Raw genomic sequence first — 55,344 nt, 5'->3', positions numbered from 1 at the left:
ACTTTCGTGATCGTAGCGTTCGAGGCCGGCCTCGGGGTCGGGTTCACCCGCGACCATAAGAACGAAGGGTCTTATCCCTTGCCGGTCGAGATCTTCGGCGATTACGGCCGGCAGATCTCCGCCTCCGGCGATGATGCAGATCCTGCTGTCAGGACCATAAGCGATTGCCGGAAATCGCGTCTCAGTCCTCATCATCGCTATCGTCGCCAGCGCCGCTCTTCAGTGGCGGCACCGTATAATGGCGCTTGGCTCGATTGTCCATGAAGTCGATGATCTTCATCGCCGTCTCGGAAGATCCGAACTCGGCCCTGGCGGTCGCGATGTTCTCGGAAACCGGGCGGCTGTGGTCGAACAGGGTGCGATAGCAACGGCGCAGCAGATGAATTTCCGAGCGCGCCAGACCCGAACGCTTGAGGCCTATGATGTTGAGGCCCCGCAATTTGGCGCGGTTGCCGACGGCGATGGCGAACGGAATGACGTCGCCTACCACGGCGGAACAACCGCCAATGAAGGCGTTGTCGCCCACGCGTACGAACTGGTGCACGGCGGTAAGGCCGCCGATGTTGACATTGTCGCCGATCTCGCAGTGGCCGCCGAGCGTCGCGCCATTGGCGAAGGTGACGTTCTTGCCGACCACGCAGTCATGGGCGATATGGGCATAGGCGAGGAAGTTGCCGTTCTCGCCCACTATCGTCTCACCCCGGCTGCTGTCGGTGCCGGTGTGCATGGTTACACCTTCGCGGATCATGCAATTGGCGCCAATGATCAGCGTGGTGCGCCCGCCCTTGTGCTTGGCGTTCTGCGGCGGCGCGCCAAGTGTCGCCATCGGGAAAACTTTCGTGCCGGCGCCGATGGTTGTGGCGCCAAGCACGGACACATGGCCGACAAGCTCGACATTGTCCTCGATCGTCGCATCCGGACTGACATGGCAGAATGGGCCGATACGCACGCCGGTTCCGATCCGGGCGCCGCTCTCGATGACGGCGGACGGATGTATGATCGTCTGGTTTTCCATTGTGCCTCGTCAGTCGTTCTCGACCATCATCGCCGAGACTTCGGCTTCGGCGACCTTTGCGCCGTCCACGAGGCCTTCGCAAGCGAATTTCAGGATATTGCCACGCTTCTTGATCTTGCGCACATGAATGCGGAGCTGATCACCCGGCACGACCGGTTTGCGGAACTTGGCGTTGTCGATGGTCATAAAGTAGACAAGCGATGGCTTGTCGGCATGGGCGAGACGAATGCAAATCGCGCCGGCGGTTTGCGCCATGGCCTCGATGATCAGCACGCCCGGCATCACAGGCTGGCCGGGGAAATGACCAAGGAAATGCGGCTCGTTGATGGTGACGTTCTTGATGCCGATGGCCGAGTCGTCGCCATCGATCTCGATGATGCGATCTATCATGAGGAATGGGTAGCGATGCGGCAGGAGCTTGAGCAGTTCCTGAATGTCGGCCGTATCAAGCACGGTGCCGGCAACGTCAGCCATTCTTATCCCTCTTCGAAGATTTGGTGAATGTGCGGATGGCCGAAAGCTCGCGGAAGAAATCGCGCATCGGCTGCGCCGGCATGCCCGCCCAGCGCTCCCCGGCGGGAATGTCGTACATGAGGCCCGAGGAAGCTGCAACCTCCACCCGGTCGCCCACGGTGATATGATCGGCGATGCCGACCCGGCCGCCGAGCCTGACAAAATCACCCAGTGTGACGGAACCCGAAATGCCGCACTGCCCGGCAATCACACAACCACGGCCGATACGCACATTGTGAGCGATCTGCACGAGATTATCGATCTTGGCCCCCTCGCCGATGATGGTGTCGGCCATAGCGCCCCGGTCGACGGTGGTGTTGGAGCCGATCTCGACGTCGTCCTGAATGACGACACGCCCGATCTGCGGCATACGCTCCGGCCCTTTTGCGCCACCCACAAACCCGAAACCATCCTGTCCGATACGAGCGCCGCCATGAATGATGACGCGGTTTCCGATCAGCGCATACTGGATGGCGACATTCGGGCCAATGTAGCTGTCGCGGCCGATGCGGCAGGATGCGCCGATCACCGCGTTGGGGGCAATCACCGTGCCGGCGCCGATGGCTGCGTCAGGTCCGACGACCGCACCGGCTTCGATAATCGCACCTGCTTCGATGGCGGCGGTCGGATCGATATGCGCCTGGGGGGATATCCCACGTTCGGATGTCGAGGGAACCGGCGTAGCGGCAGCGGGAAACATCGTGCGACCGATCAGGGCGAAAGCCTGTTGGGCGCGCGGGTTGACCAGGACGGCGATACCGGAAGGCGCCTTGTCCGCCAGTTCCACGGGGCAAATCACGGCGGCGGCGTGCAAGTCCGCCATCAGCGCCGCGTTGCGTTTTTCAGCGACAAACACCAGCGCACGATCGCCGCCTTCCGTAGCGGATGCGATCGTTTCTATGATGGTGTCCGAATAGGCCGGATTCGCCAGCGTCGATCCGGTAAGCGCGGCGACCTCACCAGCCGTATAGCGACGTGACGGCACAAAAAACACCGGTTCGGTCATTGCAGAACACTATCCCGCTGGCGCGGACAGTCCGTTCCGGGCGCTACCGCCCGGAACCGCCGTCACCCGCTGTTTTAGAACCGCGTCGACATGCCGAAGTTGAATTCCTGCACCTTGTCGGTCGATTCCTTGGCAACCGGCACCGCATAGTCGATACGCAGCGGGCCGAATGGCGAGGCCCACATAAGACCGACACCGACCGACGCACGCAACTTGGAGTCCGTGGTCGATGGATCAGCGTAGCTGGTCTTGTTGCCATAAAGGGTGGCCGCATCAGCAAACACGGCACCACGCAGTCCAAAGCTTTCCGGGATGGCCGGCAGCGGGAATTGCGCTTCAGCGGACGCATGGAAATACGTCGTTCCACCCAGATGACCGTCGCTACCACCGCTCGAGTCATAAGGGCCAATGCCGTTGTAATCGAAACCGCGGATTATACGGTCGTTGCTCTTGAAATGATCGAATATCCGCAATTCGCCGCTGCCATAGCTCTGCGCATGGCCGGCACCGGCGGTCACGAGGCCAACAATGTCCATTTCCTCAGATAGCGTATGATAGACGGTTCCGCGCGCCGTAAATTTTACGAACTTTGCATCGCCACCCAGACCGGCAACTTCAGTCCCGAAATTGGCATAGATGCCGTAATGCGGGCTCTTCATGTCATCGATGGTATTATATATCAGATTAGCGCTGACCGAAGATTTCACCCAAGTACCATCCGCCACGGCATCATGGATAGCTTGAGATAAGTCCCCGCAGGTTCCGGGTAAATAGACACCGCTACTGTCTACGCAACGATCACGGTACTCGTACTTCTCTTGCGAGTAATTATACGCAAGCTGCGTCGAGATGCTCTCGGTGATCGGCAGACCGAAGCGGACGGTCGCACCAGTCACCTCGCTATCATAACGCTTATATTCGCGCGTCGACTTGTAGACATCGAAGCCGGCGGCGATGCGGCGGCCGAGGAAATACGGCTCGGTGAACGAGAGCATGAAGTCGCGCGAGTCCTTGCCTCCGCCGGCCGAGAAGCGGATATACTGACCGCGACCGAGGAAGTTGCGCTCGGTGACCGAACCCTGCACCGAAGCGCCGGGCGTGTCGCCACCGGTGGAATAGCCAGCGCCGATGGAGAACTCGCCGGTCGACTTCTCCACGACATCGACGACCAGCACGACCTGATCGGGCTCAGCGCCGGGAGCCGTGGAAATCTCGACACGCTCAAAATAATCAAGCGCTTCGATGCGCTTCTTCGCACGCTGCACCAGCACCTGATTGAAGGCGTCGCCTTCACTCAAATCGAACTCGCGACGAATGACATAGTCGCGGGTGCGGCTGTTGCCACGAATCTCGATGCGCTCGATATAGGCCTTGGCGCCCTGATCAACCGTGTAAACCACGGAGATGGTGTGATTTTCGAAATTGCGATCGCCGCGCGGGGTCACCTGCGCAAAGGCATAGCCACGCTCAGCCACGCGCTCGGTCAGCGCAATCAGGCTGTCCTCGACCGCCTTGGCGCTGTAGACCGAGCCCGCACGGCTTTGCACGAGCGACTGGAGCGAATTGGGGTCGATCTCCGGAATCGAGCTATCGACGCTGACATCGCCAAACGTGTAGCGCGGACCTTCATCAACGGTGATGGTGACCGTGTACTGGTTTGAACCCTCGTCCAGCTCGCCGAAGGAGGAAACCACCTGGAAGTCGGCATAGCCGCGATTGTAATAGAAGCGACGCAGCAGCTCCTCATCCGCACGCAGCTTGTCCTCGCTGTAGACGTCGTCACGCAGCACGAAGGACAGGAAGTTGGAGCGCTTGGTGTTGATCACGTCCGACAGACGGCCGCTGCTGAAAGCCTGATTGCCGACGAAGTTGACGGCGGTGATCTTGGTGCGTCCGCCTTCGTTGACATTGTAAATGACATTGACGCGGTTCTGTCCGAGATCGACCACCTGGCTCGTGACGGCCGCTTCCTCACGGCCGATGCGGCGGTAGGCGTCCTTGATCGCCTCGATATCGGCATCGACAGAAGCCTGTGAATAGGGACTGCGCGGCTTGAGCTGGACCGCCCCGTTAAGCTGCGCGTCCTTGACCTTCTTGTTGCCCTGGAACAGCACCTGATTGACGATCTGGTGCTCGGAAACGGTGACGACCAGCGAGGAGCCGACCTGGTTGATGCGCACATCCGAGAACATGCCGGTGGCGAACAGGGTCTTCACCGCCTCGTCCACATCGGAGCCCGAGAAGGTCCGGCCGGGCTTGATCGCGATCTGGTTGCGAATCGTATCGGCGTCAATGCGCGAATTTCCGCGCACCTCGATGCGGTTCACCACGGCAGCCTCGGCGGCGGAAACAGACATCAATTGTACGGTGAACGCGCCCGGCACGACCAGAGCGGCGGACAAGGCCGCCGCGGACGCGGCGCTCAGAAACTTGGATGCTGCCTTCATCGGGCTATATTACCTTCTCGTATTCCACGGCGAGAAACCGGACACGCGGTCAAATTCCCATACCGTATTAACCGGATTTTCCCTACACGCAAGGCTTCTGGTTAATTAGTGTTTACTTGGCTCGCCAGCGTTGCTTTCGCGTCACGCATATCCGGAGCCATGGTAAACGTCTTCTCAACAGATCGACCTGCCGTCCAGAATTCGTTCATGATTTCAACAACCAAACAGATCGTTCCAGAACACGAAGCCCATAAAGCCCAGAACGAGCAGCATGCCGGCCCTGTAAACGGCCTCCATCATGCGCTCTGACACCGGGCGTCGCAGAACGGCTTCCATGGCGTAGAACAACAGATGCCCGCCGTCCAGAGGCGGAATCGGCAGCAGATTCAGGATGCCGATGCCCACCGACAACAGCGCCACGAGCTGAACCAGCCACTCAAAACCGAGCTTTGCCGCCTGCGCTGACATGCCGGCGATCTTCACAGGCCCGCCGAGCTGGCATTTGTCCTCCCGGCCAACGGCGAATCGCTTCATGAACTGGCCCATACGCTCGATAATGTGGCCGGTTTCGCGTATCGCGGCTCCAAGCGCCTCGGGCGGCGTATAGGTGATCAGGCGCGGCTGACCGAGTTCCTGATTGTTCACGACCCCGATAACCGCAACCTTGACCTTGTTGCCGAGCGCGTCTTCCTGCTCCATGGGTTGAGGCGTGGCGGTCAGGCTGACCTCCCGCCCGTCCCGCAGCATGACGAATGTCAGCGCGTCACCGCCCCGCCCGGAAACCAGACGCTGCACGTCAGCGAAGGAATCGACTTTCGTTCCATCGACGCGGACAAACCGATCGCCCGGCATGATCCCCGCTATCTCGGCCGGACTGCCGGGGTTGACCGTGGCGACCATGGGTTCGGCGACATAGCGGCCGTGAATGGAGAACATCACCGCAAATACGGCGATGGTGAGCAGGAAATTGAACAGCGGTCCCGCAAAAACGGTGGCCGCGCGCTTCCAGAGCGCCTGCGTGTGGAAAGCGACACGACGCTGCCCGGCATCGAGACCGTCATCCGTATCGGTCGGGCTGGACGTCACGCTCATGTCGCCGACGAACTTCACATAGCCGCCGAGAGGTATCGCACACAGCTTCCAGCGCGTGCCGCGCCGGTCGTTGAAGCCAAGAAGTTCGGGACCGAAGCCGATGGCGAAGGCCTGAACGCCGATGCCGCAGGCGCGGCCGACAAGGTAGTGGCCCATTTCGTGCACAAACACGACAACCATCAACACGAACAGGAACGGTACGATCGTACCGATCAGAAAGCCTTCGGTGCTGAACAACGCCTGCAAGAGTTCGTTCAAATCAAGTCCTCGATTCGTCGCCTGGATTGCATGACGGCGTCAGTTTCAACAGGGAGTGACGCGCCAAAGCAGGCAAATCCGTGATCTTGCACCAGAGATCGGACCCTCAGCCCCCGAACAGCCCCTGTGCGGGATTATCCGCCGAAGCGGCCACGCTGCCGATGACGTAAAGCGCAAGCGCCGCAACGACAAGCCCATCCACACGGTCCATGACCCCGCCATGGCCGGGAATGAGCTGGCTGGAGTCCTTGCAGCCATGCCGGCGCTTCACCCAGGATTCGAACAGATCGCCAATCTGCGACACGACCGAAAGCAGGAGCGCGGCCAGCCCGAGCAGAAGATGATTGCCGGTTCCGGCCAGAAAAGAAACGATGACGCCGGCAGCCAGCCCCGCCACCGTACCGCCAACAGCGCCGCTCCAGGTCTTTCCGGGGGATATGGCTGGCGCAAGCTTCGGGCCGCCGAGCGAACGACCGACGAAATAGGCGAGCGTATCGGTGGTCCAGACAACCGCGAACAAAAACAAGATGGCCAGCAATCCGGCCTGGTCGTCGCCGCGCAGAAAAGCGAGCGCAAAGCCGGACAGTGATGCATAGGCGACGCCCGCCGCCTCCCATGACCCCGATCCGCGCACGAAGCCGAGGGCCGCGACGATCACGGTTGCGGCGAGCGCCAGAAGAAGAAAACTGCCGGCGGATACGCCAAAGCCAAGCGCAATCAACAGGATGGCCATGCAGGCTTCCGGCATGAGCCACATGGATCGGAGGTGAGCAGGCCGCGTCATGCGCGTCCACTCATAGAAAACCGCGCCTGCGATGAGTACGGCGAACAGGCGGAAAGGCAACCCGCCGATCCATGTCAGCGTCAGAACGGCGACCGCAAGCACGAGGCCCGAAATGATTCTCAGTTGCAGATTGCTCATCTGGCCAAAGCCGGCGAAGCGGCCTCCTCTGGCGACAATCCGCCAAACCGGCGCTCGCGGCCGGCAAAGTCGCGCAGAGCTTCCGCAAGATTGTCGCGGCCGAAATCCGGCCAGTAGCATGGCACGAACACCAGTTCGCTGTAGGCGGCCTGCCACAAAAGGAAATTGGACAGACGCAATTCGCCGCTGGTGCGAATAACCAGATCGGGATCAGGTATGCCGGCTGTGTCGAGCGCGCCCGATATATGTTCCGCCTCGATCTGATGCGGCTGGATTTCTCCCCGCAGGGCCGCATCCGCCAGTTTGCGCGCGGCCCGCACGATCTCGTCACGGCTGCCATAGTTGAAAGCAATGACGAGCGTCAGGCCTTCGTTGGCAAGCGTGAGGCATTCGGCTTCTTCCAGAAGACCGCGGATATCGGGTTGCAGGCTCTCACGATCACCTACGACCCTTACCCGCACTCCGTTGCCATGCAGTTCGGCAAGGTCACGGCGGATGAAAAGCTTCAGCAGGCCCATCAGGTCGCTGACCTCGGATTTGGGCCGCGACCAGTTCTCGGAAGAGAACGCGTAGACGGTCAGGAAGGAAATGCCGAGTTCAGGCGCTGCACGCACGACATTGCGCAAGGCCTCAACGCCGGCGCGATGCCCGGCGACGCGCGGCAGGCCGCGCGACTTCGCCCAGCGGCCATTTCCGTCCATGATGATCGCAACGTGCGCCGGGCTTGTCATTCGTTCGCCTTCAGATCGGCTGATCCGGTTGTTTCCAAGCCCGCCTCAAACCTGCATGATCTCCGTTTCCTTCTCGGCCAGCAGGCTGTCGATGGAGGAAATGGTCTCGTCGGTCAGTTTCTGGACCAGATCCGACTGCTTGTGCAGATCGTCCTCGCTGATCTCGCCGTCCTTCTCCGCCTTCTTCAGCGCATCCATGCCGTCGCGGCGAACATGGCGAACAGCCACGCGTGCGTTTTCGGCATAGGTGTGAGAAATCTTGACCAGTTCCTTGCGGCGCTGCTCGTTGAGTTCAGGCAGCGGAATGCGTAGCGTGACGCCGTCGACGATCGGGTTGAAACCAAGGTTGGATTCACGAATGGCGCGATCCACCGCACCCACCATCGACTTGTCCCAGACCGATACGGCGATCATGCGCGGCTCGGGAACGGAAACGGTCGCCACCTGATTGATCGGCATTGTGGAGCCGTAGGCCGGAACCTGGATGGCGTCGAGCAGATTGCTTGAGGCGCGACCAGTGCGCAGGGAGGCCAGATCCTGCTTGAAGGCGTTGATCGCGCCGTCCATACGCCGCTTCAGGTCATCGAAATTGCCGCTCATGATCTTCTCCTCGGCCTCTCGTTCAGGCTCGTGACTTAGGTGGATCGATATGGGCAGAGCCAAAGCCCGCCCGAACCGCTCATTCGTCGGCAACGACCGTGCAACGGCCCCCGCCCCTCAAAATCTCGCCGAACCCACCCTTCTCGTGGATTGAATAGACGATTATCGGAATGTTGTTTTCCCGCGCAAGGGCAATTGCAGCCGTATCCATGATGGACAGACCGCGATTGATCACTTCACCATGGCTGATGCGCTCAAAGCGCGTCGCCGAAGGATCTTTCTTCGGATCGGCCGAGTAAACACCGTCGACCTGCGTGCCCTTGAACAGCGCATCCGCTCCGATCTCGGCAGCGCGCAGCGCAGCGGCCGAATCGGTGGTGAAGAACGGATTGCCGGTTCCGCCGGCGAATATCACCACCTTGCCCTCATCCATATAGGCTGTGGCCTGTCGCTGCGAAAAGCTCTCGCAAAGCTCAGGCATGGCGATGGCCGACAGGACAACCGCATCGACACCGATCTTCACCAGAGAGGTGCGCAGCGCCAGCGAGTTGATGACCGTCGCCAGCATGCCCATATGGTCGCCGGTCACGCGGTCGCCGCCCTTGGAAGCAACGGCCACGCCGCGGAAGATATTGCCGCCGCCGATGACCACGCCCACTTCGACGCCCAGTTTGCGCGCCTCGGCGATATCGGAGGCGATACGATCAACGACTGAAACGTCGATGCCGAAATGCTGGTCTCCCATCAGGGCCTCGCCCGACGCCTTGAGCAATACACGTCGGTAGGGAAGCGTGGCCGTCATATGATCCTCTGCAAATGCGTTGAACCGGGAAGCGGCTGAAAGCGCCCTTCACCCGACAATGGGCCGACCCGATACACGAAGGGCGCCGCGATGTCACGCGGCGCCCTTCGCACAATACAGGCGATGCCTGGACTTACTTCTTCACGGTGGCGGCGACTTCGGCGGCGAAATCGCTTTCTTCCTTCTCGATGCCCTCGCCCAGAGCATAGCGCACATAGGCGGTGATCTTCGCCGGAGCGCCGATTTCCTTCTCCGCGTCCTTGAGAGCCTGCTCGATCGTGATGTCTGGGTTCATGACGAAGGACTGCTTGAGCAGCACGACTTCCTCATAGAATTTGCGCAGACGACCCTCGACCATCTTCTCGATGATGTTTTCCGGCTTGCCGGACTGGCGAGCCTGGTCGGAGAAGATGTTGCGCTCACGCTCGACAGCAACCGGATCGAGAGCATCCACGTCGAGAGCCATGGGGTTGGTGGCGGCGATGTGCATGGCGACCTGACGCGCGAAGGCGGCGGCCTTATCGGCGTCGCCGGCGGTCTCGATGGCCACCAGAACGCCCAGCTTGCCAAGATTTTCGACAACGGCGTTGTGGACATAGGTGGCGACCGCACCCTGCGAGACTGCGAGCTTCGCCGAACGACGGAAGCCGAGATTCTCCCCGATGGTGCCGACCGCGTCCTTGATCGTGTCGGTGACGGACTTGTCCGAACCTGGATATTTGGCGGCGGCGACAGCCTCGGTGTCGCCGGAAGCCAGAGCGACTTTGGCGATGTTGCTGACGATTTCCTGGAAAGCGCCGTTGCGGGCAACGAAGTCGGTTTCGGAGTTGACCTCGACCAGAGCGGCCTCGCGCGGGCCCTGCTCGACCCCGATCAGGCCCTCGGCAGCGGTGCGGCCAGCCTTCTTGTCCGCCTTGGCGATGCCCTTCTTGCGCAGCCAGTCGACCGCGGCCTCCATGTCGCCATTGGTTTCGGCAAGGGCGGCCTTGCAGTCCATCATGCCCGCGCCGGTCAGCTCGCGGAGTTCTTTGACCTGTGCTGCTGAAATGCTCATAATTTGCCTCTTTGTGTCAGAAACGGAAATGCGCACCGCCGGAAATTCAGCGATGCGCCATGCCCGGACGCTCAATGCGTCTTATTGCGGAAAGTTCAGGGCCGGAAAGCCCGTCACCTCAAGCTTCCGGCGTTGCTTCGCCAGCGGGCGTCTCGTCCAGAGCCGGCTCGACGGGAACCTCGGCCGATGCGCCGATGTCGATGCCGAGCGCGCCCTGCTGGCGGGCGATTCCGTCGATGGCGGCCTTAGCGATCAGGTCGCAGTAAAGCTGGATCGCGCGGGCAGCGTCGTCGTTGCCGGGGATCGGGAAGTCGACCTTGTCCGGGTCGCAGTTCGAATCGATGATGGCGACGACCGGAATGCCGAGGCGCTTGGCCTCCTGAATGGCGATCGCTTCCTTGTTGGTGTCGATGACGAACATCAGGTCCGGTGTGGAACCCATGTCCTTGATGCCGCCAAGGGCCTTGTCCAGCTTCTCGCGCTCGCGCTCGAGGTTCAGACGCTCCTTCTTGGTGAAGCCCTGAGCTTCGCTGGCCAGCAGCTCATCGAGCTTGCGCAGGCGCTGGATCGAATTGGAGATGGTCTTCCAGTTGGTCAGCATGCCGCCGAGCCAGCGGGAATTCACATAGTACTGGGCCGAACGCTGCGCGGCATCGGCGACGATGTCCGAAGCCTGGCGCTTGGTGCCGACGAACAGGACACGACCGCCACGGGAGACGACGTCCGAAACCTGCTTCAGGGCCTGATGCAGCAGCGGGACGGTCTGCGACAGATCGATGATGTGGACGTTGTTGCGGGCGCCGTAGATGTAGGGCGCCATCTTCGGGTTCCAGCGGTGGGTCTGGTGGCCGAAGTGCGAACCAGCTTCGAGAAGCTCGCGCATGCTGAAATCAGGCAATGCCATTCTTGTTTTCCTTTCCGGTTGGCCTCCACGGACACCGGCATCTCGGATCATTCTTCGATGCCACCGGAGGTGTCGACCGGATTTCTCCCGGTACGAAACCAAAGTCCGTGTGTGGAATGGCCGCGCATATATCGGTTCGGAGCGGAAAACGCAACCCGCCGCCGTCAGGCTCAGGCGGCCTTTCGCTGCGCCTTGCCTCTGCGCTCTCCCACGCCGGGCACTCTCACCCGGCGCAACACCGCCACGATCTCCTCACGGCTGCATTCGCGCGCGCCCCGCCGCACCGCCAGATCCCGCTCTAAACCCGTGATGTCGTAATGCGGAGCCGAGGTTTTCGGCGGGCCCTGATAGGACGACAGCTTGAGCCCCAGGCCGAAGGCGAAGCGATGAAGCTCATCGATGTCATCAGCCATCAGATGGCACCATCGCCGTCCGGCCAGATGCCAGATCGGTGCATCGACATACACCGCCATCACCCGCATCCTATTCTTTGCAATCTTTCTGGACCTGGTCGAACAGGGACAGATCGACCAGCTTTCCCGTCATTGTGAAGTCGCCATAGTCCATCTGGAGGTCGCGTGTGAGGCCGTTGCGGTGCATCTTGAAGCTGATGCGGTATTCCGGCAACTCCTCTCCGCCATCGCTCTCGTCGCTGTTGAAATAGGCGATATCGACCGGCCAGAACTGATCTTTTTCCAGCGTGGAAAGGAGCGGAAGCTCGGGATCGTTGCGATCGGCGGGCGCAGGTTTGCCGATGACGACCGTGGTGAGCATCACCCGGTCGGCATCCTCCGATCCGTCGAACAGGCTGGTCTCATAGAAATTCTCGCCCTTCCCGGCCTTGTCGATCAGCTCAAACATATGCTGCGTCGGGAACTGGGTGGGAGGCAGCGTGACATTGTTCGGCTCCGGCTTGTCGATGTCGACGCGGACCGAATCCTTCTCGCGATGAGCCGTGCCCTTCACTTCGCGCTCAAGGTTCTGGTCCACGAAGGACTTGGTGACAAAAGAAAAGGTCTTGCCCTCGCCATCCTCGAAGGTCGTCGTCTGCTGGTCCGTCATACGCATGGCGTCGGTGGTGCTGATGCGGGTGACGAGGCGGAACTTGACGGTGTAGCCATCGCATTGCGAGCCGTTGAACTCATAAACCATCCGGCCGGATATGCCGGTGATGCCCGAGCGATCCGACGCCTTGTTCAGGGAAATGTCGTAAACGGCGCGGTGAGGCTGCAGAACCGGCGCTGCAACGGCTGGAACGGTGGAAAAGATGATCGGAAGCAGGATGGCGGTATAGGCAAGGCGCGATGCGCGCATGTACAAGCTCCGATTGTGGCTGCCAGCCGTTGCGGCGGCGGGTACAGCCCAGAATAAAAATAGTCGTGGCGGAACGGAGGCAAAAAATGCACTTTCGGCCGAACCGCCACAGGGGCGTCAAGCAATAGGAAATTACCATGAGCGAAACAATCGAAAAGCGGCTGAGCGATCTGGGTGTGACGCTGCCGGTGGCTGCGGCGCCTGCCGCCAACTATGTTCCGTTCGTGCAAAGCGGAAACCTTTTGTTCCCCTCCGGTCAGTTGCCGATCAAGGACGGCAAGCTCGCCGTGACGGGCCTGCTCGGCAAGGATGTCGATCTGGCCGCCGGTCAGGAAGCCGCCAGGCTGTGCGCCATCAACGTGCTGGCGCAGGCTAAGGCTGCTTTGGGCGACCTGGAAAAGATCAAGCGTCTGGTGAAAATCACCGTCTATGTCGCCTCCGCCCAGACCTTCAACGAGCAGCACCTCGTCGGCAACGGCGCCTCCGACTTCTTCGTCGAGGTGCTGGGCGAGCGCGGCAAGCACGCCCGCGTGGCCATCGGCATGGCGGCGCTGCCCCTCAACGCGTCCGTCGAGGTCGAGGCGATCCTCGAGGTCGAATAAGAAGCGATGTCCGCCCTTTCCTGGCTCACGGCGCGACCGATCGCTCATCGCGGATTGCACGATCTCAACAACAGGCGTTGGGAAAATACGCTCTCGGCTTTTTCAGCGGCCGTCGATCGCGGCTATGCAATCGAGTGCGACGTGCATCTGACGGCTGACGGCGTGCCGGTCGTTTTTCACGATCACGATCTCAAGCGATTGACGGGAGAGGACGGTTTTATCTGGCAGCGCACAGCCGCTGAAATGGCGGCCCTCAAGGTTGGCGGAACGCAGGACCATCCGCCAACCCTTGACGAAATGCTCGAACTTGTCGGCGGCAAGGCGCCGCTGGTGATCGAACTGAAAGGCACGCCGGGCCGTGATGGCGGGCTTGTCGAAGCGGTCGGCCAACGCCTGAAATCCTACGGCGGCGAAGCCGCGATCATGTCGTTCGATCACTGGCTGATCCGTGATTTCAGCCATCATGCGCCAGGCGTTCCGGGCGGTCTTACCGCCTGCGGCCGGCGTGGGCAGGATATCGAGGCGCATTTCACCATGCTGGCGCACGACATCTCATTCGTATCCTATGCTGCCGGAGACCTGCCGAACCGTTTCGTTTCCTTCGTCCGAGAAAAGCTGGGCATGCCGGTCATCACATGGACGATACGCGACCAGCCGGCCGTCGACCTGACGTTTAAATACGCCGACCAGATGACGTTCGAGGGTTTCGAGCCGGCGCTCGCGACTGTCTGATCCGGAGCCGCCCTTGCACCCCACCGCCGCAGGCTTAAGTAAACCCCATGGCTCAGGGTGACGATCAGGCAAATGCGAAAACCGCGAACCATGTGGTGCGCATCGCCACCAGCATGAGCGCTTTCACGCAATCGGAATGGGACAGCCTCCACAGCGGGAAAAAAGATACAGAAAAGCTCTATAACCCATTCACTTCATTTTCTTTTCTTCTCTCTCTCGAAGAATCTGATTGTGTTGGCGGTCGCAGCGGCTGGCAACCCCACCACCTGCGCCTCGAAACTGCCGACGGCAGACTGCTGGGCGCTCTGCCCTGTTATGCGAAGGCGCACAGCCAGGGTGAATATGTCTTCGACCACGGGTGGGCCGACGCCTTCGACCGCGCCGGCGGCCGCTATTATCCCAAGCTGCAATGCTCCATTCCCTTCACACCCGCCACCGGTCCGCGGTTGCTGGTAGCCGAAGGTTGCGATTCGTTATCCGTGAAAGCCGGCCTTTCGGAAGCGCTGAAAATCGTGAGCGACAAGCTGGAAGTGTCCTCCGCGCATGTCACCTTTTTGCCGCAAGGCGATGTCGCCATAATGGAGGCTGCCGGATTCCTGCACCGTACAGATCAGCAGTTTCATTTCTTCAACGAAAGCTTTGCGAGCTACGAGGACTTCCTCGCCACCCTCGCCTCACGCAAACGCAAGGCGCTCAGGAAGGAGCGCCGCGAGGCGCTGGCCAACGGCATCAGCATAGACTGGCTGACGGGGAGCGATCTTACAGAACGCGTCTGGGACGACTTCTTCGCCTTCTACATGGATACGGGTAGCCGTAAATGGGGCCGTCCCTATCTCAACCGTCGGTTTTTCTCCCTGATCGGCGAACGCATGGCCGATGACATTCTGCTGGTGATGGCGAAACGCAACGGCCGATACATCGCCGGTGCAATCAACTTTATCGGCTCGGATACGCTCTTTGGCCGCAACTGGGGTTGTATCGAGGACCATCCTTCCCTGCACTTCGAGGTTTGTTATCATCAGGCGATTGATTTCGCGATTGCCAACAAACTCAAGGTGGTGGAGGCAGGCGCTCAAGGCGAACACAAGCTCGCGCGTGGCTATCAACCGGTCACCACGCATTCGATGCACTATATCGCGCACCCGGCTTTGCGGCGCGCTGTGGCCGACTATCTGCGGCAGGAGCGCCGCGACGTTGCGCTGATGAGCGATTATCTGAATGAGCACACGCCTTTCCGCAAAGGCGATCAGCCGTTCAGTGAACGACCGACTTCGAAAACAGATTGATCACCAGCACGCCAGCCATGATCAATCCCATTCCTACGAGCGCCGGCAGATCCAGCGCCTGCCGGAACAACAGCCAGCCGATTGCCGTGATGAGGATGATGCCGGCCCCGCTCCAGATCGCATAGACGATGCCCACCGGCATGGTGCGCAGGGTCAGCGCGAGGAAATAAAAAGCGAGCGCGTATCCCACGATCGTTATCAGCGAAGGCGCAAGCCGCGTGAACCCGTCGGCCTGTTTCAGCGCCGTTGTCGCGACCACCTCGAATATGATCGCCACAAACAGGTAGAGATAGGTCAGGAGCATTGTGCCCACCCTTGATTCGCACATCGATCCGATATGATCATGGCCCTGAGAAGAGGACGAGAGACAAGCATGGCCTACGACACAACCAACATCTTCGCCAGACTCCTGCGTGGCGAAATCCCGTCGCATCGCATCTACGAGGACGACCATACGATCGCGATCATGGATGTCATGCCGCAAGGCGCCGGTCACACGCTTGTTTTGCCGAAGGCTTCATCCCGCAACCTCCTGGATGCCGATCCGGAAACGCTAGGCGCGCTGTTCAAGACCGTTCAGAAGGTGGCCAAGGCCGTCAAGAAGGCGTTCGACGCCGATGGCGTGGTCGTTTCCCAGTTCAACGAGCCGGCGGCTGGTCAGACCGTGTTCCATTTGCATGTGCACATCATTCCGCGCTTCGATGGCGTGGATCTGAAAAAACATGCGGGGGAAATGGAAAAACCCGAAGTACTGACGGAAAACGCCGAGAAAATCCGGGCAGCGCTGGCTGAATAGACCTTCGCCACGATCGGCGAAGCTATTCAGAGCCGGATAGAAAAGGCCCCGTTTTCCGGGGCCTTTTTACTGGTTCACTTGCGAGGCAGTTGCGGCACCAGACTGCGCTTGCCGCCGTCCTTCGCCTTCGGCGTGGTTTTCGCCGTGGCGGCCTTCTTGGCGGACGCCTTCCTGGCCGCAGGCTTGCGGGTCTTCGGACGTTCCTCCGGCTCCTTCTGCGGCTGCACTTTGGTCTCATCAGGCAGCGTTTCGAGCTTCAGGCCGGTGTCGCCGGTCTCCTTCTTCTCGACGGTGACGCGCACCGTGCCGCCCTTCTTCAACTTGCCAAACAGCACTTCCTCGGCCAGCGGCTTCTTGATGTGCTCCTGGATGACACGTCCGAGCGGGCGTGCGCCCATGCGTTCGTCATAGCCCTTGTCGGCCAGCCAGGCGACGGCCTCCTCGGACAGGTCGAAGGTGACGCCACGCTCTGAAAGCTGAGCCTCCAGCTGCATGACGAACTTCTGCACCACCTGATGGATGACCGGCACCGGCAGCGAGCCGAACGGGATGATCGCATCGAGACGATTGCGGAACTCCGGCGTGAACAGGCGGTTGATCGCCTCCATGTCGTCGCCTTCGCGCCTTGAAGAGCCGAAGCCGATAGCCGCTCTGGCGAGATCCTGCGCACCCGCATTCGTGGTCATGATCAGGATCACGTTGCGGAAGTCGATCTGCTTGCCGTTATGGTCGGTCAACCTCCCGTGGTCCATCACCTGCAACAGGATGTTGAACAGGTCCGGATGGGCCTTCTCGATCTCGTCGAGCAACAGCACGCAGTGCGGATGCTGGTCGACACCATCGGTGAGGAGACCGCCCTGATCGAAGCCGACATAGCCGGGAGGCGCGCCGATCAGCCGCGAAACGGTGTGGCGCTCCATATATTCGGACATGTCGAAGCGCAGCAACTCCACGCCGAGGGAAGCGGCGAGCTGCTTGGCCACTTCGGTCTTGCCGACGCCGGTCGGGCCGGAGAACAGGTAGGAGCCGATCGGCTTTTCGGGCTCGCGCAGACCCGCCCGCGACAGCTTGATGGCCGAGCTGAGCGCGGTGATTGCGGTGTCCTGCCCGTAAACGACCCGCTTGAGTTCCTTCTCCAGACCGGCCAGCACCTTCTCGTCATCGGCCGAAACCGTCTTCGGCGGAATGCGGGCCATGGTGGCGATGGTGGCCTCGATCTCCTTGATGCCGATGGTCTTCTTGCGCTTGTTTTCCGGCAGCAGCATCTGCGAAGCGCCGGTCTCGTCGATCACGTCGATCGCCTTGTCCGGCAACTTGCGGTCGCTGATGTAGCGCGCCGAAAGCTCGACCGCGCCCTTGATGGCGTCGCTGGTGTACTTGACCTTGTGGAAGTCCTCGAAATAGGGCTTCAGCCCCTTCATGATCGCAATGGCGTCCTCGACGGTGGGTTCGTTCACATCGATCTTCTGGAACCTGCGCACGAGCGCCCTGTCCTTCTCGAAGAACTGGCGGAACTCCTTGTAAGTTGTTGATCCAATGCATCGAATCGCCCCAGACGACAAGGCCGGCTTGAGCAGGTTCGATGCATCCATCGCCCCGCCGGACGTCGCGCCGGCGCCGATTACGGTGTGGATCTCATCGATGAACAGGACAGCGCCGGGATAGTCTTCCAGCTCCTTCACGACCTGCTTCAGGCGTTCCTCGAAATCGCCGCGGTAGCGTGTGCCGGCAAGCAGCGTGCCCATGTCGAGCGCGAAAATGGTGGCGTCAGCCAGCACTTCCGGCACATCGCCTTCCACGATGCGCTTGGCCAGACCTTCGGCAATCGCCGTCTTGCCGACGCCCGGATCGCCCACATAGAGCGGGTTGTTCTTGGAGCGGCGGCACAGCACCTGAATGGTGCGGTTGATTTCCGGCTCACGGCCGATCAGCGGATCGATCTTACCAGCTCGCGCCTTGGCGTTGAGATTGACGCAATAGGCGGTAAGCGCATCCTGCGCCTTCTTCTTGCCGTCATCGTGCTGCTCGCCGACACTGCCGCCAGCCTGATCGTCCTCTGCGCCACGCGGGGTGCGCGTCTCCGAAGCGCCGGGACGCTTGGCGATGCCGTGGGAAATGTAGTTGACCGCGTCGTAGCGGGTCATCTGCTGTTCCTGAAGGAAATATGCAGCGTGGCTCTCGCGTTCGGCGAAGATCGCCACCAGCACATTGGCGCCCGACACTTCCTCGCGGCCGGATGACTGCACATGGATCACCGCGCGCTGGATGACGCGCTGGAAGCCGGCTGTCGGCTTCGAATCCTCGTCATAGCCGGTGATGAGATTGTCGAGTTCGGTGTCGATGTAGTTGAGCACTGTCTGGCGCAGTTCGTCGAGATTGACGTTGCAGGCGCGCATCACGGCGGCCGCCTCGGCGTCATCTATCAACGCCAGAAGCAGGTGTTCGAGGGTTGCGTATTCATGGTGGCGCTCATTGGCGATTGTCAGCGCCTGGTGAAGTGCCTTTTCCAAGCCTTGGGAGAAAGCCGGCATGTTACCTCACTTCTTCTCCATCACGCATTGCAGCGGATGCTGATTTTGTCGGGCGAAATCCATGACCTGAGACACCTTGGTCTCGGCCACCTCGAATGTGTAAACGCCACATTCTCCCACACCGTGGTTGTGCACATGGAGCATGATGCGCGTGGCCGCCTCCCGGTCCTTCTGGAAAAACCGCTCCAGAACATGAACGACGAACTCCATGGGCGTATAGTCGTCGTTGAGGATCAGCACACGATAAAGACTGGGACGCTTGGTCTTGGTCTGCGTACGCGTGATGACAGCCGTTCCACGGCCGGCGCCATTGTTGTTTTGGTCCTTCTGCATTCTCGCCGCATGCTGCGCGGCAATCAGACTGCCAGTCACGTTATCCCTGCCTCACGATCCACCCCACGATCCGACCCTACAAGGCCAGCGCCGAAGGGCAAATCGACATGTAGGTCATTATTGTCGAATTTTAAGCCCTTCTCCGTCACTGACAATACGGTCGCAAGACCAATTATGCGTCAACGCTCAAATCCGGCTTTCGACAGGTTGCCAAAAAGCAAAAGCCCGGTTGCGTCGAACGCAACCGGGCCGCCGCCGGCCGAAGCCGGAAAAACAGAGTGAGCGGCGTCAGCGAGCCTTGGCGACGATGCCCTCGAAAGGCTTGTAGGCTTCCCTGGCGAGCTCCGAATAGAGGTCGCCAAACCTGGTCGCCTCGGCAACGAAGGACTCGTAGGACTGCTTCACATAGTCGGCCTGGACGCCAAGCGCTTCTTCGAAGGTCTTCGCCGAAAGCAGCTTCTCGAAAGCGGCGCTGCCGGCCTCAAGGCTGTTCTTGGTGTATTCGCTGGCCTCGACGGCGATCGCCTGCGCACCCTTGGAAAGCGACGCGAAGCTCTTGAGTCCGGTGTCGGCGAACTCCTTGCCGTATTTGCTGAATTCTTCGTAGGTGGTCTCGGACATGGGTCGTCCTCCTTCGTGAATCAAACCTGCACGGATCGAACTGCCAGACAAACGGGCAGGCAATCTTTTTTGCAATAGCGAATTAATATTGTGCAATGCACAAAATGTCAACTCGCGGCTGTCTGCCGGCAATTGCTAAAATTCCCATAAAATTTGCGAAGACTGCGCCGGAATTGGTGAACGCCGCAGTTACCATAAACGGATTGGTAACGGTGCGCGGATAGGCTCGTTCAAAATCAGGCTGGGATAGGACCTTTGCCATCCCACCACAATGAAAGCCAAAGGAACAAACAGTGCGTAAGGCGTTCTCGGGTATCGTTTCCCTTTCCGTGCGTTCTTTCCGGACAGTGGCGACCATTGCTGCCGCCGCAGTCTTTGTCGTTGGCGTGAGTACGAGCTCGCGGGCCGCCGCCAATGACGCGGCCATCGTCATCGACGCCAATACGGGCAAGACGCTTTATTCATCCAATGCGAACGCACGCCGCTATCCGGCTTCGCTCACCAAGATGATGACGCTCTATCTGACCTTCGATGCGCTTTCGAAGGGGAAAATAGCCAAGTCGACGCAAGTTTCCTTCTCCGCCAATGCAGCCGCAGAGCCACCGACTAAGCTTGGCGTGCGCAAGGGCGGCTCGATCACCGTGGAGACGGCGATCTTGTCCATGGTGACCAAGTCCGCCAATGATTCGTCGACTGCCCTTGCTGAATTGCTGGGCGGCAGCGAGGCGAATTTCGCCAGGATGATGACGGCCAAGGCGCGCTCGCTGGGCATGACCAACACCGTGTTCCGCAATGCGCATGGGCTGCCCAATCCGGGCCAGTTCACCACCGCGCGCGACATGGCCACGCTCGGCATCGCGTTGCGCGAGCATTTCCCGCAATATTACGGCTATTTCTCGGAACGTTCGTTCATGTACGGGCGTCAGCGCATCAATGGCCACAACCGCCTGCTTGGCCGCATCAAGGGCGTGGACGGCATCAAGACCGGCTACACCCGCGCCTCGGGCTTCAATCTGGTCTCGTCCGTGTCCGTGGACGGCCGCAAGCTCGTCGCCGTGGTTATGGGCGGCAAATCCGGCGCCAGCCGTGACAATGAAATGGCGCGCCTGATCAACGCCTATCTCCCCAAGGCTTCCCGGCGCGGCGGTGGCGCGCTCGTCGCCCGCAACGACAACGATCCGGCCTCGCAGGCGATCGCCAAGGTTGTGCTGCCGAGGCATGACGCGCCCACTCCGGACGCCAGGCCAGGCACGGTGGACGCGATCGTGGCGGCTGCGGCGCCGCTTCCTACGCAAGCTCCCAAGCCCAAGCTGCCGGTGATCGCACAGGCGCCGGAGCCTTCTGAAATTCCGTTCGCACAAGCCTATGCTGGCCCGGAGCCGTCGCAGCAGATCGATCCTGTCAACACCGCTTCCCTGCCTTCCGGCTGGGTAGTGCAGGTCGCCTCGTCGCCAAGCAAGTCCGAAGCCGAGGCCGCGCTCGACAAGACCGCCGCTCAGGCGCGGGCCGTCCTTGCCAGCGCTTCCGGCTATACGGTTCCGTTCCGGAAAGGCGGCGTGACCTATTTCCGCGCGCGCTTCGGCGGATTCGAGACGCAGACCGCAGCCCTCAGGGCGTGCAGCGCGCTGAAGAAGCAGCGCATCGAATGCTTCGCCGTGCAGCAGTAGGCGGCGGCGCGAACAACTCCCGGAAAAGTTCGGTATCGAAGGAGTGTCAGTCGTGATCGGAGAACAGCAGGTGACCGGCCTCGCCAACCCGCTTCGCCAGCCTAGAGACCCGGCGAGCGATATCGGAACGCAGGCTCTCTATCAGGCCGCCACGCGTCTGAAAAATATCCGTCCCGGCAATTCCCGCTTCAAGACCAAGGATCTGGTCGGGCTGCTGCTCAGCCACGGGGCCCGTACCTGGCGCAACACCCAGCCCGTGGTTCGTATCCGCCTCAAGGCCGTTGCTCCCGACGGAACAGCGGCCATCCGGCTGAAGTTCCAGAACCGGTAATCGTGTTTCAGAGAAGTCCCAGTTCGGCAAGCTCCTGTCGCAACTTGGGCGGCATTTCCGCCAGAGCCGCGCCGTCCCCGAGATCGGCCGGCGCATCTTCCGCCTTCAGATAGCGCCAACCCTGAAACGGCCGCCTCGGCTGCCACCGGGTGCGGACGATTTCTGGCGCGAGAACGATACGGCAGCGTCCTATTCCCTCATTGTCGGTAAAAGGCCGTATATCGGTGATGCGTTGCCGGCACTGCACGCTGCCCTTGATCACCCAGTAAAGCGAGCCATCGCCTATTATTTCGGCGCCGCGCGACGGAACCATGCGTGTCGTATGCCAGTGCTCGACCGGTTCGCCATTCCGGCGACGCTCATCCAGCTTGTGGGCGACCCACGCTTCGAGGTCCTCGACGCTGTCGCAGCCGACGCACAATTTGAGAATATTAAGAGCCATGAATGGAAACTAGCGGCTGGGAGCCATCCGTTCAACGCGGCATGATGTTTTGTACAGCGCCTTTTTCCACAGGTGGCGGGAAAGCGATCAGCACTCCACCACATTGACCGCGAGACCACCGAGGCTCGTTTCCTTGTAGCGTTCGTTCATGTCCGCCCCGGTCTGGCGCATGGTTTCGATGGCTGCGTCCAGCGGCACGAAATGCTTGCCGTCGCCCTTGATGGCCAGCGACGCCGCCGTGACAGCCTTGACCGCGCCGAGCGCATTACGCTCGATGCAAGGCACCTGCACCAGCCCCGCGACCGGGTCGCAGGTCATGCCCAGGTGATGCTCCAGCGCGATTTCCGCCGCATTCTCCACCTGCTCCGGCGTGCCGCCCATCACCGCGCACAAGCCGGCCGCGGCCATGGCGGAAGCGGACCCCACCTCCCCCTGACACCCCACCTCCGCACCGGAAATCGAAGCGTTGGTCTTGATGATGCCGCCGACAGCCGCCGCGGTCAGCAGAAAATCGCGGATCGAGGCCTGATCGGCCTCCGGATGGAAATGCAGCCAGTAGCGCAGCACCGCCGGCAGCGTGCCGGCCGCGCCGTTTGTCGGCGCGGTGACCACACGTCCGCCGGCGGCGTTTTCCTCATTCACAGCCATGGCGTAGATTGACAGCCAGTCATTGGCGAGCAGCGGATTGGGCCGGTTGCGGCTCCACTCCTCCTGAAGCTTGTCGTGCAACTGGCGCGCGCGGCGGCGCACTTTCAGCCCGCCCGGCATGATGCCCTCCTGCGTCAGGCCCCGATCGATGCAGCTCTTCATCGCCACCCAGATCTCGTCCAGGCCCATGTCGAGCTTTTCGCACGACATGTGGGTTTCTTCGTTGGCGCGCTTCATCTCGGCTATGGACAACCCGCTCTTCGCGGCCATCGCCAACATTTCCACCGCATTCTTGAAAGGATAAGGCACCTTCTTGCCTTCGGTGGTCACGGAACCGCGCTGCTTCATGATCTGAAGCTCTTCTTCCGAAACGACAAACCCGCCACCGATGGAATAATAGATGCGCTTGAGCAGCATCCGGTCGTTTGCATCATAGGCGTAGAAGGCCATGCCATTGGCGTGGCCGGTGAGCGGCGTCTTCTTGTCCAGCACCAGATCGCGCACCGGATCGAAACGATAGGAAGGATGGCCGGGTGGCGAAACACGCTTCTCCGCCTGAACCTTCTCGATGATTCCATCGGACTGGTCCGGATCGACCTGAACCGGAACCAGACCGGTGAAGCCCAGGATGACAGCGCGGTCGCTGCCGTGCCCCACGCCCGTATAGGCCAGCGAGCCATGCAGGCTTGCGCCGACACGATCCACCTGCGCGCCAGCGGGGCGCGGCCAATCGCCCGACAGCATTTCCTTCAGGAACCGCGCAGCCGCCGTCATCGGCCCCATGGTATGGGAACTGGACGGACCTATGCCAATCTTGAAAAGGTCGAAAACCGAGAGAAACAAGAACCGGTACCTCCACGAAATCAGCCGGCGTGCTTTTGCACAGTGCTTTATATAGTGGCTTCAGTCAGTGTTTTCCGCATTTTTCGATGAGACCACGCGGCATCTGTCGACCTCGCCTGCTCCTTGCGCGACATAGCCTGTGATAAGGAGGGAGTCATGCTCGATTCATTGCATCTATCAGCGGCGGATTTCGCCGCGCTGGCCTTCTTCCTGTTTGCATGGGGTTTGCACACGCTTGCCTCGGACGGGTGGATATTTCGTCGTCCCTCCCTCACCACCGCCATGAGCCGGCAACGCGAAATCTGGATGGAGCGGATGGCCGAGCGTGAAATCCGCATCGTCGACACCGCTATCATGAGCGGCCTCCAGCAGGGCACGGCCTTCTTCGCCTCCAGTTCGCTGATCGCCATCGGCGGCTGTTTTGCCCTTATAGGCGCGTCGGATCAGGTGATCGGCGTGCTTTCCGACCTGCATCTGCAAGGCGCGGCGACCCGCACGGCCTTTCAGATCAAGGTTATCGGGCTGGTCATCATCCTTGCCTTTGCCTTCTTCAAGTTCGGCTGGTCATACCGGCTGTTCAACTATTGCTCGATCCTGATCGGCGCAGTGCCGGTGGCTTATGGTGAGCAGGCGCACAACCCGGCCACGCACGCCGCTGTCAGGCGCGCCGCGAAGATGAACCAACTTGCCGGCAGGCATTTCAATTCCGGCCTGCGCGCGATTTTCTTTTCGATTGGTTATCTCGGCTGGTTCGTAGGCCCGGTCGCGTTCGTGCTCTCCAGCGCGCTGTTGGCGGTGGTGCTGCTACGTCGCCAGTTTTTCTCGAATGCACGGGCGGCGGTTCTGGCGGAAACAGAGGAAACAGGTCAGCCGGCCGGTTCCGGCAGCAGCGAATCGATACGGCCCGACAGGTAGTAGGCCGCGAGACCTATCCATTCCCGGATAGCGACCGTCAGATTCTGAAGCGAATCCTGAACATTGTCCTGCGGCAAACCAACATGCTCGTTGCCGGCAGTGCGATAATCCGTCGGCCACGGCACAACATCGAAACCCGCCTTGCGGAAAAGACCTACCGAGCGCGGCATGTGGAAAGCGGACGTCACGAGCAGCCACACCTCCCCCGGACGCGGCTCCACCATCTCGCGCGTGAAGACGGCGTTCTCGTAAGTGTCGCGCGACTTCGTCTCCAGTACGAGCCGTTCCGGCCCGACGCCAAGCGCCGTCAACAGACGCGGTGCAGTGTCGCCGTCACCCTCGCCTTCCAGAATCAGGCTGCCGCTCCCGCCGGTCACCACCACGCGCGCTTGCGGGTAGCGGCGTGCAAGTATTGCGGTCTCGACGAAACGGTCGCCGCTCGAATTCAATTCATAGCCGCCGCGAACGAGGTTCACGCCGCCTTCAAAGCCGCCGCCCAGAACGATGATGCCGGCGACCTCGGCAGGGGCCGGATCCGGACGCTGGAAACGATCTTCCAGAGGATGCATCAGCAATGCGCCGGTGGACGTCCAGGCGCCAATGGCGAGGATGAGAAATGCGGCGAAGGAAACGAATACCGACAGGCGACGCCAACCGCCCAACGCCAGAATAACGCCGGCAAGTGTCAACAAACCGATCAGATTGATGGGCTGGGCCACGAACCAGAACAGTTTGGAGAGATAGAAAAACACGCCTATCCCTCCATCCGTCTGGCTACCACCATTTCTGGGGCTGGAACGTGCCCGCCGCCCGTTCGACGACATGGGCTGTACGGAACAGCGTATCTTCCTCGAAAGGCCTGCCGATAAGCTGGAGCCCGAGCGGAAGACCCTGCCCGTCAAGACCGGCCGGAACGGCGATTCCGGGCAATCCGGCCATATTAACGGTCACCGTGAAGATATCGTTGAGGTACATCTTCACTGGATCGCTCGCCATGTCCTGATCGGCGATGCCGAACGCCGCCGACGGAGTGGCCGGCGTCAGGATCACGTCCACTCCGGCAGCGAAAGCGTCGTCAAAGTCCTTCTTGATCAGGGTACGAACCTTCTGCGCCTGAAGGTAATAGGCGTCGTAATAGCCGGCCGAGAGCACATAGGTGCCAATCATGATGCGCCGTTTCACCTCGTCGCCGAAACCGGCAGCACGGGTGTTCTCATACATCTCCACGATGTCCTTGCCCGGCACGCGCAGACCATAGCGCACGCCGTCATAGCGGGCGAGATTGGAAGACGCCTCAGCGGGGGAGATGATGTAATAGGTTGGCAGCGCATATTTGGTGTGCGGCAGCGAGATGTCGATGATCTCCGCGCCAGCTTCCTTCAGCCAGGCGATGCCTTGCCGCCAAAGCGCCTCGACTTCCTGCGGCATGCCTTCGACGCGATACTCCCTCGGAATGCCAACCTTCAGGCCCTTGATGGACTGGCCGAGCGCCGCCTCATAATCCGGCACCGGACGATCGACGGAAGTGGTGTCCTTCGCATCGACCGAAGCCATCGACTTCAGCAAAATGGCGGCGTCGCGCACGTCGCGGGCGATGGGTCCGGCCTGATCGAGCGAGGATGCATAGGCGATAATGCCCCAGCGCGAGCACCGGCCGTAGGTGGGTTTGACGCCGACCGTGCCCGTGAATGCGGCGGGCTGGCGGATCGAGCCGCCCGTATCGGTCGCGGTCGCGCCCGCACACAGGAAAGCCGCGACGGCGGCCGCCGAGCCGCCCGAGGAGCCGCCCGGCACGCGATCGGCGTCCGACCCATTGGCCCGCCACGGATTCCTGACCGGGCCGTAGTATGAAGTCTCGTTGGAAGAGCCCATCGCGAACTCGTCCATATTGAGCTTGCCGAGCATCACCGCGCCGTCGGCCCAAAGATTGGAGGTCACGGTCGATTCATAGTGCGGCCTGAAGCCGTCGAGCACATGGCTGCACGCCTGCGTATGAACGCCCTGCGTTGCGAACAGGTCCTTGACGCCGAGCGGAATACCTTCCAGCGCCCCGCCCTGCCCCGAGGCAAGCCGCGCGTCGGATGACTGCGCCATGTCGCGCGCCTTGTCGTGGGTGACCGCGACATAAGCGTTGAACTTGTCGTTGGCCGCATCGATGGCGGCAAGATAGGCATCCGTCAGTTCGACTGCGGAAATCTCCCTGGCGCGCAGCTTTTCGCGGGCCTGCGAAATCGTCAGTCTGGTCAGATCGGTCATCGAAAGAACTTCTTCTGGAAATCGGTGGGAGGAAAGACGTAGCGCCGCGTTGCCGGAAGGGCTATTCGACAACCTTCGGCACAAGGAAGAAATTTTCTTCCGTAGCCGGCGCGTTGGCGACGATGTCGTCGGCCTTGTCGCCGTCGGTCACCGCGTCCACGCGCTTCTTCATCTCCATCGGGATTACGGAAGTCATCGGCTCGACGCCGGTGACATCGACCTCGTTCAATTGCTCGACGAAGCCCAGAATGGAATTGAGCTTGCCAGCCATCGCCGCCGCTTCCTCCTCGCTCACCGCAATGCGTGCGAGGCGCGCGACGCGCTTGACCGTATCCAGATCGACCGACATGTGAAAGTCCGCTTCAAAGCCTGTTTGGAACCTGCCTGCGCTATAGCGGTGCAGGCAGGCAGGTGCAACATCTGCCGATCAGATCGTTATCGGCTCGCCGATCTCCGGCAGCGCGACCTTCACGCCAGCGCCTTCCATGCCTTCCACGAATTTGTCGGCCGTCTGGTCCAGAAGCGGGAAGGTGCCGAAATGACAAGGTACGACGGTTTCGAAACTGAAGAAGCGCCGGCAGGCGAGCGCCGCCACTGCACCGCCCATGGTGAAGCGATCGCCGACCGGCACGATTCCGATCTTCGGCTCGTGCAGTTCATTGATCAGCGCCATGTCGGAGAAGATGTCGGTGTCGCCCATGTGGTAGAGCGTGGGCGCATCGGGGAAATGCAGCACCAGCCCGCCCGGATTGCCGAGATAGGTGTTGCCGCCGCCATCCGCCGAGGCCGACGAGGAATGCAGCGCCTGCACGAAGGTTGTGGTGAAGCCGCCGCAATCGACCGTGCCGCCTATATTGCCGGGATTGATCCTGTCGCCGCTCACGCCCTTGCCGACCAGATACATGCAGATCTCGAAATTGGCGACCAGCATGGCGCCGGACTTCTTCAGGATCTCGGCCGCACCGCTGATGTGATCGTCATGACCATGGGTGAGCAGAACATGGGTCACACCCTCCGCCGGTTCTTCCCAGCCGCCCTGCCAGACGGGATTGCCGACCAGATAGGGATCGATCAGGATTTTGGCGTCGCCGGTCTCTATGCAGAATGCGGAATGGCCATACCAGGTCAGTTTCATATCGCACGTCCTCGATTTTTATTCGCGGCGAGGATAGAAGCCTCCTCACGCATGTCAAAGGAAAGCGGGCCATCTTGAACGTCATTGAAGTGGAAGAACTGGCGACACGCCTGCAACCGGGCCAGACCCTTGCCGGCCTCGATCTCGGAGACAAGACCATCGGCGTCGCCGTTTCGGATGCGCGCCTCTCCTTCGCCCATCCCCGTCCCGTCATCATGCGCAGGAAATTCACGCAGGACGCCACAACGCTGCTTGCGCTGCTCGGAAAAGAAAATGTCGGCGCCATCGTCATCGGGCTGCCGGTGAACATGGACGGATCGCACGGGCCTCGCGCGCAAAAATCGCGCGCTTTCGTGCGCAACATGAAACCGTTGACCGAACTGCCCTTCGTGTTCTGGGACGAACGCCTATCGACCGTGGCTGCCGAGCGCACCCTGATCGAAATGGATTTTTCCCGCGCGCGGCGCGGCGAGAAGATCGATTCGGCCGCCGCTTCCTTCATCCTGCAAGGCGTCCTCGACAGGCTGCGCAAGTTGCGGGGCGACGACTGAATCTGTTTCCAGTCCGCGTTTTTTCCTTACCCACGCCGCGATCTGTCGCCTGCGGCGGAACGCCCAGAACGCAAGAAGCAACCCGGTGTCGATGATGCAGGCGCGGGCCACAAGGCCTGGAATGACCGCCGGATCGATGCCCAATGTTTCGCCGTAGAGGCTGAACACGAAATCGTGCAGCTGACGGCTCAGCATCACATAGCCGAAGTTCATGTCGTTGAGCGACAGGAAGAACCATCCCCAGAAAAGGATGAGCGGAGCCGCCCATAGCGCGAATATATAGCGCATCAGAACAGGCTCCCCGCTTTTGGGGCGACACCGGCCTGTTCCGGTCTTGCAGTCGGCATAGCCTCGGTCATCCCACTCATTAACGGTTTGATAACCATAGTTTTGAAGCGCGCAGACCGCCCATGCAACGGATTCCGTTAACTATGGTTAACGGCCGCGGGAACCGGCAGCTTTCCCGGTGTCGGAAATATCAGCTTGCCGGCGGATAGAGCGTGTCGATGATGAGACGCGCATCGTGCCGCGAATCGAGCAGGCCATAGGTGGTGCGCCACTGCCCCGCCAGCCGCGTCTCCACGAACGCGTCGGCTATGCGCCCCGCCCCCAGCCGACGCAGCTCTGCGGCCGCCGCGGCAAGCGCAAGCTGCTCGGTAAGGATGCGGGCCGAGCCTTCGTCACTGGAAGCCACCTGCATCGCCGCCTTCAGCACGCCAACCGTGCCATGCCCGCTCGCGCCGAGGTCTCGGTCGATTCCCGCCAGCACATCGTCGAACAGGGCCGGTGCGCGGCCCAGAACGCGCAGCACGTCGAGCGCCATGACATTGCCCGAGCCTTCCCAGATCGCATTGACCGGAGCCTCGCGATAATAGCGCGCCAGCGGCGCTTCCTCGACATAGCCGTTACCGCCCAGGCACTCCATCGCCTCATAAAGCAGCGCGGGCGCGAGCTTGCAGACCCAGTATTTCACTACCGGCGTCATGGCGCGCGCGAAAGCCGCCTCGCCCCTGTCGCCGGCCGCCTCGTCGAAGGAGCGCGCCAGGCGGAACGAGAGCGCGGTCGCCGCCGCCACATCCAGCGCCATGTCGGCCAGAACGCGCTGCATGAGCGACTGATCGACCAGCTTCTTGCCGAATACTTCGCGGTGACGGCAATGATGCACCGCTTCGGCCAATCCGGCGCGCATCAGAGCCGCCGACGCAACGGCGCAGTCGAGCCGTGTCAACGTCACCATATCCATGATGGTGCGCACGCCCGCGCCCGGTTCGCCCACCATCTCGCCGATGGCGTTATCGAACTCAACTTCGGACGAGGCGTTGGAACGGTTGCCGAGCTTGTCCTTCAGCCGCTGGAAGTGGAATCCGTTGTTGCTGCCGTCACCCAGAATGCGGGGCACGAGGAAGCAGGACAGACCTTCCGTGGCCTGCGCCAGAACGAGGAACGCGTCGGACATCGGGGCGGACATGAACCATTTATGGCCGGTCAGCCGGAAGAAGCCCGTCGAGCCCGCGCGCTCCGCGCGGGTTACATTGGCGCGCACATCTGTGCCGCCCTGCTTCTCGGTCATGCTCATGCCCAACGTCAGGCCCGTCTTTTCCACCGGGGGCTTCTGGGTCTGGTCATATTTGCGTGTGGTCACGCGGGGCGCCCATTCACGGAAAATCTTGGGGTTCGCCATCAGCGCCGCCAGAGAGGCGCTCGTCATGGTGATCGGGCACAGATGGCCGACCTCGAGTTGCGCAGTCAGGTAGAACCGCGCGGCGCGCACCTGATGGCGACGACCGATCTCGGCGTCGCCATTCTCCCAGATGGAGGAATGAAGCCCGTTGGCGACCGAGCGGCGCATCAGGGCATGATAGGCCGGGTGATATTCCACCAGATCGACCCGCCTGCCTTGGCGGTCGTGGGTGCGCAGACGCGGAGTTTCGGTATTGGCGAGCCGCGCCAGGTCCTGTGCTTCATGCGTCAGCACGAAGCGGCCCAGACCATCGAGGTCCCTGCGAGCCGGTTCCGAAAACTGTTCGGCAAGCTGGATCAACAGCGGATCGCCTCTCCAGGCGTTGGCGCCCGTGAGCGGTGGCGGCTGGTTCGTCACGTCGTCTGTCACGCAATGTCCCTGTGTCTTGGCGGCTTGTCGAATCCGCAACATTGGCGGCTTTATAGCTCATGGCCGCATGTTCGGGCGATGAAAATAGGGGAAGACCCTCCAGGAATACAACGCAGGCGCTTGCAGGCCAGTTCGGCTGCGCATATAGCACGCCGCTGAGATGACACATACAGACGCGCCCCTGCCGCTCTTTCCCCTCCGCCATCTGCTTGGCATAAGGGACCTTTCCCCGCCCGACATAGAGAATTTGCTGGAACGCGCCGATCGGGCCGTATCCATCTCGCGCCAGTCGGAGAAAAAAACCTCGACCCTGCGCGGGCGCACGCAGATCAATCTGTTCTTCGAATCCTCGACCAGAACCCAGTCGTCGTTCGAACTGGCGGGCAAGCGCCTCGGCGCCGACGTCATGAACATGTCCGTGGCGAGCTCTTCCGTGAAGAAGGGCGAGACGCTGATCGACACGGCGATGACGCTGAACGCCATGCGTCCCGACATCCTCATCATCCGCCACCAGTCGGCCGGAGCCGCCGCGCTGCTGGCGCAGAAGGTCGGCTGCTCGGTGGTGAACGCCGGCGACGGCACGCACGAACACCCGACACAGGCTCTGCTCGACGCATTGACCATCCGCCGCGCCAAAGGCCGGATCGGCGGGCTGACGGTTGCAATCTGCGGCGACATTCTTCATTCGCGCGTCGCCCGTTCCAACATCATCCTGCTCAACGCGCTTGGCGCACAGGTGCGCGTGGTTGCACCCTCGACGCTGATGCCCTCCGGCATCGAGCAGATGAGCGTCAACGTTTTCCGCAACATGGAGGAAGGACTGAAAAACGCCGATGTCGTGATGATGCTGCGCCTTCAGCGCGAGCGCATGGCCGGCAGTTTCGTTCCTTCGGTGCGCGAGTATTTCCGCTATTTCGGCCTCGATGCCGAGAAACTGAAAGCGGCGAAAGAGGATGCGCTGGTGATGCATCCGGGTCCGATGAACCGGGGCGTCGAAATCGCCTCCGAGATCGCGGACGGGCCTCAAAGCGTCATTCAGGAACAGGTGGAGATGGGCGTCGCGGTGCGCATGGCGGTAATGGAGGCGCTGCTCGATCCGCGCCGCAACCCGGAGGGGCCGAGCGCATGAGCACCACGATCTTCAGCCATGCCCGCATCGTCGATCCCTCACGCGGGCTGGACGAAACCGGCAGCGTCGTCGTTCAGGACGGCAGGATCGCCGCGGCGGGCAAGGATGCGCTCAATCAGGGCGCGCCGGAAGGTGCGACCGTCATCGACTGTACGGCCAGAACGATCATTCCCGGACTGGTCGACAGCCGTGTGTTCATCGGCGAACCGGGCGGCGAGCACCGCGAAACGATAGCCTCCGCCAGCCAGGCCGCCGCCGCCGGCGGGGTCACCTCCGTCGTCATGATGCCGGACACCGATCCGGTCATCGACAATGTCGCGCTGGTGGAGTTCGTTCTGCGCACCGCGCGCGACACGGCTTGCGTCAACATCTTTCCGGCCGCCGCCATCACCAAGGGCCTTGAAGGTCGCGAGATGACCGAATTCGGTCTGCTGCGCGAAGCCGGAGCCGTCGCCTTCACCGATGGCCGCCACACCCTCTCCAATTCGCTGGTGATGCGCCGCGCGCTGACTTATGCGCGCGATTTCGGAGCCACCATCGTGCATGAAACACTGGATGCCGAACTCGCGGGCGCCGGCGTCATGAACGAAGGACTTTATGCGAGCTGGCTCGGTCTTTCCGGCATTCCGCGCGAGGCGGAAACCATTCCGCTGGAGCGCGATCTGTCGCTGGCCCGCCTTACCCACAGCAACTATCACGCCGCGAAAATCTCGACAGGCATGGCTGCCGACGCAATCCGCCGTGCAAAAGGCGATGGCGTCAATGTCAGCGCCGGCGTCGCAATCTACAATCTGGCGCTCAACGAGCATGATGTCGGCGAATACCGCACCTTCTTCCGGCTGAACCCGCCGCTGCGCGCCGAGGAAGATCGTCTCGCCATGATCGATGCGCTCAAGGACGGCACGATCGATGTCATCGTCTCGTCGCACGATCCGCAGGATGTCGACACCAAGCGGCTGCCCTTCTCGGATGCCGCTGCAGGCGCCATCGGGCTCGAGACGCTGCTGGCCGTCGCGCTGCGCCTCCATCACAATGACGAAGTGCCGCTCCTCAGGATCGTAGAGGCGCTTTCAACTGCCCCTGCCCGCATCTTCGGCCTGCCCGGCGGCACACTGAAGCCGGGCGCGCCGGCCGATCTGGCCGTTCTCGACCTCAATGAACCGTGGGTGGTGAACGAAGCCGGCATCCGCTCGCGGTCGAAAAACACCTGCTTTGAGGGCGCGCGATTGCAAGGCCGGGTCTTGCAAACCATGGTCGGCGGCCTCACAGTGTTCGATGCATAGGACGGAACCAACCGGCCAGCAGGGGGAAACATGACCTTCATGACCGTCGCGGCTCTGATCTTCGGCTATCTGCTGGGATCGATCCCGTTCGGATTGCTTTTGACGCGTGCGGCCGGGCTGGGGGATGTGCGCTCCATCGGCTCCGGCAATATCGGCGCGACTAATGTGCTGCGCACCGGCAACAGGAAGCTCGCCGCCGCAACGTTGCTGCTCGATGCGTTGAAAGGTACGGTGGCCGTATTGCTCGTCGGCTGTTATGCGCCGGAACTCGCTCCATGGGCCGGCCTGGGCGCGTTTTTGGGCCACCTGTATCCCGTCTGGCTCGGTTTCAAAGGCGGCAAGGGTGTGGCCACCTATCTTGGCGTGCTGATAGGGCTCGCCTGGCAGGTTGCGCTTATCTTCGCCGCAATATGGCTGCTGGTCGCCGTCCTGTTCCGCTATTCGTCGCTGGCGGCGCTGTGCGCCGCCATAGCTGTGCCGATAGCCTTGTGGTTCATCGCCTCCCCGCAACTCGCCGGGCTGTTTGCGCTGATGAGCGTTATTCTCTTCATCAAGCATCGCGCCAACATCCAGCGGCTTGCCGCCGGAACCGAAGGCAGGATCGGGGCCAGAGGGTGAAACCCGCCGTACCCGGGCTGAGCGACAAACAAAGACTCGCCTGGCTGCGGCTGATCCGGACGCCGAATGTCGGACCGGCCTCCTTTCGGGATCTCATCAATCGATTCGGTTCCGCTCAGGCGGCGCTTGAAATGCTGCCCGGGCTGGTACAGTCCGCCGGCTCACGCCGGATAGTGCGCATACCCGACGAATCCGAAATCCTTCAGGAAATGGATCATGCCGCGGGATTTGGCGCGCGCTTCGTGTGCATCGGCGATCCGGACTACCCGCCCCTGCTGAAGCAGGTAGACCATCCTCCGCCCGTGCTGGCGGTGATCGGCGATGAGGCTATCTTGCGTCGCCCCGCCATTTCCGTGGTCGGCGCCCGCAATGCATCCATCAACGGCACGAAGATCGCGGATTCCCTGGCGGCACGAATAGGGCGGGAAGGCTACGCTATCATATCCGGCCTCGCGCGCGGCATCGACACCGCCGCCCACCGTGGCGGCATCGACACAGGCACCATCGGCGTGCTGGCCGGCGGGCTCGACATGCCCTATCCACCGGAAAACGCCGCCCTGTGCCGCGACATCGTTAACAAGGGCGGAGCCATCGTTTCCGAAATGCCGTTCGGCTGGCAGCCCCGCGCGCAGGACTTCCCCCGCCGCAACCGGCTTGTGGCGGGAATGGCGATTGGCCTTCTGGTGGTTGAGGCTGCAAAACGTTCAGGGTCGCTGATCACCGCCAGATTGGCGGGAGAAATGGGTCGCCTGGTTTTCGCGGTGCCCGGCTCGCCGCTCGATCCGCGCGCCGGGGGCGCCAACGGGCTGCTCAAGGACGGCGCGATCCTGACGACCGAAGCCAGCGACGTGCTCGATGCAGTCAGGCCGCTATACGGCGACGACAGCTACCCGCGGCAATTGCCGCTTGAGGAGCAGGCGGACCTTTCCGTCGCCGCGCCACCTCAGGAAGATGAGCGGCAGCTCGTTGTTGAGGCTCTTGGGCCGACGCCCGTGGAAATCGACGAAATCATCCGCCATACCGGTCTGGAACCGGCACAGGTGCAGATGGTTCTGCTGGAGCTCGATCTTGTCGGAAGGCTTGAACGCCACTCAGGCGGACACGTCTCGCTTCTGGCTTCCCAATAAAAGAAAAGTGATGCGAAGGATGGTGAGCCGGGTGGGGATCGAACCCACGACCACATGATTAAAAGTCACGTGCTCTACCGCTGAGCTACCGGCCCATCCAGACGCACGGGTGGAATCTTGATTCCTGTCGTTGAAACCACCGAAGACCAGACCATGCGGGGCATGTGTTCACCGGCGGTTTCGCAGGCTTTCCCGCCGCGAATTGCGCCGGAACATAGGGAGCGCAGCCGGGCCGGTCAACCGGAAAAAGCGGCTGTTCCCGCGCTTTCCCGGTTAACTGCCAACGAGCGGGAACAATGGCGGAAATGACGCCCCGGGATATGCATCGCGCCACGCCTTGACGGTTACGCTGGAACAATTTCACCTCGAAGGTATTATATTTTCAAAGGGACAAATCGCAGTTCAGGAGAACATGATGAAACGCATTGTTACAGGCCTGCTCGCATCGGCCATAACGCTGTCCTTTGTGGCGGTCGATATCGGCGTGGCCAACGCCGCGCCGATATATGTTCCTGCCCAGGTGCAGTCTACGATTGGCGATGTGCAGCAGGTGGATCACAGGCCGGGACATCGCGTACGTCCCCGGTTCAAACGGCCTGCCCAGCGGCAGTTTGACCGCCGCGAAGTGAACAGGCGCGAATTTCGCCGGCATTCCAATGGGAATGTGTACTGGCGCGGCCACCGCGGCTATCGGGACGCGAGGCCGGGCTACAGACGCCATGGCGACTACTGGTTCCCGCTTGCCGCCTTCGCAACCGGCATGATTATCAGTGGGGCTATCGCCAACAGCGCTCCGCCTCCTCCGGCCTATAGCGGTGGAAATGCACATGTGAACTGGTGCTACAACCGCTATCGCAGCTACAGGGCGGGCGACAACACCTTCCAGCCTTACAATGGGCCGCGCAAGCAGTGCATCTCGCCCTATTACTGATCGAATCAACACAATCGGAAAAGCCCGCGATAATCGCGGGCTTTTTTATATCAATAAGTTATGCAGTTTTTCTTAGAATTTAAATCAACAACCTCAAGCGCGCCTTGCGCCGCCTGATTCAGTTGAAAGCGTTCGGCGCACCGCATCGCGCCATCCCTTGAGTTTGGCGGCGCGTGTCGCATCATCCATTTCGGGTTTGAAGCGCTGATCAAGCGCCCAGCTTTTCGCGAATTCTTTCATACCAGGCCACACGCCTGCTTTCGATCCGGCAAGCCACGCCGCACCAAGAGCCGTCGTTTCCAGAATCGTAGGGCGATCGACAGGCGCATCGAGCATGTCCGCCAGCCTCTGCATGGTCCAGTCCGAAGCCACCATGCCACCGTCGACCCGCAAGACGGTGTCGGCGCCGTTCGACTTCCAGTCCTTGTGCATGGCGTCGAGGAGATCGCGGGTCTGATAGGCGACCGATTCGAGCGCGGCCCGCGCGAACTCCGCCGGACCGGTGTTGCGCGTAAGCCCGTAGATCGCCCCGCGCGCCTCCGCGTCCCAGTGGGGCGCTCCCAGCCCCACAAAGGCCGGCACCAGGTAGACGGACTGCGCCGGATCCGCCTGCCGCGCCAGCGGGCCGGTCTCGTCCGCCCGTTTCACGATCCTGAGACCATCGCGCAGCCATTGCACCGCAGCCCCGGCGATGAATATCGACCCTTCCAGCGCATAGGTCGTCTGGCCGTCGAGGCGATAGGCGATCGTCGTCAGCAGCCGGTTTTTCGAGCGCACCAGATCGCGGCCCGTGTTGAGCAGCGCGAAACAGCCGGTGCCATAAGTGGATTTCATCATGCCGGGCTGGAAGCAGGCTTGCCCGATTGTGGCCGCCTGCTGGTCGCCGGCAACGCCCAGAATGGGAATTGCGGCCCCGAACAGCTTTTCATCAGTCGCGCCATAGTCGTCGGCGCAATCCTTCACCTGCGGCAACAGCGAAGCCGGAATGCCGAGAATGCGAAGGAGTTCCGAATCCCACTCGTTTTTCTCGATATTGTAGACGAGCGTACGCGAAGCGTTCGTGGCGTCGGTGGCGTGCACCTTGCCGCCGGTAAGCCGCCAGATCAGGAAACTGTCGATAGTGCCGGCGAGCAACTCGCCTTTTTCGGCGCGTTTCCTCGCGCCCTTCACCTTGTCCAGCATCCAGGCGATCTTGGTGCCCGAAAAATATGGATCGAGAAGCAGGCCGGTCTTGCGGGTGAACTTCGGCTCCAACCCCTGCTTCTTCAGTTTCACGCAGATCTGTGCTGTGCGGCGGTCCTGCCAGACAATAGCGTTGTGGATCGGCTTGCCGCTCGCCTTATCCCAGATGACGACGGTCTCGCGCTGGTTGGTGATGCCGATCGCCGCGACGTCCTCGGCGCGGCATCTACCTTTCCTCAGAGCCTCCCGAACGGTGGCGACAACCGTTTCCCAGATTTCCTCCGGATCGTGCTCGACCCAGCCGGAAGCGGGATAGTGCTGGGCAAATTCCTTCTGGCCGACACCGACAACCTGTCTTTTCCTGTCGAACAGGATTGCCCGGCTCGACGTGGTTCCCTGGTCGATGGCGAGGATGAATCCGTCCACGATGTACTCTCGTCGTTGATGCAGATCGGTCTGCGGCATCTTTTCCGGTTTGACGGAAAGGATGCAAGGCTATGTTTTGAATGACTTATCCAGGATGGGGGACGGGGGCGGCTGAAACCGCCCCCGCGCAACTGTGTGAAGGATTATTCCTGCCAGCTCTTGACGAGTTCGTCATAGTCGACGGTCTGCGGCTGTTCCTTCTCGTTTTCAATCTTGAGCTGAGGCGCGATGTTGCCCTTCGCCACGGCGTCCTTGTTCCAGTATTCGAGGTCGTGCTCCTCCGCCATCTGCGGGCCAAAGTCGCCCTGGACGCCGGAACGACCGAGACGCTCCATGACCTTCTCCTGTTCGGCGCAGAGCGAATCCATGGCTTCCTGCGCGGTCTTGGCTCCCGACGACGCGTCGCCGATGGCCTGCCACCAGAGCTGGGCAAGCTTCGGATAGTCCGGAACGTTGGTGCCGGTCGGCGACCACTGCACACGGGCCGGCGAGCGGTAGAACTCGACCAGACCGCCAAGATTCGGCGCGCGCTCGGTGAAGCTCTCGTGCCGGATGGTGCTTTCGCGGATGAAGGTGAGCCCGACATGCGCCTTCTTCACGTCCACGGTCTTGGAGGTGACGAACTGCGCATAGAGCCATGCGGCCTTGGCGCGATCATCCGGCGTCGACTTCATGAGCGTCCACGAACCCACGTCCTGGTAGCCGAGCTTCATGCCTTCCTTCCAGTACACGCCATGCGGCGACGGGGCGAAACGCCATTTCGGCGTGCCGTCCTCGTTCATCACCGGAAGGCCTTCCTTGACCATGTCGGCGGTGAAGGCTGTGTACATAAAGATCTGCTGCGCAACCTCGCCCTGCCCCGGAACCGGTCCGGATTCGGAGAAGGTCATGCCCTGGGCCGCAGGCGGAGCGTAGGCCTTCAGCCAGTCCAGGTATTTCTGGATGGCGTAGACAGAGGCCGGGCCGTTGGTGTCGCCGCCGCGCGCCACGCAGGAGCCGACCGGGCGGCTGTTCTCGTCGACCTTGATGCCCCATTCGTCAACGGGCAGGCCGTTCGGCAGGCCCTTGTCGCCGTTGCCGGCCATGGACAGCCAGGCGTCGGTGAAGCGCCAGCCCAGAGACGGGTCCTTCTTGCCGTAGTCCATGTGGCCATAGACTTGTTTACCGTCGATTTCACGACCGGTGAAGAACTCGGCAATGTCCTCATAGGCCGACCAGTTGACCGGCACGCCGAGATCGTAGCCGTACTTCTCCTTGAAATCGGCCTTGTTCTTCTCGTCGTTGAACCAGTCGTACCGGAACCAGTAAACGTTGGCGAACTGCTGGTCGGGAAGCTGATAAAGCTTCTTGTCCGGCGCTGTGGTGAACGACAGGCCGATGAAGTCGTCAAGGTCGAGGTTCGGGTTGGTGACGTCCTTGCCCTCATTGGCCATGAAGTCGGTCAGGTTGCGCACCTGCTGATAGCGCCAGTGCGTGCCTATGAGGTCGGAGTCGTTGACCCAGGCGTCATAGAGGTTCTGGCCCGTCTGCATCTGGGTCTGGATCTTCTCGACCACATCGCCTTCCTGGATCAGGTCGTGCGTCACCTTGATGCCTGTGATGGCAGAGAAGGCCGGGGCAAGCACTTCAGACTCATAGGAGTGCGTTGTGATGGTTTCGGATACGACCTTGATCTCCATGCCCGCGAAAGGCTTGGCGGCGTCGATGAACCACTGCATCTCGGATTCCTGATCGGCGCGGGAGAGCGACGAGACGTCGCCGATCTCCTTGTCCAGGAATGCCTTGGCTTCGTCCATGCCTGCATAGGCGCTGCCGGCGCCGAGCAGGAGGACGATAGCTGTCGACGATGTTAGAAGCTGCCGTCGCATGAGTTTCCTCCACTGTTAAAGGTTATGCATACGCTCGGAGCGGCCGCGGCATGCGGCCGAACCAACAGTTTCTCCCCCTATACGTAGCGAAACACCGCTATGGCGTAGACTACGGAGAGAGCGAGAGCCCACCACAGGCTGGGGCCGACAAGCCCCAGCCAAGCGAGATGGATGAATGCGCTGCCAAGCAGCGATATGAAAAGGCGGTCACCGCGCGTCGTTTCGAAACGAAGCGCGCCCACTCGCGGATTTCCTCCCGGCGAGACATATTCCCACACGCTCATGCCAAGAAGCAGCAGGGCGATCACGATGAAGAAGGTGGCGGTTGGCCAGGTCCACGCCATCCAGGACAGATTAAGGTTCATGATCAGACCCTCCCGAGGGCAAAGCCCTTGGCGATGTAGTTGCGGACGAACCAGATGACGAGCGCGCCGGGGATCAGCGTCAGCACTCCGGCGGCAGCCAGCAGACCCCAGTCCATGCCTGCCGCCGAGACCGTGCGTGTCATGGTGGCGGCGATCGGCTTGGCGTCTGTCGTCGTCAGCGTGCGCGCAATCAGCAATTCCACCCATGAAAACATGAAGCAGAAGAAGCAGGCCACGCCGATGCCCGAGGCGATCAGGGGCATGAAGATCTTCACGAAGAAGCGCGGGAAGGAATAGCCGTCGATATAGGCGGTCTCGTCGATCTCCTTCGGCACGCCCGACATGAAGCCTTCAAGTATCCACACCGCCAGCGGCACATTGAACAGGCAGTGCGCCAGCGCGACGGCAATGTGGGTGTCGATCAGACCGAACGCAGAATAAAGCTGGAAGAAAGGCAGCGCGAACACAGCCGGCGGAGCCATGCGATTGGTGAGCAGCCAGAAGAACAGATGCTTGTCGCCAAGGAAGCGATAGCGCGAGAAGGCGTAGGCGGCCGGCAATGCCACGGCTACCGAAATCACCATGTTCATAACGACATAGGTGATGGAGTTGATGTAACCGGAATACCAGGAAGCATCGGTGAATATGATGCGATAGTTTCTCAGCGTCGGCTCGTGCGGGTAGAGCGTCAGCGACGAGATGATCTCGCTGTTGGTCTTGAAGCTCATATTGACGAGCCAGTAGATCGGCAGCATCAGGAACAGGATGTAGAGGGTGGGGACCAGCCACCACCATCTGGATTCCTCGCCGCGGCGCTTCATCAACCGGGCGATAGCCTCCTGCGACATGCCGGACGATCTTTCCCGGCTGGCCTGCGCCGACGCCGCCCGCTCGGTGCGTTCGTTGAAACCCGCCATATCAGCGCTCCGCGTCATAGTTGGTCATCACGGTGTAGAACACCCATGACAGCAGGAGGATGATGAGGAAGTAGACCAGCGACATGGCCGCCGCGGGTCCCAGATCGAACTGGCCGAGCGCCGTCTTGACGAGATCGATGGAGAGGAAGGTCGTGGAGTTGCCCGGGCCGCCGCCGGTAACGACGAAGGGCTCCGTGTAGATCATGAAGGAGTCCATGAAGCGCAGCAGCACGGCGATGAGCAGCACGCGCTGCATCTTCGGAAGCTGGATGTAGCGGAACACGGACCAGCGCGATGCGCCGTCGATCTTCGCCGCCTGGTAGAAGGCGTCGGGTATGGACACCAGGCCGGCGTAGCAGAGCAGCACGACGAGGCTGGTCCAGTGCCAGACATCCATGACGATGACCGTCATCCAGGCGTCGAACGGGTCCCGCACATAATTGTAGTCGATGCCGATCGCGTTGAGCGTATAGCCCAGCAGGCCGATATCAGTACGCCCGAACACCTGCCAGATGGTGCCGACCACATTCCAGGGAATGAGCAACGGCAACGCCATCAGCACCAGACAGACCGGAACGCCCCAGCCCTTGCGCGGCATGTTGAGCGCGATGAAGATGCCCAGCGGCACCTCGATGGCGAGGATGATGAAGGAGAAAATGAGGTTGCGGCCCATCGCCGCCCAGAAGCGGTCAGAATGCAACAGTTCCTCGAACCACTCAGTTCCGGCCCAGAAGAACTGGTTGTTGCCGAAAGTGTCCTGAACCGAATAGTTCACCACCGTCATCAACGGGATGACGGCCGAGAAAGCCACAAGAACCAGCACCGGCAGTACAAGGAACCAGGCCTTGTTGTTCCAGGTCTTGTCCATATCAGGCCCCCTTCCCGCTATGGTTCGCCGCGCCGTCCGTCATTTCCACACGCCATGAATCGGCATAGATGTTGATGCCGGCGGGTTCCAGACGGATGCGCGGCTCCGCCGGAATCTCGGCATCCTCGCCGACGATGGCTGCGATCGCCTGCCCTTCGAGACTGGCGCGCAGCACCTTGTGGCGGCCCACATCATCGATCCGCGTAACGGAAACCGGCATGCCTTCCCTGCCGACGCGCACATATTCAGGGCGGATGCCGAGCTCCACCTTGCCGCCGTTCAGGTTCGGCGCGCCGGGCAGTTCGATCCTCTGCCCGCCAACCTTCGCTGCCCTGCCCTCGATCTCGGCGGGCAGGAAATTCATGCCGGGAGAACCGATGAAATAGCCGACGAAGGTGTGCCGTGGCTGCTCGAACAATTCGGCCGGCGTGCCGATCTGCACGATCTGGCCATCGTACATGACCATCACGTGCTCCGCGAAGGTCAGCGCCTCGGTCTGGTCATGGGTCACATAGATCATCGTGTGGCCATAGCGCCGGTGAAGCTGCTTGAGCTGCGAACGCAGCACCCATTTCATATGCGGGTCGATGACGGTGAGCGGTTCGTCAAACAGGATCGCATTGACGTCGGCGCGCACCAGGCCCCGACCCAGCGAAATCTTCTGCTTCTGATCGGCCGTCAGGCCCCGCGCCTTGCGCTTCGCCCAGTCGGCAAGGTCGATCATATCCAGCGTCTCGCGCACTTTGTGATCGACGTCCGCCTCCCGCACGCCACGATTGCGCAGGGGAAACGCCAGATTGTCGTATACGGTCATGGTGTCGTAGATGACCGGGAACTGGAACACCTGCGCGATGTTGCGCTCCTGCGTCGACAGGCCGGTGACGTCCCTGCCGTCGAACAGAAGCTTGCCGTGCGAGGGTTTCAGCAATCCGGAAATGATGTTGAGAAGCGTGGTCTTGCCGCAGCCGGAAGGGCCGAGCAGCGCGTAAGCGCCGCCATCCTCGAAAGCGTGGTGCACCTCGCGAAGCGCAAAATGCTCCTCGCGTGTCGCATTGGGCAGATATGAATGGCGGATATGCTCCAGATCGATGCGTGCCATGCCGCGCGCTCCTATGCCGCCTGCCGCGCCGCGACCGAACGGCCTGCGGCGTCGAACACCAGAATGTGACGGGGATCGATGAACACCTCGATTTCCTCATCCGGCTGGAACTGATGGATACCATGCGCCAGCATCACCCAGCGTGCATCCGCGAAATCGAGATGGACAAAGCTTTCCGAACCGGTGATCTCGGTGACCGAAACCTTGGCGCGCACGGGAACGGAGGCGGCGTCCGTCCGCTCCAGCGACAGATGATGCGGCTGGAAGCCGATCGTATAATCGCCATCCGCAATCGAGGCGACATCGGCCGGAACCGGCAGGCTGATGCCGCCGTCCAGAAGAAAATTCGCGCCGTTCTTGACAAGCACGATGGTGTTTAGCGGCGGGTCGGCGAAGGTTCGCGCGGTCAGGAGATCGACAGGCTTGCGGAACACCTCCACCGTCGGTCCGAATTGCGTCACACGTCCTTGCGAGAGAGTAGCCGTGTTGCCGCCCAGCAGCAGCGCCTCGTGCGGCTCCGTGGTGGCGTAGACGAAGATCGTCCCCGCTTCGGCGAAGATGCGCGGCAGTTCCTGACGCAGTTCCTCGCGCAGTTTGTAGTCCAGGTTGGCCAGCGGCTCGTCGAGCAAAACAAGGCCGGCGTTCTTGACAATCGCGCGCGCAAGCGCCGTGCGCTGCTGCTGGCCACCGGAAAGATTCAACGGAGTGCGGTCAAGATAAGGCGTCAGCTTGAGCAGTTCGGCCACCCGGCGGACCTCACTGTCAATGAAGGCCTTGTCCTCGCCCGCCACGCGCAATGGCGAGGCGATGTTCTCGTAAACGGTCATTGCCGGATAGTTGATGAACTGCTGGTAGACCATGGCGACATTGCGCTTCTGCACCGGAACGCCGGTCACATCCTTGCCGTCGAACCAGATGGAGCCGGCGCTCGGCGCATCCAGACCCGCCATCAGCCGCATCAGGCTGGTCTTGCCGGAAAGCGTTGGCCCCAGCAGCACGTTGAGAGATCCGTGCGCAAGTGAAAGCGACACGTCAGCGATGTGAGTTTCGCCGCCTACCACTTTGGAAATATTGCGTAATTCCAGCACTGGACCCTCCCCCCTACTCCGCCGCGGCCGAATGCCGCCGACCAAGACCCTTCATGAATTCATCCAATCCGGCGGCCTCGGCGGATGTAAGCCGGAGGCCGCGCTTGGTCCTGCGCCACAATATATCCTCCGCCGTCATCGCCCACTCATTGGCGATCAGATAGCGAACCTCCACCTCGTACAGATCAGCGCCAAAATGGCGGCCGAGATCGGCGACCGATCCTGCAAGGCCGAGCAGCGCGCCAGCCCGCGTGCCGTAGAGACGCACCAGGCGGCGCGCGTGACGAAGCTCAAGGAAAGAATAAGCCTTTTTGAGCCTCTCCACTTCAGCTTCATAAGCGGTAGCCGGAAAGTCACCGCCCGGAAGCGGCGCCCTGGCCGTCCACGACTTTCCCTTTTTGCCAAGAAAGTCGCCGATCTTGTCGAGCATGGATTCCGCCAGACGGCGATAGGTGGTGATCTTGCCGCCGAAGGCGTTGACCAGCGGCCCCTCGTCGAGCTCGACGCGCAATACATAATCGCGCGTGGCTTCTTGCGCTTTCGACGCGCCATCATCATAGAGCGGTCGCACCGCGGAATAGGTCCAGACGATATCGGAACGCGTCACCGGCTCGGTGAAATACTCGCTGGCGGCAGCGCAGAGGTAATCCATCTCCGCATCGCTGATCTTCACGTCATGCGGATCGCCTGTGTAGTCCTGATCGGTCGTGCCGATCAGGGTGAAATCTTCCTCATAAGGAATGGCGAAGATGATGCGGCCATCCGCATTCTGGAAAAAATAGGCGCGTGGATCGTCAAACTTTTTCGGGACGACGATGTGGCTGCCCTGCACCAGCCGCACGTTGTGAACATCATTGCGGCCAAGCGCCTGCGACAGAAAACGATCGACCCATGGGCCTGCTGCATTGACGATCAGCCGCGCCCTGACCTCGTAATGGCTTTCCTCCACACGATCGTGGATCAGGACGGTCCACACGCCATTCTCGAACCGTGCGTCCTCGACCAGCGTGCGGGTACGGATATTGGCGCCGCGATCGGCGGCGTCGCGCGCGTTGAGGACCACCAGACGGGCATCGTTGACCCAGCCGTCGGAATACTCGAAAGCCCTGGAGAAAATCGGCTTGAGCGGTTTTCCGGCCGGGTCGGTGCGCATGTCCAGCGTGCGCGTCGGCGGCAGCAGCTTGCGTCCGCCAATATAGTCGTAAATGAAAAGGCCGAGCCGCAGCATCCAGGCGGGGCGCAGACCTTTGACCCAGGGCAGCACGAAGCGCATCGGCCAGATGATATGGGGCGCGTTCCGCCAGAGCACCTCGCGCTCCATCAGCGCTTCGCGCACCAGACGAAACTCGTAATATTCGAGATAGCGAAGACCGCCATGGATCAGCTTGGTGGACCCGGAGGACGTGCCACTGGCCAGATCGTCCATCTCGGCCAGAAAGACGGAATAACCGCGCCCGACTGCGTCACGGGCGACGCCGCAGCCGTTTATACCGCCGCCGACGACAAAAATGTCATAAATCGGGGTGTCGTGCACCAGATGCCTCCCACGGTTTCGCAGCGCAGCAGTTTACCCCTCGCCGCGACCGTAAGAGAATTATTTCGAACTAAATACGAATGTCAAACGAAATTACGACGCTCGTTCACGAGGCTTCGACGTCTCGATCAGGCTGACATCGGATTCCGCGCAAATCCGGCGCACTGAATCGATATCGCAACGGTCGGTGATGAAAGTGTTGACCTGCGAGAGATGCCCGATCCGCACCGGCGCGGTGCGTTCAAACTTGGTGCGATCCGATACCAGAATCACATGGCGGGCATTGGCGATAATCGCCTGCGCCACCTTCACTTCCCGAAAGTCGAAATCGAGAAGCGCCCCGTCATGGTCGATGGCGGAAGCGCCGATCACCGCATAGTCGACCTTGAACTGCCGTATGAAATCCACCGCCGCCTCGCCGACGACGCCGCCGTCAGAGCCGCGCACCACGCCACCTGCGATCACCACCTCTATGGAAGGATAGACACGCATCCTGTTGGCAACGTTGATGTTATTTGTAATGACCATAAGACCGGAGTGATCAAGCAGCGCCTTGCTGACAGCTTCCGTGCTGGTGCCGATATTGATGAACAGAGACGCGTTGTCGGGAATGAGATCGGCGGCTGCCTTGCCGATAGCGTCCTTTTCCTCCGCCGCGATCTTGCGGCGCGCCTCATATTCCATGTTCTCGATGCCGGAAGGGAACAGGGCGCCGCCATGGATACGACTAAGCAGACGCTGCTCACACAGATCGTTGAGATCCTTGCGGATGGTCTGCGGCGTGACCGCGAAATGGGCGGCGAGATCGTCAACCAGCACCCTGCCCTTGTCCTTCGCCATTTGCAGGATTTCGGCGTGGCGTGGCGACAGATACATGTCCAGCATGCTGTTTCAGCTCCGGTTTCGTTTTTTTCGCTTTTTAAACGAAAACGAAAACCGTGAACAGCGAAAAAGCTTACGTCGGGGAGCCTGCTACGGAAGCCCGGCAATTGCTGGAAAGCGGCCTTCAGAGCAAGTGTTCGCTCCTCCAAAAGGGGACGACAAGAGCCGTCACCTTCTGGCCGGCGTGCTTCTTCAGGCTCAGAAAGCGCGGAAGGTCACCGTTGTGAACGTATCCTTGATACCGGGAATAACCTGCACGCGCTGATTGACGAAGTGACCGATATCCTCTTCGTCATCGACATAGAACTTGGCCATCAGATCGTATTGGCCCGCGGTGGAATAGATTTCAGACGCGATCTCGGCATCGGCAAGCTCGCTGGCGACCTCATAAGCCTTGCCCAGCTCGCACTTGATCTGCACGAAAAACGTCTTCATCGCCTGTCCAGTCCGCATTCCGTTCCTGATGATTTTGTTGTCGCAGCTTGGCTGGCGGGTTGCAAGCCGGCCATCTGGTCCCGCTACAATGCCGGGATATCGCCCCTCGCCCAGCCTTCCGTAATCTCGGCCGCTCGATCGACAAACCGCCCGGTCTCGATGGCGTCGCGAATATCCTGCATCAGGCGTTGATAATAGGCGAGATTGTTCCAGGTCAGCAGCATGGCGCCAAGCGCCTCCTGCGAGCGCACCAGATGGTGCAGATAGGCTCTGGAATAATCGCGCGCGGCGGGGCAATCGCTTTCCTCATCCAGCGGGCGATGATCGTCGGCATGGCGGGCATTACGCAGATTGACCTTGCCGCGCCTTGTATAGGCAAGGCCGTGCCGCCCAGCCCGCGTCGGCATCACGCAATCGAACATGTCGACGCCCCGCCCCACCGACTTCAATATGTCGTCGGGTGTGCCGACGCCCATCAGATAGCGCGGCTTGTCGCCCGGCAGTTCCGGACAGGTGACTTGCAGCATTTCAAGCATCACCGCCTGCGGCTCGCCTACGGCCAATCCGCCGACCGCATAGCCTTTCAAATCCATCGCTTTCAGCGCCTGCGCCGAGCGGACGCGCAATCCGGCATCGTCGCCACCCTGCACGATGCCGAACATCGCCTTGCCCGGCTGCTCTCCAAATGCCGCCTTGCAGCGCTCCGCCCAGCGCAGCGACAGTTCCATTGCGCGCTCGATTTCCGAATGTTTAGCCGGCAGCGCCGTGCATTCGTCGAGCTGCATCTGGATGTCGGAATCGAGCAGGCCTTGAATCTCGATCGAACGCTCCGGCGTCATTTCATAGGGCGCACCGTCGATATGGGAGCGGAACGTGACCCCATGCTCGGTCAGTTTTCTCAGCTTCGACAGCGACATGACCTGAAAACCACCGGAATCGGTGAGGATCGGCCATGGCCAGCGCGCCAGCTCATGGAGACCGCCCAGCCGCGCGACGCGCTCCGCACCCGGACGCAACATCAGGTGATAGGTATTGCCCAGAATGATGTCGGCCCCGGTTCCGCGCACCTGATCCATATACATGGCCTTGACGGTGCCGCCGGTTCCCACAGGCATGAAGGCCGGTGTGCGCACGACGCCGCGCGGCATCGCGACCTCGCCGCGCCGCGCGCCTCCATCGGTCGCGATCAGCCGGAAGGAAAAATTCGTGCTCATGTCTGCTGCCTGAAAAGGAGGCTGGCGTCGCCATAGGAATAGAAGCGATAGCCGGCCGAAACCGCGTGCGCATAGGCCGCCTGCATCGTATCCAGCCCCGAAAACGCCGAGACCAGCATGAAAAGCGTGGAGCGCGGCAGGTGGAAATTCGTCATCAGCATATCGGCTGTCCTGAAGCGGTAGCCGGGAGTTATGAAGATATCCGTAGCCCCGGACCACTCCTTCAGCGAGCCGTCTTGCGCCGCCGCGCTCTCAAGCAGGCGCAGAGAAGTGGTGCCGACTGCAACGATACGCCCTCCCCGCGCGCGCGCCGCGTTCAGCGCGGCAGCCGTGTCGGCCGACACGGCGCCGCTCTCGGCATGCATCCTGTGTTCGTCGGTGTCAGCGGCCTTCACCGGCAGGAAAGTGCCGGCGCCGACATGCAGGGTGACGAACCGGCGTTCGACCCCCATTGCATCGAGTGCGGCGAACAGGTCGGGGGTGAAATGAAGGCCGGCCGTCGGCGCGGCGACCGCGCCTTCTTCGCGCGCGTATATGGTCTGGTAGTCACGGCGGTCGCGCTCGTCTTCATCGCGCTTCGACGCGATATAGGGCGGCAGCGGAATATGGCCGACGCTGTGAAGCGCCTCGTCGAGGAACGGCCCGGAAACATCGAAGCCCAGCAACACCTCGCCGCCATCGCGCTTTTCCAGAACGGTGGCGTCGAGCTGCCCGAGGAAGCAGGAATTGCCGTCATGGCCGAAATGGACGCGGTCGCCTTCGGCGATGCGCTTGCCTGGCCGCATAAAAGCCAGCCAGCGGTCAGGCGCGACGCGCATATGCAAGGTCGCCTCCACCTGCGCGACGGCTTCCCCGCGCCGGCGCATGCCCTTGAGTTGCGCGGGGATGACCTTGGTGTCGTTGAAGACAAGCACATCGCCTGCCCGAAGCAGGGACGGCAGATCGCGCACCGCCAAATCTTCAAGCGGCGCGCCTGGCGCAACCTTCAGCAGGCGCGCGGTGTCGCGCGGCTCGGCCGGGCGCAAGGCGATACGCTCTTCGGGCAGATCAAAATCGAACAGATCGACGCGCATCAGAGATAGCGCACCATCACTGCGCCGACGATAAGCAGGCAGGCACCGCCGAGACGGCCGAGTGAAATCTCGCGCATCGCCACACCGAGAAATCCGATGCGGTCGATGACCATGCCTGCAATGAGCTGCCCGGTGATCAAAAAGGCGATCAGCGCCGCAGCGCCAATACGCGGAATGAGGAGGATACTGGTGGTGACATAAACAGCGCCAAGCAGGCCGCCGGCCACGAAGAGCCACGGTTCCGGCTCGCGCCAGCCGATGGAATCGGCGTGGGCGCGGCTGACGATGAATGTCGCCACGCCCAGCACAATGGCGCCGGCAAGGAAGGAGATGGCGGCGGCCGCCAGCGGGGAGCCGAGGCTGCGCGCCAGATCAGCGTTGACCGGCGCCTGAATGGCGACGAAAGCGCCAGCAACAACCCCGAGCAACGCCCAGAAAACCCCCACCATCTCCTGTGTCCTTCAGCTTCAGGCGGCGAGGTCGGCCGCCACTTTCAGCGACACGATCTTGTCGGGATTCTGCACCGGCTCGCCGCGCTTGATCTTGTCGACATTGTCCATGCCCTCGATGACCTGCCCCCAAACCGTGTACTGGCGGTTGAGGAACGAAGCGTCCTCGAAGCAGATGAAGAACTGCGAATTGGCGGAATTCGGGTTCTGGGCGCGGGCCATGGAGCAGGTGCCGCGGCCATGGTTGACATTCGAGAACTCGGCTTTGAGGTCCGGCCTGTCGGAACCGCCCATGCCGGCGCGACCCGGGTTGAAGTCCTTCGAATCGGTCTTGCCGAACTTCACATCGCCGGTCTGGGCCATGAAGCCGTCGATAACGCGGTGGAAGACGACGCCATCATAAGCGCCTTCACGCGCCAGTTCCTTGATGCGGTTGACGTGACCGGGAGCCAGGTCGGGAAACAGTTCGATCACGACCTGTCCTTGCGTGGTTTCCATGATGAGCGCGTTCTCGCGGTCCTTGATCTCAGCCATATCGAAAATCCTTTCTGGAATAATCAGTTGTCGGACGCGATGCGCGCCTTGACGATGCGGTCCGGGTCGGCCACCGAGCCATTCTGCGCGGCCGCGCCCTTGGTGATGTTGTCCACCTTCTCCATGCCGCTCTCGACCTTGCCGATGACGGTGTAAGCGCCATTCAGAGACGGCGCGGGCGCGAACATGATGAAGAACTGCGAATTGGCGGAATTCGGATCCTGCGCGCGGGCCATGCCGACCACGCCACGCTCGAATTTCTCGCCGGAGAACTCGGCCGGCAGATCCGCAAGGTCGGAACCACCGGTGCCGACGGCGCGCGCATTGTAGCCATCTTCCATGTCGCCATACTGAACATCGCCGGTCTGGGCCATGAACCCATCGATGACGCGATGGAAGGCGACATTGTCATAAGCGCCGTCACGGACCAGCTTCCTGATCTGCTCGACATGTTTCGGGGCGAGATCGGGGCGCAGCCCGATGGTGACATCGCCGTCCTTGAGCGTCAGGACCAGCGTATTTTCCGGTTCGGCGGCAAAGGCCGGGAGCGCGGCTGCGGCAAGGCCGCCGGCCACGATGGCAAACGCCGCGAGCTTCTTGAGCATGATGAGGTATCTCCAGCTATTTCGCGAATTTGGCGTTGAGCGACGGAACGACCGCAGCCGGCACGAACGGCTCGACATTGCCGCCCATGGAAGCGATCTGGCGCACGAGTGTGGCGGTAATGGTACGCACCGAGGGGCTCGCCGGCAGAAAGATGGTCTGCAAGGCAGGGGCCATGACCTCGTTCATGCCCGCCATCTGCATCTCGTAATCCAGATCGGTGCCGTCGCGGAGGCCGCGAATCATGATGGAAGCGCCAAGCTTGTGCGCCGCATCCACCACCAGACCATCGAAGGACACGACAGCGATACGCTTCGCGTCGCCCCCGAATTCATGGGCGGCCACAGTCTCGATCAGGGCGACACGTTCCTCGAACGAAAACAGCGGCTTTTTTCCAGGATGAATGCCAATGGCTGCATAGATCCGGTCGGCGATGGCGAGTGACGCCTTCAGCACGTCCAGATGGCCGTTGGTAAGCGGATCGAAAGACCCAGCATAGATGGCGATGCGTTCAGTCATGGCCTTCGCTTCTAGAGACAGCCGAGGCCAAACGCAACGCATTGGCTTCGCCAAAGAGGTTTCCGGCAGATGAACGCAAGTGTCAGAAGCCGTTCAAGCCGAATCGCCGACCTTGCCCGGCAACAAGATGAAACCAAAGCCGCGCCCGCGCGTTACAATCGCAGGAGATACGCTCATGATCATCTATATGCTCGCCGCCGCCATGACCATCGCAATGCTGATCGCCACGGTTTTCGGACTGCATCAGGAAGCCGAGCGCAGCCGTGCCCCTCGCCGCAGACGCGGCTTCCCCCTGCGCTCCCGCAACCCTTACCAGATGTAGCGGATCCCGTTGAGCCGCAGCGGATTACTCCGCTTGCGGCTCGCCTTCCGCGCCCGAAACCGGGCTTTCGACGATCTCCTCGACACCGTCGACCTCCTCATCGCCATTGTCCTCGTCGGAACCCGGCTCGGAGATGCGCTCCACCGACACCACCTTCTCGCCTGCGGCTGTGTTGAAGATGGTGACGCCCTTGGTCGCACGGCTGGCGAAACGAATTCCGTGCACCGGCACGCGAATGACGGTGCCGCCATCCGAAACCAGCATGATCTGGTCTTCATTGCCAACCGGGAACGCCGCCACCAGCGGGCCGATTTCCTCCACCTTGGAGACATCGGTGGCGCGAATGCCCTTGCCGCCGCGATTGGTCAGGCGAAAGTCGTAGGACGACGAACGTTTGCCATAGCCGAGTTCGGTGACGGTCAGCACGAACTGTTCGTGCGTCTTCAGGAACTCGTAGCGCTCCTCGGAAAGCTGGGCATCCTCGCCAACATCCTCGTTGGTGAGCGCGATTTCCTCTTCGTCGCCATTGCCGGACAACATGCGGCGCTCGGCTGTCGAGCGCTTCAGATAGGCGGCTCGCTCCGCCGCATCGGCATCGACATTCTCAAGTATGGTCATGGAGATGGCGCGGTCGCCTTCCGCCATGGAGATGCCGCGCACGCCGACGGAATTGCGGCCGGCGAAGACGCGTACGTCCGAAACCGAGAAGCGGATGCACTGGCCCGACGCGACAGTCAGCAGCACATCGTCGTTCTCGGTGCAGGTCTCGACGCCGAGAATCTCGTCACCCTCGTCCAGCTTCATGGCGATCTTGCCATTGCGCTTGACGTCCACAAAATCGGACAGCTTGTTGCGGCGAACCGTTCCGCGCGTGGTTGCGAACATGACGTCCAGCTCGCTCCAGCTCGTCTCGTCCTCCGGCAGCGGCATGATGGTGGTGATGCGTTCGCCCTGTTGCAGGGGCAGCATGTTGATGAGCGCCTTGCCGCGCGACTGCGGGCTGCCCACAGGCAGGCGCCAGACCTTTTCCTTGTAGACGATGCCGCGCGAAGAAAAGAACAGCACCGGCGTATGGGTGTTGGCCACGAACAGCCGGGTGACGAAATCCTCGTTCTTGGTCGACATGCCCGAGCGGCCCTTGCCGCCGCGACGCTGCGCCCGATAGAGCGACAGCGGCACGCGCTTGATGTAGCCGGTATGGCTGACGGTGACGACCATGTCCTCACGCTGGATGAGGTCCTCGTCATCCATATCCGCGCCGCCATCGGCAAGCTCGGTGCGGCGCGGCGTGCCGAACTCGTCGCGAACCGCAACCAGTTCGTCCTTGACGATCTGCTGGATGCGCGCACGAGACGACAGAATATCCAGGTAGTCGCGGATTTCCTCGCCGATAGTGTTCAGTTCGTCGCCGATTTCATCCCGGCCAAGCGCGGTCAGGCGCTGCAGACGCAGCTCAAGAATGGCGCGCGCCTGCTCCTCGGACAGGTTGTAGGTGCCGTCATCATTGATGCGATGGCGTGGATCGTCGATCAGATGGATCAGCGATTCCACATCCGTGGCCGGCCAGCGGCGCTCCATCAACTGCTCGCGCGCCGTCTGAGGGTCGGGCGCATGACGGATGAGCTTGATGACCTCGTCGATATTGGCGACGGCGATCGCCAAACCGACCAGAACGTGCGCCCGCTCGCGCGCCTTGCGCAGCAGGTATTTGGTGCGCCGGCTGATGACTTCCTCGCGGAAGCTCACGAAAGCCTTCAGCATGTCCAGGAGGGTAAGCACCTCCGGCTTGCCGCCGTTCAAGGCGACCACATTGGCTCCGAACGAGGTCTGCAACGGCGTATAGCGATAGAGCTGATTGAGGATGACCTCGGCATTGGCGTCGCGCTTCAGCTCGACCACGACGCGATAGCCCTGCCTGTCGCTTTCGTCGCGAATATCGGAGATACCCTCGATGCGCTTGTCGCGCACAAGCTCGGCCATCTTCTCGATCATCGAGGCCTTGTTCACCTGGAAAGGAACCTCGGTGATGACGATGGCCTCGCGATCGCCGCGCATCGGCTCGATATCGACCTTGCCGCGCATGACGATGGAGCCGCGCCCTGTCGAATAAGCGTTGTAAATGCCGGAGCGGCCGAGAACGATGCCGCCGGTCGGGAAATCCGGACCGGGGATGATCTCCATCAGATCGGTCAGCTCGATGGCGGGATTGTCGATAAGCGCGATCGCGCCGTTACAAACCTCTGTCAGATTATGCGGCGGAATGTTCGTCGCCATGCCGACCGCGATGCCGCCGGAGCCGTTGACCAGCAGATTCGGGTAACGCGCCGGAATGACGCGCGGTTCCTGCCCCGAGGCGTCGTAAGTCTCCTGGAAATCGACGGTATCCTTGTCAATATCCCCCAGAAGCTCGTGGGCCACCCTGGAAAGCCGCGCCTCGGTGTAGCGCATCGCCGCCGGCGGATCGCCGTCGATGGAGCCGAAATTGCCCTGCCCGTCGATGAGCGGCACGCGCATCGACCAGTTCTGCGCCATGCGCACAAGAGCGTCATAAATCGAGGCGTCGCCATGCGGATGGTACTTACCCATCACGTCGGCCACAGGGCGCGCCGACTTCACATATTTGCGGTTCCAGTGATATCCGCTCTCATGCGAGGCGTAGAGAATGCGCCGATGGACAGGCTTGAGGCCGTCGCGAACGTCGGGAAGAGCGCGGCTGACGATCACGCTCATGGCGTAATCGAGGTAGGAACGCTGCATTTCCTCGATGATGGAAATCGGTTCGATGCCGTTCGGATCGCCGTCGGCACCGCGCGGTGTATCTTGGTCGGTCAAATCAGGTCACACATTCTGGGAATCATTCCTGTCTTATATAGGAACGGGCTTGGATTCTCCAACAGTGAACGATCTTTTCCAGAACTGATTTTCTACATTATTTCAAGTGGATATGCGATTTTTGCTGAAATCGTCGCAGCCGCCGCCGCCGAGCTGACGGCCATCAGCCCGAATACGCTGCCCGGCAACTGGCGCCAGCGGCGGCGTTGCGGTAGCCTGAAATGACAGGGGACATATTCACATGCCGAATTTCGACAGCCTTTTCAATGCGTTCGTCACTCTTCTCGTAACGATCGATCCGCCCGGGCTGGCGCCGATATTTCTGGCCGTGACGCGCAACATGAACCGCGCCGAGCGCAAGCAGGTCTCGATCCGCGCCAGTGTGATCGGCTTTGCCTTGCTGGCTCTTTTCGCGGTGGCGGGCGCAGCGATCCTGTCCGTGTTCGGCATCACGTTGGCTGCCTTCCGCGTCGCGGGCGGCTTTCTCCTGTTTTTCATCGCCTTCGAGATGGTTTTCGAGAAGCGGAACGACCGCAAGGAGAAAATCTCCGATGTCGCCATCACCCGCGATCATATTCACAATATCGCAGCGTTCCCTCTGGCCATTCCCCTGATCGCCGGCCCCGGCGCCATTTCCGCCACCGTGCTTTTGTCCGGTTCCTTTCAGGGATTCGTCGCTCAGGCGGCGCTGGTCGGCATCATCTTCATATGCCTGGCCGCCACCTATCTGGTGTTTCTGCTTGCCGAACGCATCGACCGCATTCTGGGTGAAACCGGCCGCTCCATTCTCACCCGTCTGCTGGGCGTGATCCTCGCGGCGCTGGCCGTGCAGTTTGTCGCGGATGGCGTGAAGGCGCTCATCGCCGGCTGATACCAGGTTCCAGCAGACATGAGTTTATCGGCAAGATCGAAGCGAATTCTTAACCCTCATTAGGGAGTTTCTCCTGAAATCAGAACATCAGGAGAAACGATATGAGCAGGATTTTGATCATCTCTCTGGCCGCTCTGTCGCTATCCGCCTGCGGTTCCTCGCAGGCGATGAGAACGGCCAGCGGCGCAGCTATCGGAGCCGGCTCCGGCGCGCTTGCCGGCGCCGCAGTCGGTGGAACCGGCGGGGCGGTGGTCGGCGGCCTTGGCGGCGCGGCGCTCGGAGCCGTGATCGGCGCCAATCAGTAAGGGCCAATCAGGTCCGAAAACCAGGACGGGCGATCGAGGTGAAAAATGCCGCCCCGCCGGTGAAACGGGACGGCGTCGACTTTTACGAAACCATCAGTCCTTGGCTGCGAGATTCGTTCCCAGGGTATCCTTGACGAACAACAGACCGACGATCAGCGACATCGCTGCAATCGCCACCGGATACCAAAGACCGAAGTAGATATCGCCCTTATAGGCGCTGAGGGCGAACACAGTGGCCGGGAGCAGCCCACCGAACCAGCCGTTGCCGATATGGTAGGGCAGCGACATGCCGGTGTAGCGGATGCGGGTCGGGAACATTTCGACCAGGATCGCTGCAATCGGCCCGTACACCATCGTCACGTAGATGACGAGGATGAACAGGATGCCGATGGTCAGCGGCCAGTTCACCTTGT

General features: G+C 61.3%; 60 protein-coding genes, 1 tRNA gene and 1 pseudogene (2 of these 62 cut by a window edge). 17 read left to right on the top strand and 45 right to left on the bottom strand.

What is annotated here, in order from left to right; translation table 11 throughout:
• The 14 genes from ABID44_RS00880 to ABID44_RS00815 all read right to left on the bottom strand — a co-directional run.
• On the bottom strand, window positions 1-195 hold the start of the coding sequence (locus ABID44_RS00880; RefSeq protein ID WP_354149797.1) for an LpxI family protein. It extends 708 nt beyond the left edge of the window; the window shows 195 of its 903 coding nt (coding positions 1-195); it begins with the start codon at window positions 193-195; its stop codon lies off the left edge, out of view.
• Window positions 182-1,015, bottom strand: a complete 834-nt coding sequence (gene lpxA, locus ABID44_RS00875) for an acyl-ACP--UDP-N-acetylglucosamine O-acyltransferase (protein WP_354149796.1) — start codon at window positions 1,013-1,015, stop codon at window positions 182-184. Before lpxA ends, ABID44_RS00880 begins: the two co-directional genes overlap by 14 nt.
• 9 nt (window positions 1,016-1,024) lie before the next feature.
• Window positions 1,025-1,489 (bottom strand): 3-hydroxyacyl-ACP dehydratase FabZ, encoded by a 465-nt coding sequence (gene fabZ / locus ABID44_RS00870; RefSeq protein ID WP_354149795.1) that lies wholly within the window; start codon window positions 1,487-1,489, stop codon window positions 1,025-1,027.
• Window positions 1,482-2,534, bottom strand: coding sequence for a UDP-3-O-(3-hydroxymyristoyl)glucosamine N-acyltransferase (lpxD, locus tag ABID44_RS00865; RefSeq protein ID WP_354149794.1), 1,053 nt, complete (start codon window positions 2,532-2,534; stop codon window positions 1,482-1,484). The genes fabZ and lpxD overlap by 8 nt, the downstream gene beginning before the upstream one ends.
• 74 nt (window positions 2,535-2,608) lie before the next feature.
• Window positions 2,609-4,981, bottom strand: coding sequence for an outer membrane protein assembly factor BamA (gene bamA / locus ABID44_RS00860; RefSeq protein ID WP_354149793.1), 2,373 nt, complete (start codon window positions 4,979-4,981; stop codon window positions 2,609-2,611).
• Between the two features lie 213 nt (window positions 4,982-5,194).
• Window positions 5,195-6,331 carry an RIP metalloprotease RseP gene (gene rseP / locus ABID44_RS00855; protein ID WP_354149792.1) on the bottom strand — a complete coding sequence of 379 codons (1,137 nt, stop codon included), beginning with the start codon at window positions 6,329-6,331 and terminating at the stop codon, window positions 5,195-5,197.
• A gap of 106 nt (window positions 6,332-6,437) precedes the next feature.
• A complete protein-coding gene (locus tag ABID44_RS00850; RefSeq protein ID WP_354149791.1) occupies window positions 6,438-7,253 on the bottom strand; it encodes a phosphatidate cytidylyltransferase in 816 nt (271 codons plus the stop codon).
• Window positions 7,250-8,008: an isoprenyl transferase gene (locus tag ABID44_RS00845; protein WP_354150176.1), complete on the bottom strand. Its 759-nt coding sequence runs from the start codon at window positions 8,006-8,008 to the stop codon at window positions 7,250-7,252. The genes ABID44_RS00850 and ABID44_RS00845 overlap by 4 nt, the downstream gene beginning before the upstream one ends.
• 21 nt (window positions 8,009-8,029) lie before the next feature.
• Window positions 8,030-8,584, bottom strand: a complete 555-nt coding sequence (gene frr, locus ABID44_RS00840; protein ID WP_354149790.1) for a ribosome recycling factor — start codon at window positions 8,582-8,584, stop codon at window positions 8,030-8,032.
• A gap of 79 nt (window positions 8,585-8,663) precedes the next feature.
• Window positions 8,664-9,386, bottom strand: coding sequence for a UMP kinase (gene pyrH / locus ABID44_RS00835; RefSeq protein WP_354149789.1), 723 nt, complete (start codon window positions 9,384-9,386; stop codon window positions 8,664-8,666).
• A gap of 133 nt (window positions 9,387-9,519) precedes the next feature.
• The gene (gene tsf / locus ABID44_RS00830) at window positions 9,520-10,440 is read right to left on the bottom strand and encodes a translation elongation factor Ts (RefSeq protein WP_354149788.1); all 921 of its coding nucleotides are present in this window, start codon (window positions 10,438-10,440) and stop codon (window positions 9,520-9,522) included.
• 118 nt (window positions 10,441-10,558) lie between these two features.
• Window positions 10,559-11,344: a 30S ribosomal protein S2 gene (gene rpsB / locus ABID44_RS00825; RefSeq protein WP_354149787.1), complete on the bottom strand. Its 786-nt coding sequence runs from the start codon at window positions 11,342-11,344 to the stop codon at window positions 10,559-10,561.
• Window positions 11,345-11,514: 170 nt separating this feature from the next.
• Window positions 11,515-11,817, bottom strand: a complete 303-nt coding sequence (locus ABID44_RS00820; protein WP_354149786.1) for a DUF4031 domain-containing protein — start codon at window positions 11,815-11,817, stop codon at window positions 11,515-11,517.
• Window positions 11,818-11,827: 10 nt separating this feature from the next.
• Window positions 11,828-12,658, bottom strand: a complete 831-nt coding sequence (locus ABID44_RS00815) for a cell envelope integrity EipB family protein (protein ID WP_354149785.1) — start codon at window positions 12,656-12,658, stop codon at window positions 11,828-11,830.
• Between the two features lie 137 nt (window positions 12,659-12,795).
• On the opposite strand from ABID44_RS00815, the gene ABID44_RS00810 reads away from it, so the two are divergent.
• The 3 genes from ABID44_RS00810 to ABID44_RS00800 are packed head-to-tail and all read left to right on the top strand — an operon-like array spanning window position 12,796 to window position 15,278.
• Entirely contained in the window at window positions 12,796-13,260 is a 465-nt protein-coding gene (locus ABID44_RS00810; RefSeq protein ID WP_354149784.1) for a RidA family protein, read from the top strand.
• A 6-nt stretch (window positions 13,261-13,266) separates the two neighbouring features.
• The gene (locus ABID44_RS00805; RefSeq protein ID WP_354149783.1) at window positions 13,267-13,992 is read left to right on the top strand and encodes a glycerophosphodiester phosphodiesterase; all 726 of its coding nucleotides are present in this window, start codon (window positions 13,267-13,269) and stop codon (window positions 13,990-13,992) included.
• Window positions 13,993-14,039: 47 nt separating this feature from the next.
• Window positions 14,040-15,278, top strand: coding sequence for a GNAT family N-acetyltransferase (locus ABID44_RS00800; RefSeq protein WP_354149782.1), 1,239 nt, complete (start codon window positions 14,040-14,042; stop codon window positions 15,276-15,278).
• On the opposite strand, the gene ABID44_RS00795 is transcribed toward ABID44_RS00800, so the two are convergent.
• Window positions 15,247-15,582: a DMT family transporter gene (locus ABID44_RS00795; protein WP_378226694.1), complete on the bottom strand. Its 336-nt coding sequence runs from the start codon at window positions 15,580-15,582 to the stop codon at window positions 15,247-15,249. The genes ABID44_RS00800 and ABID44_RS00795 overlap by 32 nt on opposite strands.
• Before the next feature lie 69 nt (window positions 15,583-15,651).
• Between ABID44_RS00795 and ABID44_RS00790 the strand changes: the two genes are divergently transcribed.
• Window positions 15,652-16,074 (top strand): HIT family protein, encoded by a 423-nt coding sequence (locus ABID44_RS00790; protein WP_354149781.1) that lies wholly within the window; start codon window positions 15,652-15,654, stop codon window positions 16,072-16,074.
• Between the two features lie 74 nt (window positions 16,075-16,148).
• On the opposite strand, the gene clpA is transcribed toward ABID44_RS00790, so the two are convergent.
• The 3 genes from clpA to ABID44_RS00775 form a co-directional block, all read right to left on the bottom strand.
• Window positions 16,149-18,605, bottom strand: coding sequence for an ATP-dependent Clp protease ATP-binding subunit ClpA (gene clpA / locus ABID44_RS00785; protein WP_354149780.1), 2,457 nt, complete (start codon window positions 18,603-18,605; stop codon window positions 16,149-16,151).
• Between the two features lie 6 nt (window positions 18,606-18,611).
• Complete coding sequence (gene clpS, locus ABID44_RS00780; protein ID WP_354149779.1) at window positions 18,612-18,938, bottom strand: ATP-dependent Clp protease adapter ClpS; 327 nt, start codon at window positions 18,936-18,938, stop codon at window positions 18,612-18,614.
• Window positions 18,939-19,226: 288 nt separating this feature from the next.
• The gene (locus ABID44_RS00775; RefSeq protein WP_354149778.1) at window positions 19,227-19,559 is read right to left on the bottom strand and encodes a phasin family protein; all 333 of its coding nucleotides are present in this window, start codon (window positions 19,557-19,559) and stop codon (window positions 19,227-19,229) included.
• A 293-nt stretch (window positions 19,560-19,852) separates the two neighbouring features.
• On the opposite strand from ABID44_RS00775, the gene ABID44_RS00770 reads away from it, so the two are divergent.
• Both ABID44_RS00770 and ABID44_RS00765 read left to right on the top strand, forming a co-directional pair.
• Window positions 19,853-21,226, top strand: a complete 1,374-nt coding sequence (locus ABID44_RS00770) for an SPOR domain-containing protein (RefSeq protein ID WP_354149777.1) — start codon at window positions 19,853-19,855, stop codon at window positions 21,224-21,226.
• Between the two features lie 52 nt (window positions 21,227-21,278).
• Complete coding sequence (locus ABID44_RS00765; protein ID WP_354149776.1) at window positions 21,279-21,557, top strand: hypothetical protein; 279 nt, start codon at window positions 21,279-21,281, stop codon at window positions 21,555-21,557.
• Between the two features lie 7 nt (window positions 21,558-21,564).
• On the opposite strand, the gene ABID44_RS00760 is transcribed toward ABID44_RS00765, so the two are convergent.
• Together ABID44_RS00760 and ABID44_RS00755 are read right to left on the bottom strand one after the other, a co-directional pair.
• Entirely contained in the window at window positions 21,565-21,999 is a 435-nt protein-coding gene (locus tag ABID44_RS00760; protein WP_354149775.1) for a DUF1489 family protein, read from the bottom strand.
• A gap of 87 nt (window positions 22,000-22,086) precedes the next feature.
• The gene (locus tag ABID44_RS00755) at window positions 22,087-23,490 is read right to left on the bottom strand and encodes an L-serine ammonia-lyase (RefSeq protein WP_354149774.1); all 1,404 of its coding nucleotides are present in this window, start codon (window positions 23,488-23,490) and stop codon (window positions 22,087-22,089) included.
• Between the two features lie 156 nt (window positions 23,491-23,646).
• Between ABID44_RS00755 and ABID44_RS00750 the strand changes: the two genes are divergently transcribed.
• Window positions 23,647-24,405 carry a DUF599 domain-containing protein gene (locus ABID44_RS00750; RefSeq protein WP_354149773.1) on the top strand — a complete coding sequence of 253 codons (759 nt, stop codon included), beginning with the start codon at window positions 23,647-23,649 and terminating at the stop codon, window positions 24,403-24,405.
• Here the strand turns inward: ABID44_RS00750 and ABID44_RS00745 are convergent.
• The 4 genes from ABID44_RS00745 to ABID44_RS00730 form a co-directional block, all read right to left on the bottom strand.
• The gene (locus tag ABID44_RS00745; RefSeq protein ID WP_354149772.1) at window positions 24,357-25,157 is read right to left on the bottom strand and encodes a YdcF family protein; all 801 of its coding nucleotides are present in this window, start codon (window positions 25,155-25,157) and stop codon (window positions 24,357-24,359) included. The two genes, ABID44_RS00750 and ABID44_RS00745, sit on opposite strands and share 49 nt — an antisense overlap.
• 22 nt (window positions 25,158-25,179) lie before the next feature.
• Complete coding sequence (gene gatA / locus ABID44_RS00740; protein WP_354149771.1) at window positions 25,180-26,661, bottom strand: Asp-tRNA(Asn)/Glu-tRNA(Gln) amidotransferase subunit GatA; 1,482 nt, start codon at window positions 26,659-26,661, stop codon at window positions 25,180-25,182.
• 61 nt (window positions 26,662-26,722) lie between these two features.
• A complete protein-coding gene (gene gatC, locus ABID44_RS00735; protein ID WP_354149770.1) occupies window positions 26,723-27,010 on the bottom strand; it encodes an Asp-tRNA(Asn)/Glu-tRNA(Gln) amidotransferase subunit GatC in 288 nt (95 codons plus the stop codon).
• A gap of 78 nt (window positions 27,011-27,088) precedes the next feature.
• Entirely contained in the window at window positions 27,089-27,796 is a 708-nt protein-coding gene (locus ABID44_RS00730) for a metal-dependent hydrolase (RefSeq protein WP_354149769.1), read from the bottom strand.
• Window positions 27,797-27,870: 74 nt separating this feature from the next.
• On the opposite strand from ABID44_RS00730, the gene ruvX reads away from it, so the two are divergent.
• On the top strand, window positions 27,871-28,347 hold the full coding sequence (ruvX, locus tag ABID44_RS00725; RefSeq protein WP_354149768.1) for a Holliday junction resolvase RuvX: 477 nt from the start codon (window positions 27,871-27,873) through the stop codon (window positions 28,345-28,347).
• 18 nt (window positions 28,348-28,365) lie between these two features.
• Here ruvX and ABID44_RS00720 read toward each other — a convergent pair.
• Both ABID44_RS00720 and ABID44_RS00715 read right to left on the bottom strand, forming a co-directional pair.
• A pseudogene (locus ABID44_RS00720) lies at window positions 28,366-28,635 on the bottom strand (DUF6105 family protein); the annotation flags it as partial.
• A 190-nt stretch (window positions 28,636-28,825) separates the two neighbouring features.
• On the bottom strand, window positions 28,826-30,499 hold the full coding sequence (locus ABID44_RS00715; RefSeq protein ID WP_354149767.1) for an acyl-CoA dehydrogenase family protein: 1,674 nt from the start codon (window positions 30,497-30,499) through the stop codon (window positions 28,826-28,828).
• 118 nt (window positions 30,500-30,617) lie between these two features.
• Between ABID44_RS00715 and ABID44_RS00710 the strand changes: the two genes are divergently transcribed.
• The 4 genes from ABID44_RS00710 to dprA are packed head-to-tail and all read left to right on the top strand — an operon-like array spanning window position 30,618 to window position 34,614.
• Entirely contained in the window at window positions 30,618-31,586 is a 969-nt protein-coding gene (locus tag ABID44_RS00710) for an aspartate carbamoyltransferase catalytic subunit (protein WP_354149766.1), read from the top strand.
• A complete protein-coding gene (locus ABID44_RS00705) occupies window positions 31,583-32,869 on the top strand; it encodes a dihydroorotase (protein WP_354149765.1) in 1,287 nt (428 codons plus the stop codon). Before ABID44_RS00710 ends, ABID44_RS00705 begins: the two co-directional genes overlap by 4 nt.
• 30 nt (window positions 32,870-32,899) lie before the next feature.
• On the top strand, window positions 32,900-33,487 hold the full coding sequence (gene plsY / locus ABID44_RS00700) for a glycerol-3-phosphate 1-O-acyltransferase PlsY (RefSeq protein WP_354149764.1): 588 nt from the start codon (window positions 32,900-32,902) through the stop codon (window positions 33,485-33,487).
• Window positions 33,484-34,614: a DNA-processing protein DprA gene (gene dprA, locus ABID44_RS00695; protein WP_354149763.1), complete on the top strand. Its 1,131-nt coding sequence runs from the start codon at window positions 33,484-33,486 to the stop codon at window positions 34,612-34,614. The genes plsY and dprA overlap by 4 nt, the downstream gene beginning before the upstream one ends.
• A 20-nt stretch (window positions 34,615-34,634) precedes the next feature.
• Here the strand turns inward: dprA and ABID44_RS00690 are convergent.
• Window positions 34,635-34,709: transfer RNA gene (locus ABID44_RS00690), tRNA-Lys, on the bottom strand.
• A 320-nt stretch (window positions 34,710-35,029) separates the two neighbouring features.
• Between ABID44_RS00690 and ABID44_RS00685 the strand changes: the two genes are divergently transcribed.
• Window positions 35,030-35,545, top strand: coding sequence for a BA14K family protein (locus tag ABID44_RS00685; RefSeq protein WP_354149762.1), 516 nt, complete (start codon window positions 35,030-35,032; stop codon window positions 35,543-35,545).
• 93 nt (window positions 35,546-35,638) lie between these two features.
• Here ABID44_RS00685 and glpK read toward each other — a convergent pair whose 3' ends face one another.
• The 16 genes from glpK to coaD form a co-directional block, all read right to left on the bottom strand.
• The gene (gene glpK / locus ABID44_RS00680; protein WP_354149761.1) at window positions 35,639-37,153 is read right to left on the bottom strand and encodes a glycerol kinase GlpK; all 1,515 of its coding nucleotides are present in this window, start codon (window positions 37,151-37,153) and stop codon (window positions 35,639-35,641) included.
• Between the two features lie 143 nt (window positions 37,154-37,296).
• On the bottom strand, window positions 37,297-39,021 hold the full coding sequence (locus ABID44_RS00675; protein WP_354149760.1) for an ABC transporter substrate-binding protein: 1,725 nt from the start codon (window positions 39,019-39,021) through the stop codon (window positions 37,297-37,299).
• A 77-nt stretch (window positions 39,022-39,098) separates the two neighbouring features.
• Complete coding sequence (locus ABID44_RS00670; RefSeq protein ID WP_354149759.1) at window positions 39,099-39,386, bottom strand: DUF2160 domain-containing protein; 288 nt, start codon at window positions 39,384-39,386, stop codon at window positions 39,099-39,101.
• 2 nt (window positions 39,387-39,388) lie between these two features.
• Window positions 39,389-40,303, bottom strand: a complete 915-nt coding sequence (locus tag ABID44_RS00665; RefSeq protein WP_354149758.1) for a carbohydrate ABC transporter permease — start codon at window positions 40,301-40,303, stop codon at window positions 39,389-39,391.
• A 1-nt stretch (window position 40,304) separates the two neighbouring features.
• Window positions 40,305-41,171, bottom strand: coding sequence for a carbohydrate ABC transporter permease (locus ABID44_RS00660; RefSeq protein ID WP_354149757.1), 867 nt, complete (start codon window positions 41,169-41,171; stop codon window positions 40,305-40,307).
• A 1-nt stretch (window position 41,172) separates the two neighbouring features.
• On the bottom strand, window positions 41,173-42,270 hold the full coding sequence (locus ABID44_RS00655) for an ABC transporter ATP-binding protein (RefSeq protein ID WP_354149756.1): 1,098 nt from the start codon (window positions 42,268-42,270) through the stop codon (window positions 41,173-41,175).
• Between the two features lie 11 nt (window positions 42,271-42,281).
• A complete protein-coding gene (locus tag ABID44_RS00650) occupies window positions 42,282-43,358 on the bottom strand; it encodes an ABC transporter ATP-binding protein (RefSeq protein WP_354149755.1) in 1,077 nt (358 codons plus the stop codon).
• A gap of 13 nt (window positions 43,359-43,371) precedes the next feature.
• Entirely contained in the window at window positions 43,372-44,892 is a 1,521-nt protein-coding gene (gene glpD / locus ABID44_RS00645; protein WP_354149754.1) for a glycerol-3-phosphate dehydrogenase, read from the bottom strand.
• A gap of 93 nt (window positions 44,893-44,985) precedes the next feature.
• Window positions 44,986-45,768 (bottom strand): DeoR/GlpR family DNA-binding transcription regulator, encoded by a 783-nt coding sequence (locus ABID44_RS00640; protein WP_354150174.1) that lies wholly within the window; start codon window positions 45,766-45,768, stop codon window positions 44,986-44,988.
• 204 nt (window positions 45,769-45,972) lie between these two features.
• Window positions 45,973-46,209, bottom strand: a complete 237-nt coding sequence (locus tag ABID44_RS00635; protein ID WP_354149753.1) for an Lrp/AsnC ligand binding domain-containing protein — start codon at window positions 46,207-46,209, stop codon at window positions 45,973-45,975.
• A gap of 83 nt (window positions 46,210-46,292) precedes the next feature.
• Window positions 46,293-47,423 carry a tRNA guanosine(34) transglycosylase Tgt gene (gene tgt / locus ABID44_RS00630; protein ID WP_354149752.1) on the bottom strand — a complete coding sequence of 377 codons (1,131 nt, stop codon included), beginning with the start codon at window positions 47,421-47,423 and terminating at the stop codon, window positions 46,293-46,295.
• Window positions 47,420-48,496: a tRNA preQ1(34) S-adenosylmethionine ribosyltransferase-isomerase QueA gene (gene queA, locus ABID44_RS00625; RefSeq protein WP_354149751.1), complete on the bottom strand. Its 1,077-nt coding sequence runs from the start codon at window positions 48,494-48,496 to the stop codon at window positions 47,420-47,422. The genes tgt and queA overlap by 4 nt, the downstream gene beginning before the upstream one ends.
• On the bottom strand, window positions 48,496-48,945 hold the full coding sequence (locus ABID44_RS00620; RefSeq protein WP_354149750.1) for a DMT family transporter: 450 nt from the start codon (window positions 48,943-48,945) through the stop codon (window positions 48,496-48,498). The genes queA and ABID44_RS00620 overlap by 1 nt, the downstream gene beginning before the upstream one ends.
• Before the next feature lie 18 nt (window positions 48,946-48,963).
• On the bottom strand, window positions 48,964-49,479 hold the full coding sequence (locus tag ABID44_RS00615) for a peptidylprolyl isomerase (protein WP_354149749.1): 516 nt from the start codon (window positions 49,477-49,479) through the stop codon (window positions 48,964-48,966).
• Window positions 49,480-49,502: 23 nt separating this feature from the next.
• The gene (locus ABID44_RS00610; RefSeq protein WP_378226687.1) at window positions 49,503-50,084 is read right to left on the bottom strand and encodes a peptidylprolyl isomerase; all 582 of its coding nucleotides are present in this window, start codon (window positions 50,082-50,084) and stop codon (window positions 49,503-49,505) included.
• Between the two features lie 16 nt (window positions 50,085-50,100).
• Complete coding sequence (gene coaD / locus ABID44_RS00605; RefSeq protein WP_354149748.1) at window positions 50,101-50,601, bottom strand: pantetheine-phosphate adenylyltransferase; 501 nt, start codon at window positions 50,599-50,601, stop codon at window positions 50,101-50,103.
• A gap of 175 nt (window positions 50,602-50,776) precedes the next feature.
• Here coaD and ABID44_RS00600 point away from each other — a divergent pair, with 175 nt between their 5' ends.
• Window positions 50,777-50,923: a hypothetical protein gene (locus ABID44_RS00600; RefSeq protein WP_354149747.1), complete on the top strand. Its 147-nt coding sequence runs from the start codon at window positions 50,777-50,779 to the stop codon at window positions 50,921-50,923.
• Between the two features lie 24 nt (window positions 50,924-50,947).
• Here the strand turns inward: ABID44_RS00600 and gyrA are convergent, their stop codons facing one another.
• Window positions 50,948-53,755 (bottom strand): DNA gyrase subunit A, encoded by a 2,808-nt coding sequence (gene gyrA / locus ABID44_RS00595; RefSeq protein ID WP_354149746.1) that lies wholly within the window; start codon window positions 53,753-53,755, stop codon window positions 50,948-50,950.
• Here gyrA and ABID44_RS00590 point away from each other — a divergent pair.
• The 3 genes from ABID44_RS00590 (at window position 53,744) to ABID44_RS00580 (ending at window position 54,931) form a co-directional block, all read left to right on the top strand.
• The gene (locus ABID44_RS00590) at window positions 53,744-53,980 is read left to right on the top strand and encodes a hypothetical protein (protein ID WP_354149745.1); all 237 of its coding nucleotides are present in this window, start codon (window positions 53,744-53,746) and stop codon (window positions 53,978-53,980) included. The two genes, gyrA and ABID44_RS00590, sit on opposite strands and share 12 nt — an antisense overlap.
• A gap of 16 nt (window positions 53,981-53,996) precedes the next feature.
• The gene (locus tag ABID44_RS00585; RefSeq protein ID WP_354149744.1) at window positions 53,997-54,626 is read left to right on the top strand and encodes a MarC family protein; all 630 of its coding nucleotides are present in this window, start codon (window positions 53,997-53,999) and stop codon (window positions 54,624-54,626) included.
• 101 nt (window positions 54,627-54,727) lie between these two features.
• Entirely contained in the window at window positions 54,728-54,931 is a 204-nt protein-coding gene (locus ABID44_RS00580) for a YMGG-like glycine zipper-containing protein (RefSeq protein ID WP_354149743.1), read from the top strand.
• Between the two features lie 93 nt (window positions 54,932-55,024).
• On the opposite strand, the gene ABID44_RS00575 is transcribed toward ABID44_RS00580, so the two are convergent.
• Window positions 55,025-55,344, bottom strand: the 3' end of a protein-coding gene (locus ABID44_RS00575; protein ID WP_354149742.1) for an MFS transporter. It continues 1,570 nt past the right edge of the window; the window shows 320 of its 1,890 coding nt (coding positions 1,571-1,890); its start codon lies off the right edge, out of view — the gene reads right to left on this strand; it ends in the stop codon at window positions 55,025-55,027.

This window comes from Aquamicrobium ahrensii, assembly GCF_040545755.1.
Lineage (GTDB): Bacteria > Pseudomonadota > Alphaproteobacteria > Rhizobiales > Rhizobiaceae > Mesorhizobium > Mesorhizobium ahrensii.
Note: the sequence above shows the minus strand (reverse complement) of the source record. Positions and strands in the feature narration are given on the sequence as shown.

Bases quoted from the DNA above. Each gene is read 5' to 3' on its own strand.
- ABID44_RS00750 (WP_354149773.1), top strand. From the start codon at position 23,647: ATGCTCGATTCATTGCATCTATCAGCGGCGGATTTCGCCGCGCTGGCC.
- ABID44_RS00675 (WP_354149760.1), bottom strand. From the start codon at position 39,021: ATGCGACGGCAGCTTCTAACATCGTCGACAGCTATCGTCCTCCTGCTC.
- ABID44_RS00795 (WP_378226694.1), bottom strand. From the start codon at position 15,582: ATGCTCCTGACCTATCTCTACCTGTTTGTGGCGATCATATTCGAGGTG.
- ABID44_RS00670 (WP_354149759.1), bottom strand. From the start codon at position 39,386: ATGAACCTTAATCTGTCCTGGATGGCGTGGACCTGGCCAACCGCCACC.
- ABID44_RS00640 (WP_354150174.1), bottom strand. From the start codon at position 45,768: ATGTATCTGTCGCCACGCCACGCCGAAATCCTGCAAATGGCGAAGGAC.
- ABID44_RS00760 (WP_354149775.1), bottom strand. From the start codon at position 21,999: ATGGCTCTTAATATTCTCAAATTGTGCGTCGGCTGCGACAGCGTCGAG.
- gatC (WP_354149770.1), bottom strand. From the start codon at position 27,010: ATGTCGGTCGATCTGGATACGGTCAAGCGCGTCGCGCGCCTCGCACGC.
- lpxA (WP_354149796.1), bottom strand. From the start codon at position 1,015: ATGGAAAACCAGACGATCATACATCCGTCCGCCGTCATCGAGAGCGGC.
- ABID44_RS00660 (WP_354149757.1), bottom strand. From the start codon at position 41,171: ATGGACAAGACCTGGAACAACAAGGCCTGGTTCCTTGTACTGCCGGTG.
- bamA (WP_354149793.1), bottom strand. From the start codon at position 4,981: ATGAAGGCAGCATCCAAGTTTCTGAGCGCCGCGTCCGCGGCGGCCTTG.
- rpsB (WP_354149787.1), bottom strand. From the start codon at position 11,344: ATGGCATTGCCTGATTTCAGCATGCGCGAGCTTCTCGAAGCTGGTTCG.
- ABID44_RS00715 (WP_354149767.1), bottom strand. From the start codon at position 30,499: ATGTTGCGGATTCGACAAGCCGCCAAGACACAGGGACATTGCGTGACA.
- ABID44_RS00685 (WP_354149762.1), top strand. From the start codon at position 35,030: ATGAAACGCATTGTTACAGGCCTGCTCGCATCGGCCATAACGCTGTCC.
- plsY (WP_354149764.1), top strand. From the start codon at position 32,900: ATGACCTTCATGACCGTCGCGGCTCTGATCTTCGGCTATCTGCTGGGA.
- ABID44_RS00600 (WP_354149747.1), top strand. From the start codon at position 50,777: ATGATCATCTATATGCTCGCCGCCGCCATGACCATCGCAATGCTGATC.
- ABID44_RS00815 (WP_354149785.1), bottom strand. From the start codon at position 12,658: ATGCGCGCATCGCGCCTTGCCTATACCGCCATCCTGCTTCCGATCATC.
- ABID44_RS00850 (WP_354149791.1), bottom strand. From the start codon at position 7,253: ATGAGCAATCTGCAACTGAGAATCATTTCGGGCCTCGTGCTTGCGGTC.
- ABID44_RS00705 (WP_354149765.1), top strand. From the start codon at position 31,583: ATGAGCACCACGATCTTCAGCCATGCCCGCATCGTCGATCCCTCACGC.
- ABID44_RS00820 (WP_354149786.1), bottom strand. From the start codon at position 11,817: ATGGCGGTGTATGTCGATGCACCGATCTGGCATCTGGCCGGACGGCGA.
- lpxD (WP_354149794.1), bottom strand. From the start codon at position 2,534: ATGACCGAACCGGTGTTTTTTGTGCCGTCACGTCGCTATACGGCTGGT.
- ABID44_RS00800 (WP_354149782.1), top strand. From the start codon at position 14,040: ATGGCTCAGGGTGACGATCAGGCAAATGCGAAAACCGCGAACCATGTG.
- ABID44_RS00665 (WP_354149758.1), bottom strand. From the start codon at position 40,303: ATGGCGGGTTTCAACGAACGCACCGAGCGGGCGGCGTCGGCGCAGGCC.
- ABID44_RS00635 (WP_354149753.1), bottom strand. From the start codon at position 46,209: ATGAAGACGTTTTTCGTGCAGATCAAGTGCGAGCTGGGCAAGGCTTAT.
- clpA (WP_354149780.1), bottom strand. From the start codon at position 18,605: ATGCCGGCTTTCTCCCAAGGCTTGGAAAAGGCACTTCACCAGGCGCTG.
- ABID44_RS00585 (WP_354149744.1), top strand. From the start codon at position 53,997: ATGCCGAATTTCGACAGCCTTTTCAATGCGTTCGTCACTCTTCTCGTA.
- gatA (WP_354149771.1), bottom strand. From the start codon at position 26,661: ATGACCGATCTGACCAGACTGACGATTTCGCAGGCCCGCGAAAAGCTG.
- coaD (WP_354149748.1), bottom strand. From the start codon at position 50,601: ATGACTGAACGCATCGCCATCTATGCTGGGTCTTTCGATCCGCTTACC.
- clpS (WP_354149779.1), bottom strand. From the start codon at position 18,938: ATGCAGAAGGACCAAAACAACAATGGCGCCGGCCGTGGAACGGCTGTC.
- tgt (WP_354149752.1), bottom strand. From the start codon at position 47,423: ATGAGCACGAATTTTTCCTTCCGGCTGATCGCGACCGATGGAGGCGCG.
- ABID44_RS00615 (WP_354149749.1), bottom strand. From the start codon at position 49,479: ATGGCTGAGATCAAGGACCGCGAGAACGCGCTCATCATGGAAACCACG.
- frr (WP_354149790.1), bottom strand. From the start codon at position 8,584: ATGAGCGGCAATTTCGATGACCTGAAGCGGCGTATGGACGGCGCGATC.
- tsf (WP_354149788.1), bottom strand. From the start codon at position 10,440: ATGAGCATTTCAGCAGCACAGGTCAAAGAACTCCGCGAGCTGACCGGC.
- pyrH (WP_354149789.1), bottom strand. From the start codon at position 9,386: ATGACGGCCACGCTTCCCTACCGACGTGTATTGCTCAAGGCGTCGGGC.
- ABID44_RS00805 (WP_354149783.1), top strand. From the start codon at position 13,267: ATGTCCGCCCTTTCCTGGCTCACGGCGCGACCGATCGCTCATCGCGGA.
- ABID44_RS00775 (WP_354149778.1), bottom strand. From the start codon at position 19,559: ATGTCCGAGACCACCTACGAAGAATTCAGCAAATACGGCAAGGAGTTC.
- ABID44_RS00620 (WP_354149750.1), bottom strand. From the start codon at position 48,945: ATGGTGGGGGTTTTCTGGGCGTTGCTCGGGGTTGTTGCTGGCGCTTTC.
- queA (WP_354149751.1), bottom strand. From the start codon at position 48,496: ATGCGCGTCGATCTGTTCGATTTTGATCTGCCCGAAGAGCGTATCGCC.
- ABID44_RS00730 (WP_354149769.1), bottom strand. From the start codon at position 27,796: ATGAAACTGACCTGGTATGGCCATTCCGCATTCTGCATAGAGACCGGC.
- ABID44_RS00810 (WP_354149784.1), top strand. From the start codon at position 12,796: ATGAGCGAAACAATCGAAAAGCGGCTGAGCGATCTGGGTGTGACGCTG.
- ABID44_RS00610 (WP_378226687.1), bottom strand. From the start codon at position 50,084: ATGCTCAAGAAGCTCGCGGCGTTTGCCATCGTGGCCGGCGGCCTTGCC.
- ABID44_RS00580 (WP_354149743.1), top strand. From the start codon at position 54,728: ATGAGCAGGATTTTGATCATCTCTCTGGCCGCTCTGTCGCTATCCGCC.
- fabZ (WP_354149795.1), bottom strand. From the start codon at position 1,489: ATGGCTGACGTTGCCGGCACCGTGCTTGATACGGCCGACATTCAGGAA.
- ABID44_RS00655 (WP_354149756.1), bottom strand. From the start codon at position 42,270: ATGGCACGCATCGATCTGGAGCATATCCGCCATTCATATCTGCCCAAT.
- ABID44_RS00790 (WP_354149781.1), top strand. From the start codon at position 15,652: ATGGCCTACGACACAACCAACATCTTCGCCAGACTCCTGCGTGGCGAA.
- ABID44_RS00710 (WP_354149766.1), top strand. From the start codon at position 30,618: ATGACACATACAGACGCGCCCCTGCCGCTCTTTCCCCTCCGCCATCTG.